Origin of the sequence: Alkalihalobacillus deserti (genome assembly GCF_020734105.1) — a bacterium.
GTDB classification, from domain to species: domain Bacteria; phylum Bacillota; class Bacilli; order Bacillales; family Bacillaceae_D; genus Halalkalibacter; species Halalkalibacter deserti.
Map to the genome: position 1 here is coordinate 1 of NZ_JAJAFR010000025.1, position 47,950 is coordinate 47,950.

A 47,950-nucleotide genomic window follows, 5' to 3' on the forward strand; every position below is an offset into this window, starting at 1 on the left:
ATCACCCTCTCAGGTCGGCTACGCATCGTCGCCTTGGTAAGCCATTACCTTACCAACTAGCTAATGCGCCGCGGGCCCATCCCGTAGTGATAGCCGGAGCCATCTTTCATTCTAAAACCATGAGATTCTAGAAATTATCCGGTATTAGCACCGATTTCTCGATGTTATCCCGATCTACAGGGCAGGTTGCCCACGTGTTACTCACCCGTCCGCCGCTAACGTCATAAGAGCAAGCTCTTAATCAGTCCGCTCGACTTGCATGTATTAGGCACGCCGCCAGCGTTCGTCCTGAGCCAGGATCAAACTCTCCATAAAAGTGCTTGATTTGTGCTCAAACTGTATCGCTAACGATACTTCAATGCAATTTTACTAAATTGCTAAAATTGACGAGAAAATCATGTTTTCTCTTTTCGCTTGGCTTTTGTTCAGTTTTCAAAGAACTACTTTATCACTCATTGGCGACTCCTAGCATGTTACTATCAATCATCCAAAAAGTCAACATTTTATTTTTGGTGGGCCTGAGTGGACTCGAACCACCGACCTCACGCTTATCAGGCGTGCGCTCTAACCAGCTGAGCTACAGGCCCAAAAAAAGGCATAAAAAAAGAGTTAATTCTTTTTTTGAAGTTGGAGCGGGTGATGAGAATCGAACTCACATCATCAGCTTGGAAGGCTGAGGTTTTACCACTAAACTACACCCGCATATAAGAAATGATGGTCGGGAAGACAGGATTTGAACCTGCGACCCCCTGGTCCCAAACCAGGTGCTCTACCAAGCTGAGCCACTTCCCGTTCATACTATTATAAAATAAAATTGAAATGGTGCGGTTGAGAGGACTCGAACCTCCACGGGGTTATCCCCCACTAGGCCCTCAACCTAGCGCGTCTGCCATTCCGCCACAACCGCGTTTCGCACTGAATAATCATAAGTAAATAAGTGCGGGTGAAGGGACTTGAACCCCCACGTCATAAGACACTAGATCCTAAGTCTAGCGCGTCTGCCAATTCCGCCACACCCGCAAAGGTAAATGGCGGTCCGGACGGGACTCGAACCCGCGACCTCCTGCGTGACAGGCAGGCATTCTAACCAACTGAACTACCGGACCAAATATGGTGGAGGATGACGGGATCGAACCGCCGACCCCCTGCTTGTAAGGCAGGTGCTCTCCCAGCTGAGCTAATCCTCCAATGCAATAAAACTTTCATAACTTCTTAGTTTAGCAATATAAAGATTTGGTGACCCGTACGGGAATCGAACCCGTGATACCGCCGTGAAAGGGCGGTGTCTTAACCGCTTGACCAACGGGCCATTTTTGAAATAGTGGCGGAGAAGGAGGGATTTGAACCCTCGCGCCGCGTAAACGACCTACACCCTTAGCAGGGGCGCCCCTTCAGCCACTTGGGTACTTCTCCGTGGCTCCACAGGTAGGACTCGAACCTACGACCGATCGGTTAACAGCCGATTGCTCTACCACTGAGCTACTGTGGAACGCGATGCCGACTTGAATATTCTAATACAGAATAACCAATAAGTCAACATTTATTATCACTGGCTTGTTCAGCGACTTCTATAATATAGCACAAGACATTCTAAAAACGCAAGAGTGATTTTATATTTTTTTTAGTTTTCCTTTGCACTTCCCACAAACAAAACGTCGTACATCAATTCTACGTTTACGCCTATATTCTAGAGCACACGCCACACACTTATACAGATGAAGTGTTTGAGTAGTATTTTGAGATCCAGGAATTATCTCACAAAATCTAGGAGCGCCTACCTTCTTCATAAGAGCTTTAAAATCATCATCTCGGTGCTGATATCCTTTACCTTGAAGATGAAGATGATAATGACAAAGTTCATGCTTAATAATTCCAATCAAAGCTTCTTCACCAAAAAACGTTAATTGCTTAGGATTAATTTCAATGTTATGACTCCTTAGCAAATAACGTCCTCCCGTTGTCCGAAGGCGTTTATTAAACAATGCTGTGTGTTTAAACGGCCAGTGAAAATAATCATTAGAAATTTGTTCTACCAGCAATTGCAGCTGATCATCAGTTATGACATTATAATTTTCATCCATAAATTACACCAATCCTTCAACTATGACAAACCCTCATACATATAATAATCTAAATCGAGTAAGTTGTTAAGGAGATGGTTGCCTATGCCTATGTGGCTAAGACAACAATTAAAGCAAGCTTATTTAGATAAAGACCACTACCAAATAAAAGTTCTTAACCAGTGTTGGTTCTATTACAAAGAAAGAGAGACAGAAGAAATCCAATCGAAGTACACATAACGGCTGAGCCTTTTCTATGATTTTAAGCTTTATGAATGCATCCCTCCTAAGGTCGCGCAACATATGGAGAGATTTTTTCCTTTTTCGGCGTAGGAATTAAAGAGCGTCTACGAACTTACTGCTACAATTTTAATTCAAGCAGAAAAGGTGACGTAATCGCTCGAAGTCACGTCACCTTTTTTCAATAGTTAAGAAGTAAGTTGCGCTTCTGGCTTTTTCATCGTTAAAGAAACTCGACCTTTTTGGGTATCTACTTGTTCTACCCATACCGTCACGATGTCACCGACCGTTACTACCTCTAAAGGATGTTTAATAAATCGATTCGTCAACTTAGAAATATGAACTAAACCGTCTTGTTTCACTCCAATATCAACAAAAGCACCGAAATCAACAACATTTCGAACCGTCCCTTGCAATTCCATTCCTACTTGCAAATCCTCCATCTTCAAAACATCCTGTTTTAACAAAGGCTTCGCTATTTCATCACGCGGGTCTCTCGAAGGGCGAATTAAATTGTCTACCATATCCTTCAATGTTGGAGTCCCAACTTCAAGCTCAGTCGCTAATTCTGAAATGTTGATAGCTTGTAATTCCTCTTTAACTTTCTCTGTCCCTATTTCTTTTACAGTTGCTCCAATATGCTTCAGCAACTTTTCCGTTTCTTTATAACTTTCAGGGTGAATCGCAGTTGCATCAAGTGGCTGTTCTCCTTCTTGAATACGAAGAAATCCAATTGCTTGTTCATACGTTTTCGCACCAAGGCGAGGAATTTTTTTTAATTGTTTTCGATTCGTAAAGCGCCCTTCTTCCTCACGGCGGTTAACAATATTTGTCGCAACCGCTTTTGAAAGACCTGCTACATATTGTAATAAAGAAACAGACGCTGTATTCACATTCACTCCAACTTGGTTAACAGCTGTCTCTACTACAAATGTTAAAGATTCATTTAAGCGTTTTTGCGATACGTCATGCTGATATTGACCGACCCCGACTGATTTGGGGTCAATTTTCACAAGTTCAGCTAGAGGGTCTTGAAGACGTCTAGCAATAGAAACTGCACTTCTTTCCTCAACCTTCAAATCAGGAAATTCCTCTCTAGCTAATTCCGAAGCTGAGTAAACACTCGCTCCCGCCTCATTAACAATTAAATAATAGACCGATTGATCGAGTTGCTTGATAACATCTGCGATAAATTGTTCCGTCTCTCTAGAAGCTGTGCCATTACCAACAGCAATCATCTCTACCGAATGCTTTTTGATAAACGATTTTACCGTTTCGGTCGCCTTATTAATTTCATTACGTGGTGGCGTAGGATAAATAACGGCTATATCAAGTACCTTGCCTGTCGCATCAATCACAGCAAGTTTACAACCCGTACGATAGGCTGGGTCGACTCCTAATACAACCTTGTCCTTCATCGGTGGTTGCAAAAGCAGTTGGCGTAAATTTTCTGAAAAAATATGGATAGCTTGTTCTTCCGCTTTTTCAGTTAACTCATTCCTGATATCACGTTCAACAGAAGGTTCAATTAAACGTTTATATCCATCTTCAATAGCCTCTGCCACAACAGCTGCAGTAGGAGAATGAGGATAAATGATTACTTTACGTTTAATATTCTCAATAATTCGCTCGCCCGGAAACACTAAGGAGACGCGAAGAATTCCTTCCTTTTCACCGCGATTCATTGCTAGAACTCGGTGAGGGACAATCGCCTTTATCGCTTCTTCATATTCATAGTACATTTCAAAGATCGCTTTCTCATCAGCTTCTTGATCTTTGACCGTTGTTTTCATCTTTCCATCTTTAAATCCTGATAAGCGAATAGCCTTACGAAGTTCCGCATCATCCGAAATCCACTCTGCAATTATATCTTGCGCTCCTTTAACCACTTCTTCATTCGTCGTCAAATCATGGTCCTCATTTATGTATTTAGCTGCTTCTACTTCGACAAAACCTGTTTTCGGAAAATTAAACAACCAGGTGGCAAAAGGTTCGAGACCCTTCTCTTTCGCAACCGTCGCTCTTGTTCTTCGTTTTTGTTTATAAGGACGGTATAAATCTTCAATTTCTTGAAGCTTTTTGGCTTTCTGTATTTTAACACTCAATTCATCTGTTAATTTACCTTGCTCATCGATTAAACGAATGACTTCCTCTTGGCGGTTGGTTAGTTGATTGGCGTACTCCCATTTCTCAACGATCATTCGAATTTGAACTTCATCAAGGCCACCTGTCATTTCTTTACGATACCTTGCAATAAAAGGAACCGTATTTCCCTCTTCGACCAGTTTAATTAATTGCTCTATGTAGGATTGCTTTACGTTCAAGTCTTTAGCGATCGATAGAATCGTTTCACTATGTTTTACCTCGTTCATCCCAACACCTCATTTAATATAGAATATAGTAATCATAGCATAAGTTATAATGAAAATTATTACATACTAAAAAAGGCAACTCCAAATAGATTGAATCCATAGTCTAGGATCTATTTTAGAGTTACCTTTAAAAGCACATATTTTAAAATAGGAAAAACAATAGGCACATTCAAGTTATCGCTTTTACTAAAAGCAGACCATGCGAGAGAATCCTCTACTACCTAAAATAATTTCCCTACAAGAATCGTCACATCATCTATTGCATAGTGCTCTTCTGAAAATAAGGACTTAATCTCATTTTTAGGAGACTTCATCTGAAGGAAAAGATTTTTATCGGGTCGCTTTTTCAAACCATCTGAGTACAAAACAAAAGCACTGTCGCTTAAATAAGGAAAAGAAGATGTTTTAATCGGTTGTTTTCTTCCAGATAAATACCCTCTAGCAGGCACCGGTTGAACGGTTGTCCCATCAGATAAATACAAAACAAACCCAATGTTCCCATGATTACAATAACTTATTTTACGGTTATGGTAATCAATTTTAATGACTGTTAAGACCGCTCCTCTTTTATTAACCAGCGCCTCATTACATGCTTCAACGATTTGATTCAAGCTCAGTTCCTGGTAAGCTTCAATTACATCTATAGCGGCTTTGGAAGATTGAAACGCACTTTCACCACTACCCAAACCATCAACAATGGCACAAATGGTATAGCCTTCCGTTTGAATAACCTTATGGGCATCACCAGAACAGCTTTTACCAGGCTTTGCTCGTTCAAATGCAGCCACTTCCAACTCTTTGTCACTATAATACGTAACCACTATAGAATCTCCGAAGGTTCTATTTGTATCGATTTCCTCAGTTTCTCAAGTGCTTTACGTTGCAACCGAGAAACATGCATTTGTGAGATACCCATTTTATCTCCTGCTTCTTTTTGACTACAGTTGTTAAAGTACGTATAGACTATAATTTCTTTTTCACGTTCACTCAATACATCGAACGCTTTTTCGAGCAATATCTTTTGATCCGTCTCTTCAAACCCTGTATCTACATTTCCAACTAGATCAAGTAAGTTTACCTCTCCACCTTCTTGATCCGCTTCAAGTGATCGATCAACAGAAAGAGCTTGATAGCTTTTACTCATTTCCATCGTTTCCAACACTTCTTCTTCCGAAACCTCTAAATACTCGGCTAATTCATGAACTAAAGGTGAACGTTGCAGTTCGACGGTCAGCGCTTCTACTGCATGTTTAATTTTCGGACCTAACTCTTTGATTCGTCTTGGTACATGAACACTCCATGTCTTATCTCGAATAAACCTTTTAATCTCTCCAACAATTGTCGGAACAGCAAAAGACTCAAAACTTCTACCAAAACTAACGTCAAATCTTTTTATCGCAGCAAGCAGTCCGACCATCCCTACTTGAAACATATCTTCTTCATAATCTCGACCTTTAGAAAACTTTCGTGACAACGAGCGAACTAAAGCCTCATAATGCTGAACAAGCTTTAATTGCGCGTCCGAGTCATCGAATTGTTGATAGTTTTGAATCCATTCATATACTTCCTCATTGTTCTGGTTGTGTCTGTGAGATTCGTTCGACATCTCGTTCCACCTCATCTCCATGAAGGAACTTTGTCATAATAAGTACGATACCGGATTCGTCGTTTATTTCCACTTTATCCATCAAGGTATTAATTAGGAATAAGCCTAAACCACCCTCTTTTAAATCGACTACTGGGCGGCTTGCATCGACTGGCCCAAGTCTTTCACGGACACTTCCAATGTCGAAGCTTTGTCCTTGATCGGCCACAACAATTTCCAACCGATTATCGTACAAGTAATAGGAGACATTCATCACTCCCCCTTCCTCATAAGCGTGGTTTACGACGTTGGTACATGCTTCTGCAACTGCAATCTTCATATCTTCAATATCATCGTATGAAAATCCAATCCGATTGGCAATTCCAGAAACAGTCAAACGGACAACCCCCACATATTCCGGCTTTGCCGGAACACTCATTTGTATGTGGTCTGCCTCATGTTGTTTCATTTCGATGCCTCCCCCTCTTCAATTGTAATAACTTCATTTAACCCCGTTATTGTAAAAAGACGTTGAATTCGTTCAGTCATCCCCGTAAGGATTAAATCACCCTTATGAATATGGGTTGCCTTAAGCGCTCCAATGAAAATACCTAAGCCTGTACTATCAATGTAATGAACATCCGTCAAATCGACTTTTATATTTCTCCCCAATTCGGTGAGAGGCGTTAATTCTTCACGTAGTTTCGGCGCTGTATAAGCATCAATTTCACCTGACAAGAATAAAACTGTCGTATCCAATCTATTTTCTTGACGTATAGTTAAATTCAAAGTACTTCCCCCTTCATATTATGTATTTACTTCTATACCCTATGACGAGATAGTTAAACCCTTCTTATAATAATTAAAGTAAAATCATCTCTCAATGAAAAATTTTGAAGGCTAGCAAGCTCTTGATAGACGTTATTTACTATTTCTTGAGTAGACAGATGCATATACTTTCTAATGAATGTCACGATTTCCTCACGTTCAATAAATCGATCCTCCACCCGACACTCTGTTACTCCGTCCGAAAGAAAGACAATAAAATCTCCTTCTTCAATTTTTTTATAATATTCTCTAAAATGAGGTTTCTTGGTAACTCCGAGGACAATTCCCTTTGCATAAAGCTCCTCAAATTGATCCTCTTTTGCCCGGTAGAAAAATCCTGGTTCATGACCAGCACCAGCATAATGAAACTCATGGCTTCTTGTATCATATGAACCATACATCATCGTTATAAACATACTATTATTAACATTTTGCTCGACGACTCTGTTAACATTTTCCAGTAAAGCTGCAGGCTGCAGACGCTGTTCAGGTAAGCTATCCATTGCGTATTTAATCATTGACATACATAAGGCTGCCGGAACTCCTTTTCCAATAATATCGGCTATCGCTATACCTATACAGCCATTGTCATCTTTAATATAATGGTAATAGTCGCCACTCATTTTATGAGCCGGCACACTAATCACTCCTATATCAAGACTTTCTGTATCGGGAACGACCTCAGGAAGAAAGGTCTGCTGCATGTTAGCAGCTACATCTATTTCGGATTCCAACTCGAGTTGCCGGTCTCTTAAACTTTGATGCTCCCGGTAAGCTAGTCCATATCCCATCATGACTTCTAGTAGCAAATCAAACGAATCTAAGATTTCCTCAGGTACAGTTGGGAATAATTCTACCAATACGGTCTGGTGTAAACTTACTAGTTCTTCAGGAGAAATCTGTTGTTCCAGCAAAACCTTACTAAATTGCTGAGCTTCATATAATCCTAATTCACTTTTTCGATGAATAAATGTTTGTAAAATCTCTTTATAGGTCCGTTCTAAATTTTCAACAGTCTGTTTCAATAGAAGCCCTCCTTTAACGTAAAGTAGCCAAGCCGGACTCACCGAAGCCATTTAGTCGACGTAACCGTTGTACCTTCACCCTTTTCTGAATTGATCGAAAAGTCATCCATTAAACGTTCAACCCCGGGTAAACCAGCTCCCATGCCACCAGATGTCGTAAATCCATCCATCATCACTTGCTTAATATCAGGAATTCCCGGACCACGATCTCTAGCTATGATCTTTATTCCTTTTCGTAAACCAAGTTTGCTTGGTTTTTCTACTAATTCTAGGCATATTTCTCCTCGTTTAGCGTAAAGGTATATATTACGGGCAAGCTCAGAAATAGCCGTCGTGATTCGCGCTTGATCAACACTACCAAATCCAATCTCTTTTGATAAAGAGCGGCCAGCTTGTCTAGCTGCAACAATCCCCCATTCATTTTTCACCTCAATACAGGATTGGGTTTCCATCAGCTACCCCTCCAATTCCTGTTGCAACTTTTCAAGACCTTGTTCTAGATCAAGCGCAGTTTGAACATCATTGAGTGTAATTCCCATATCAATAAGTGTAATGGCAACAGCCGGTTGAATACCCGTTAAGACCACTTTCGCACCCATTAGGTTAGACATATCGACAACATCTCCTAGTACTTTGGCGATGAACGAGTCAATCATATCAACTGACGTTAAATCAATGACGACCCCGAGTGATCCCTCTAGGTGAATCTTATTAAGAAGATCTTCTTGAAATTGCAAGGCCGTTCGGTCGTCTAAATCGACTTGAACACTTACTAATAAATACTGATGTAATTTCAAAATTGGAATTCTCATCGGTTTTCCCCCACCTACAAATCAATCATTTTCTTATTTGTTAACTCTAATGCTGTCTCAATTCCTTTTCTTAATGTGCTTTTTGTTGGAAATTTACTTAAATCTATACCAAGGTTAACAATGGTCTGAGCGATTTCTGGTCTAATTCCAACTAAGATACATTTGGCCCCAACTAAACGCACTGCTTCCGAAGCTTGAATAATGTGGTGCGCAACCATCGTATCTACAACTGGTACACCTGTAATATCGATTAGGACCACCTGCGATCGATGTTCAATGACTCCTTCTAATAAATTCTCCATCACCAACTTAGCTCTAGCCGTATCAATCGTCCCGATTAGAGGCATGACAGTCACACCTTCTAAAACTGGAATTAAAGGCGCAGATAATTCAAGTAATGAAAGTTTTTGCATTTCAATAATGTCTTCCCAAGTCCCCGTGTAATCATGAACAAGTTGATTAATAATTCCATCAATCCAACTTTCAAGTTCACTAAAAGTAGAAAGAACATCTGCTATGTTTGACTCACCCTCTGAAAGGAGCGCCAGGTTTACTCGACGAAAGGCTTGAAGACCTTGTGTAAAGTAAGCAAGTGGCCAGCCACTTTGAATATACTCTTCAGCAAAAGAGCTCAGCCGCATTTTCGCTTCCTTCTCATCCATATCTACCATTTCGATGATAAAATGCATAAATTCCTGATTCATATTTTCATAGACTGAATCCGAAATGGACTCTAAATAATTATCTTGTCTTACAATTTCTAGTTCTTTCTTCCAAAGATTCATCAACATTTCTCTTTGATGGCTAATAAACGAAACAATATAAGGTTGCATAACTTGTCCTCCTGTAAGTTCTTTATATCCATTATTTCATGATTGAAAAAGAGTTGCAAAGATAAACGCATAAAAAAATGATAGATAATGCTCTTAACTCCATGCAAAAAAACCTCATTTCAGCAATGAGGTTTTTATTTCACAAACTAAAAATCAATAAGTCCTAAACTTATGAAGAGAGCATCATTCACACGACTCATCATATCATCGTCTAAGTGTGTAATCTTATCAGTTAGCCTTTGCTTATCAATCGTTCTAACTTGTTCAAGTAAGATAACGGAGTCACGATCAAAACCATACCGCTTGGCATTGATTTCAACGTGTGTTGGTAACTTCGCCTTTTGGATTTGAGCTGTAATAGCAGCCACAATCACCGTCGGGCTAAAGCGGTTCCCAATGTCATTTTGTATAACGAGTACAGGACGAACTCCGCCTTGCTCTGAACCAACAACAGGTGAGAGATCCGCAAAGTATACGTCGCCTCTTTTTACAATCAAGGGCTACACCCCACTCACTAAGCGATCGAGGGTATTCTCTGCTTCCTCCTCGGCAAGAAAAGATTCTGATGCAATGTTTAGGTTAATTTTCGCCATTTCCATGTAGCCTTGCTGCATAGTCTCCCGAATTTGACGTTTCTTACGTTCGCGAAGATACATTTTTGTTGCTTGTGAAATAAACTCACTGCGATTGACGTTTTCCTTTTTGATCACACCGTCCACCTCGTTCAACAAATGTTGTGGCAAATTGATTACAATGCGCTTTGTGCTTTGCTCTGACACAAACATCCACCCCCAGCATCCACCATTAACTTTATGCTAATTTATTTTTTCACTTTTTAAACAGATGCTTCCTTTTTATATCCATATTTAATCATAGCACTAGCTTTATTGAAATGCAAAGGCCCAATGGTCTATCTTTTCATTTTCTTATTTAGACCAACAAGAAATATATATTCACGCTTTATCCTTTTTAGTCCAAATAAACTCTTGGCACTCTTTGACCAATTACACATGGGATTTCGTAGTTGATGGTTCCAAGTCTCTTTGCAACTTCATCCATTGTTATTTTATCACTTCCGTCTTCCCCAATCAATGTTACAAGCGTACCTGTTTCCACTCGTTCAGGTAAACGAACCATGCATTGATCCATACAGATTCGTCCTACAAAAGGAGCTCGTTTCCCATTTATCAGAACCTCTCCGCCATTTGTACTATGATACCTGAGCCAACCATCTGCGTAACCAATTGGGATCGTTCCAATCCATTCCGTCTCTTTTGTTCGGTACGTTGCACCGTAGCTTATCGTTTCATCAGCAGGTAGCTCCTTCACTTGAACAAGGCGACTTTTGAGCGAAAAAGCCTGTTTTAATTGAACAGGAAGTTCCTTTGTGATCTCAGGTGATGGTGTAAGTCCGTACATCGAAATTCCTAATCGAAACACGTTGAAGTTTTTTTCTGGGAAACGTAGACCAGCTGCGCTATTACCACTATGAATCAAAGGCACATCAATCTGCCATTCTTTTAACCAATCAAGCATCGTTAAAAATTGTTTATGTTGCTTATTCACGTATGAGATATCGAGTTCATCGGCTGTCGCATAGTGTGTAAACACGCCATTAACCTCGAATTGCTGTTTGTTCTTAACTAGAAACTCAAACAAAGCGTCAGCCTCTTCTCTAGTTCGAATCCCAATCCTACCCATACCTGTATCGAATTTCAAATGAATTTGGATTGTTTCATTAGGAGAAAGCTGTTTCTTTGCTTCTTCTAACCATTCCACTTGGAACACCGTAACGATGATTTGATTTTTTTGAGCCACTAACACATCATTTGGTCTAATTCGACCAAGAACAAGAATCGGAGCCTGAATATCCGCTTCACGCAAAAGAATGGCTTCATCTAATAGAGCAACCGCTAAGTAAGTCGCTCCAGAACTCAAAGCCTTTTTTGCAACCTCTACCGCACCATGGCCATAACCATTGGCTTTTACAACCGCCATCACATTCATATCTTTGTCATGATAAAGGGAGCTAATCGCTTTTACATTCTGGCTGACTGCCGTTAAATCAATTTCTGCCCATGTATCGCGATAAAATTCTTGACTCATGTTTTTTCCTCTCCTACCCAGCAAAGGTTTTCTATCTGTTTCATTCCTTAATAGTTATCTTCATATTCTACCATAATGTCACTTTAAAATGAAAAAGGAGGATGAATTAAAAGGGCTAATATTCCCCTGTAATTCATCCTCGGTAACGATTATTTTTCCTCTGTCCCATAGACAGAACTTGCAATAGACATCATCTCTTCTGTACTTAAGTTTTCTGATGCAAGGAAGAAGTCAACGCCGTTGTAAGACCACATAAGTGATTCGTCTGTCATAACACCGATTGTAAATCCAAGGTCAACCGGCTCACCTGAACTCATATTCATCGGTGTTGAAGCTGGAACCACTTGACTTTGTTCCTGAATCAACGTAAATGGTTGTTCACCCATATATTGAAGAACAACACGCTCTCCATTTTCTGATTCAATGTTTCTCGAGGAATCAAACTTAGTACCATCTGGTGTGTACATTGGATAATAAACCGTCATCGCTTCTAATGGTTCTGCCATTGCTGGTTCTTCGGTCATTTGAGCACCCGTCATGTTACGCTCCATATCGAAGTCCCCTTCATTGAAGCTTGCATTCCATTCAAAGCTTGTAAAGTCAAGCTGAACAAGTACTTCAAGATCAGCATTCATGATTTTTACTTGCGCAGGTGACAAGTCCTTTTTATTTAATTTGATTTCCTGTGTACTTAAATTTTTATTTTGATAGTTTGTGTTCGTTTGAAAGATATAATAGTCTTCATCAGCTTGGAAAGAACGCTCTGGATCCATTAAAATATCTTGGATAAGCGATTCATACAAATACACCTGACTGCTGTTTGTTGGCCAGTCACTTTGGAAACGGAAACTCTTGTTTAAAGCAGGTGTCAACACGAAAACTCCATCATCATTACGTAGGATGATTTGACTTTGGTCTTTGTTTTCATTTTGTAAGGCTACACGATAATAGCTTTTTACTTGATGCCAAACATCGACCTCATAAGTCTGTAGATCCTTTCCTGTTTCTAACGTCATCGTTGACTTCGCTTTGTACCCAGTCATTTCCGAAAGCTTGTTGTCTAAATCAGTCATAATATCTTCCTGTGTTTTTTCGCCGCAACCTACGAGGATCATAGATAGTAGTAACCCTAGAGTAGCGAACCAGATTGCTTTTTTCATGCTTTCACCCCTTTGTCTCATTTGAATGAAGAGAGCGAACACATTCAAGAGACGGCTTCTCATAGTTGTGTGTTCCGCTTTAGCTATCAGTAAGAAAGACTGGTATCCTTACTAATATAAAACCGAAACTTCTTTGTAGAAAATAGACCTGACTCTGCCTGAATGACTTGATCTCTTCTATTCGCTCTACAACTATATGAGACAACCTTGAGCAATATGCAGACTAGCTTTACAAGCTTTCAATTAAAACTTGTGCAACTGCATATGTTTTACTATGGGAAATAGATAGATGAACTTTTTCGCTAAATCCTGCCACAACTAGGATTGGCCTCCCAGTCGGTTCCTTTCTGACCTCGATATCTTGCCAGCTATAACTGGCCGAAATTCCTGTACCAATTGCTTTCACAAAAGCTTCTTTTGCTGCAAATCTTCCTGCCAAATACTCAATTTGCCTAGTTCCGCCGAGTCCCATAAAGATATTTGCTTCAAAAGGCGTTAAGATTCGATCAATAAATCGCGGTTGTCGCTTCATCACTTTTGATATGCGATCAAGTTCAACAATGTCAATTCCAATTCCACTAATCATCTATGTAATCCCTACTTTCATATAGTACGTTTGAATTCGTATCCATCAACTAAGATAGTCTTACTCATCACTATCGTCCTTATTTCATACTCTCTTAACAAAGGTATTTTGAACATTTTCTGTTATAATAGCAGATAGAAAAGGAGGCCGTATCATGTTTATCCGAAACGAAAGCTTCTATTCGTTTAGACGATCTTATCCAATTATTACAGTTCTAGTAGCCATTCATCTACTTTTATTTATTTGGATGAACTTTTTACCTGGAGGACGCTTGATACTCACAATGGGAATTGGGAATAATTTAGCCGTTGCCTATGGAGAATATTGGCGTATAGTTACACCCATATTCATGCATATCGGTATTGGGCACGTTATTTTTAATTCTTTTTCACTTGTCATTTTCGGTCCCGCTCTCGAGAGAATGCTTGGCAAGGTTAAGTTTCTTTTGGTTTACTTATTGACGGGCATTATAGCAAATATCGCCACTTTTTATCTAGGTAGTCCTTCTATGCAACACCTTGGTGCCTCTGGTGCTATCTTTGGCTTACTCGGACTTTATGTGTATCTCGTTATCTATCGTAAAGATCTTATTGATTCTGCCAATTCTCAGCTCGTTATGACGATTATCTTAATTGGTTTAGTGATGACGTTCGTTAACTCCAACATTAATGTCCTTGCTCATTTATTCGGATTGATTGCAGGTGCTGCTCTAGGCCCACTGATTCTTATTGGAGTGAAGCCTTATTACGCAAGTCGTGTGATCATTGATGACGGACCGCCAACCTTCAACCCTAACCGTTGGCAAAAAAAGAGAGTATCCAATAAGCGCCTTAAAGCAGCATTATGGATTGGTTTTGCTGTACTTGTTGCTGCTGGAATTCTAGCGCAACTCTTCTAATCATTTTTTTAAAAAAATGATTAATTACACGTAAAACGCAATAGATAAACATCCATTGCGTTTTCTTGATTTTATGCCTTTAAAAACTAGTTACTCATTTGTTATGTATGCACATACCTTTACCCTACTGCTCTTCCTGCAATGTCAACACCCATCTAAAAAAATAAATACAATTTATTGCGCTTCAAACGGCTATCTAGTTCCGACCTCTGCCTTTTTGTTAAAATAAACATATCTTTTGGCATTGAGAAGATCGACAACCTCCATTTGCTGAGGACCCTCACAGTTCGAACAATAGAGTTTAAAGATGTCCCCATATAAAGTGCTAAGCTTCTCATCCATTTCAAGCAATATTTTCTCGAAGAACAATTCTTCTTCATTGAAATCGAACCTAGTTGGTATGCTCATTAATTGAAGATATGTCTATTTTACAAATCATTTCTTTTTCACTTTTTACTGACATTAGTAAACAAAGTAACTGATCAGTCACTTTGGCAGATGTAACAATGAAATGCTGATCTGAATCAAACAAATCTTGGTCTAATTTACTCCAATACTCACTAATTAATTTCAGTGTTTCAAAATTCGTTCTTAATGAACAAGGTGTTTTTAAAAAGGCTTTAACAATATCATTAATCGTATTCTGCACAGCTTCCTTCCAACAACTGTACGACCCATCAAAATACCGATATGGGCATTCTAAAAAAGATGCATAAGAAATCATCGTCATGTTCTTTTTAGCGTTCCTTCGTTAATTGACAACTTTTTAGATTGGAGCAACAATAATCACACTTTCCAATGGCTTGATAGATAGAACACCATGAACGCTTTGCATAACAGACTGGTATCGCTTGTTCCATCGCTCTCCTTTTTAGGACTGCTGTTAAATTATGATTAATAAAATCTGTTAACACAAGAATAAGATCAATATGAGAAGGGATTTCTTTCTTTACCATTTGAACCTTGCGACCATCCATATGAATAATCTCATTAAAACCAAGTCCTTCCAATTTTTTTGGAATTGACCCTAGTCGATCTGCGCCTACTATTAATAAAGAAGACAACTCTCCACCTCCAACGTTGATAATAATTATCAATATCATAAATGAAATTGATTCTCATTGTCAACACTTTAAAAAATTTGAATAACTCATGTAACCTGTTTATTTACCTTGAATTTCTTTCATTAATATGAAAGAACCGTTTTACTTAATAGCCTTTTTTTTGTAAAGTAAGAAATGAAGATTGGAGGGACAAAATGATCGCTAACATGACAGAAGATCAATTATTAGTGTTAATAATAAAATATATGAGAGAGGCCAAACGTGGAGCATTACAGGAAATACTTGATGAGCTACAACCTTATGATTTTGCACAACTTTATAAAGGGTTACCTGAAAAGCATCATCATAAATTCCTGACATTTTTGACGCCTTCGCAAATAGCTGATTTAATCCAAGAATTAGATCATGATGTCCAAATTGAAATTTTACATAAACTTGGAATTGAGCGTTCATCTAAAGTTATGAATTTGATGGACAATGATGATCTTGCCGATCTTTTGAACGAGCTTTCAGTCGACAAAATCCAAGAATTTCTCGATGTAATGAAAAAAGAAGATTCTCAAAACATCCAATCATTAATGAGTTACCCTGCTGATACAGCAGGGGGGATTATGACAAATCAATTTATTTGGATTCATGCTAATCAAACAGTTAGGCAAGCTGTTGACAAACTCAAAGAGTATGCAAGTTTTTCTGAGAACATTTATTATCTTTACGTAATTAATGCTGAAAAAAAACTAGTTGGGGTTGTTTCCTATCGTGATTTATTAATCGCTGATATAGATGAAGTCATTGAGGATCTGATGTTCACAAGAGTAGTCGCTGTCCATGTCGAAGACGATCAAGAAGAAGTTGCTCAAACCATTGAACGCTATGACTTCATAGCCGTGCCTGTTGTAGATGATCAAAATGTATTAAAAGGCATCATCACCGTAGATGATGCGATTGATGTTATGATTCAAGAAGCAAATGAAGACATTGAAAAACTATCAGCAACTGGTAAAGCGATTGATTTTAATACTAAAGCCGTTACAGCCTCAATGCGTCGTCTTCCATGGCTCGTTCTATTATTATTTATTGGCCTTGTTTCTGGAAGTATCATTAGCGGTTTTGAACAGACATTAGAACAAGCCGTTTCCCTTATTTTCTTTATGCCGATGATAGCCGGTATGACAGGTAATACAGGGACTCAATCACTAGCAGTAGTCGTAAGAGGAATTATTACTCATGACACAGACCGTAAAACGGTCATTAAACTTATTTTACGCGAATTAAGAGTCGGAATTATTATTGGAATTATTTGTAGCATTCTTATTTTCTTAATTGCGTATATTTGGTTAGGCAGTTTGATTTTGGGGTTTGTTGTAGGTAGTTCATTATTAATCACGCTCATCGTCGGCACACTGGCGGGAACGATTATTCCGCTAACATTAAATCGATTGGGCGTGGATCCAGCTGTTGCTTCTGGCCCACTTATTACTACATTAAATGATATCTTTTCCCTTATTATTTATTTTGGGCTTGCTTCGGCATTTTTAACTCAATTACAGGGATTATAGATTACGTTCTATTTAATTGAGACAGGAGCGAACTTTTGCTGTTCATATAGTGAAGGACTAAACAAAGTCAATTGAACATAACCTAGCCCACGAAACAAAATTCAACAAATTTCCTCGGAAATAGACAAATACTACAAAACCTCTATTTGGAAAGCTGGCCACAGCACAAAAGCAACTCTTCTGAAGAGTTGCTTTCTTTTTTCATCTTGTTAAAATATCTCCTATTACCCAATAAGAAACACCATACAAGGCTACGATAATAGAGATAATAATAAACAATTTCTTGTTAGACATTCTCATTCGCTACCACCTTCAACTCAATTTCATAAGGTTAGTATACTACATTTCACTCGAGAACAAGAAAAAAGAGACTCATTTTAAGGATCGAATGAGTCTCTTTTTATTTCGTCAACATGCACTCATTTGTTAATTTTTCTCGTGTAAGCTATAGGCACGTGTATATAAGTGTTCAACGTCTTCGTCTGTCATCATCATTAATTTCCCTTCTGCTAAATCTTTTACCTTTGTTAGAAATTGAATCATATTCTCGCGTTCTTGTCTGCTCATATTTCATCGCCCCTTCATCTGTTTTAATACAATATATATTATTTACAGTTATTATATAACAGATAAAAAAGTTTCGTCAACGGAATTTTCAAAAAAAAGTTTAAAAAGAACCCAATTTTTATTGAGTCATTTAAACTTTGTTATTTTATAATTAAAACAGGGCATGTTGCCCTCTTCATTACTTTGTGGCTGACACTTCCTAATACTAACTGCTGAAATTGATTCAATCCCCTACTGCCAATTATTATTAAGTCTGCTCCAACCTCCTTTGCAAAGTTCACAATTGCGATACCAGGCTCTCCTCTTAGCAATTTCACCTCATAGCTGATCTTTTCTTTTTCAGCAGCTCTTTCTACCCATTTGAACTTTTTTTGTTTCTTCTCGGTTATTCCCAAAGAATCCCATGTTTGCATGACTTCAGCTTTGGATATGCTACGATCTACAACATACACAACATACACATAGGCATTGCTCTTTTTCGCTAAGATAATGCCCTTTTCGGCCGCTTTTAATGATTGCTCAGAGCCATCAACGGCAACAATCAATTTGTTGAACATAAGACCCCTCCTTTGCACATATCACTTAGTCTACCTTACACAAAATAAGGTTGATACATTACAATTAAAAATTATTTTCACTCAATTTGTTCTTTAAAGTTATTGCTCGAACACTTATTTATCGTAGATGCATGTGGTAAACTAAATATAGTCGAGGTGATAATATGGATTATAGCCAGATGTGTCCTAAGTATGAATTAGCAATGGATTTATTAGGGAAAAAGTGGACTGGTCTTATCATACGTGTCCTTTTAGATGGGCCTAAGCGCTTTAAAGACATTAAAGCACAAATACCTGATATGAGTGATCGCATCTTAACCGAACGTATGAAGGAATTAGAGCAAGCAGATATTATCGTTCGAAACGTCTTTCCAGAAAAACCAGTGCGAATTGAATATGTTTTATCCGAAAAAGGTCTTGCCCTACGACCAGTTATTGAATCTATTCAGTCATGGGGAGAACATTGGTCTTAAAAAAAGACACGTGGTTATGATACCAACGTGTCTTTTTTCGGTTTAGGTGAACAAAATGTCACACAAATTCTATTACTGGAGGAACCATCATGAGTTTCCTTTTTCATGTCGTTCCCCACATATAAAAAGAGGAAAACGGCGATACCACTGCACCTCCGTTCATTACTCCTTTTATTTATCTTGACCTTTATCTTTACTCTTATCAATTATTTCTTCAAGTAAGAAGATCAAATCATCTTTTGTTAAATCCTTCGATTTTTGAACAGAAGGTAAAGACTCGTCATCTTGATACCCTTCATCTAACTCAATCGTTCTATCTTCTTCGCTTTCATCAGCATCATTAATAATTCTATCTTCTATTAAATACGCCGGAATTAATTGACCATCAGGTGTGACATATTTTTTATTTAAATGCCTTGTTTGTTTATCAAAGAAGCTATATACAACAGGGATGAAGAATAGAGTTAAAAACGTACTACTAATCAGTCCACCAATAACCGTAATTCCTAGTGGTTGTTGGATTTCTGCTCCTTCTCCAAGTCCAAGCGCTAATGGTACAAGCCCTAGGATTGTCGTTAATGCTGTCATTAAGATTGGACGAGCACGATCTTTAACGGACTCAATAATCGCGTCAAAACTTTTTACTCCACTTTCTTTCTTCTGATTAATATAATCAACAAGAACAATCGCATTATTTACGACAATCCCCGCTAACACAATTAATCCAATAAACGCCATGATACTAAGTGGTGTTTGAGTAACCGTTAGTCCAACCATTACCCCAATAATAACAAGTGGAATTGAGAACATGATTACAAATGGATATTTAAATGACTCAAACTGCGCAGCCATGACAAGATACACGAACACGATTGCTAGGATTAAAGCTAGCGCTAAGTCTCCCATTGTATCTTCAATGAGCTCTTGATCACCAGTAAAGGCGATTTCCGTGCCATCATCAAGGTTCAAATCATCAATTTTATCACTGACAATTTGAGACACATCTCCAAGGTTTGTAGATGATTGATAGCGTAATGAGAATTCCACTGCCTCTAGTTGGTTTAGGCGGTTTATCGCAACCGGACCATCACCTTCTTCAATGTCTGTTAAATCACCTAGTCTCACAAATTCACCCGTACGATTTCGTAAGAGAAGCTCGTTTAAGCTATCTATGTCCTCCAACACCTCATCTGTATAACTAACATGAACTTCGTAAATATGATTATCTTCTTCTGTAACAATTTGGGTGGCAAAAGCACCCTGAGTGACACTATTTACAATACTAGCTACTTGCGCAGGAACAAAACCATTTTTCCTAGCAGCCTCTGTATCTACAATAATTTGAATTTCACGAACGGTTTCCTGACGATTATTCGTTACTTCTTCAATTTCATTTAACTCAGCTAACTCTGTTTGCAACTCCTCAACCGCTGCATCTAAACGACTTTTATTAGAATCACTTACTGTAAATGTTAATGAGTTAGGCGCTCCACCAAATGAAGATTGTAAATTAACCGTTAACTCGGCATCATCTCCTGCTGCCCGTTCTAATTCGCGGCGAATCAATTCAGCAAATTCCATTGTCGTTTGTGATCTTTCTGCTGCAGGTACCATCGCTATAACGAGTTGGGCTTGGTGACCACCTGATTTACCAGTAAAAGCATCACTACCTCCAATGATACTGAGGTAATCTTCAATGTCCGTTTTTCCTTCAAGTACCTCTTCAACATCAGCAACTACTTGCTCAGTTCTCTCTATGGCTGATCCATGTTCAAGTTCAATGTCGACCGTGAAATAGCCTTCATCAGATGCAGGTATGAATTCTACTCCAACCTGAGACACTCCTACTCCGCCACCAATTAATAGTAAAAGGGTAACGACAATTACAACAGCACGACGTCTTAATGACCAACGAACAGTTCCTTCAATCATTTTTAAGAATCGTGAATTTTGTCTTTTTTCTTCTAAATCTTCTTTAGGAGCTTTTAAAATTCTACTCGCAATCATCGGCACGACTGTTAGAGCCACTGCTAAAGAAGCAAGTAAACTAAACGATACCGTTAAAGCAAATTCTCTAAACAGATTACCAATAATCCCACTTATAAATACGACCGGTAAAAAGACTGAAACTGTTGTTAACGTCGACGCTACAATCGCAGATGCTACTTCCTTAGCACCGTCTGAAGCAGCTTTTCGTGGATGTTTCCCCATTGCAAGGTGACGGTTAATATTTTCAATCACAACAATTGAGTTATCAACGAGCATCCCAATTCCAAGAGCAAGTCCACCGAGCGTCATTAGATTCAACGAAAAATTAGTGAAATACATTAAGACGAATGTCACTATAATTGAAAACGGGATCGCGATTCCAATGATTAAAGGACTCTTTATATTTCTTAAAAAGAAGAAAAGGATCAGCATTGCAAACACCCCACCAAGTATCAGGGCATTGGACACACTGTCAATCGATTGCTTAACAAAATCTCCTTGATCAAACAAAACAGCTGTTTCAATATCCTCGTACTTACTCTCATCTAACAACTCAGTTAATCGATTGTTAAAATCAGTTGAAACAGTTGCGGTATTTGCATCTGCCTGCTGTTGAACACTCAGCATAACAGCTGTTTCTTGATTCGTACGTGTAATCGCTTCGACATCCCCTGTCGTCAATTCAACTGAGCCAATATCACTTAATAAGACATCGTCACCTGTTTGCGGATCTACAGTGATAACAATATTGCTTACATCGTCAAGGCTACTTAACAATGAAACAACACGAGTGGTAAGGTTTATTTCTCCACTTTCTACAGTTCCACCAGGCAAAGTGATATTATGACCTTGTATCACATTAATCACTTCATCTTGAGACAAGCCATTTGTTTGAAGTGCTTCTTGATCTAACTTTATTTGGATTTCTTCTGTCATGTTTCCTGAAACATCAATACTAGCAATGCCTTCAACTCTCGTTAACTCAACTTCAAGCTCTTGAATCAGATCATGAAATTCATCGACATCACCGACAGTACTTAATGACATTTGAATAATTGGCAGTTGCGATGGATCAAATTTCAAAAATCGCGGGTTACCGGCATCGTTTGGCAATTGAGCCTGATTCATACGATTATTTATATCATTTTCAATGTCATTAATAGAAGTCGTCCAGGCGAACTCTAATAACGTTAATGATGACCCTTCCATTGAAGTCGAAGTTATATTTTTTAGCCCAGGTACAGTTGATAAACTATCTTCTAGTGGTCTAGTCACTTTATCAACCACTTCTGCAGGACTTGCTCCTTGATAACTTGTGACAACAGCCGCGATAGGCGGGTCAATATCAGGAATTAATTTTAATGGAATGTTTAATAATGAAATAACGCCTAGAAGCAAAAATAAAATCATAGTTACAATGGTAAATACGGGACGTTTAATCGAAAAATCGGTTAACTTCATTTATTTTTCTTCTCCTGTTCTTCTACAATAATATTTTTAAACTTATTAATCGCTTCAAGGAATCCTATTAGGTCCTCTTCAGACATTTTTGAAATATATTTGGAATACATTTGATTTCTTTTTCCCATCATCATTCCAATCATTTTTTCTCCTTCTATATCTAACGCAATGTTAATATTACGTCGATTCTCTTCATTAATACTTCGCTTAATCATTCTTAACTCTTCAAGTTTAGACAGCATTTGACTAACTGCACTCGATGAGATATTCAGTTCATCAGCGAAATCTTTTACACTGACAATTTCTTTTTTAGCAATTAAAAATAGAAGATGTTGCTGATTAGCTGTTAACACATGATCAAAATTTGTTTGAAATTCGCGTATTAACATTCGTGACACTCCAAACATCGCTCCTTCAATCTCCAGAAAAATCCTCTCAAGATTAGATGTACCCAAAACCTCAGCCTCCCCATAGAAATTAATTAATAAAATTAACAATTAAGTAACTTAACTATTTACCAACTAATCATATATCACTCTATTTAAACGATGCAAGGTAATAAACTTAGTTCAACGTATTGTCACCTTTCATCATTTCAATTTAGAAACTTTTTTTGAAGAGTTTAAGAAAGTTAGGACTTTACCTTTATTGAAAACTCAAGCCAAAAGCAAAACCTGACACTTTTCTTTTAATCATAAAAAGTAACAGCTAACAATAGTACGGTAAGCTATTTCATGATAACGGGTTCGGTTTAGGAGTAGAAAACATTAAATAGCATGCCAAAGAACAGCACTATGGAAGGTTGATTAACAACCAAATTAGCTCCCAAAAACTGATTTAGCCAATGCGTCTTTATAAACTCAAGGAGCAGTAGAAAAGAGCTTATAAAACTTACTTTTCCAATTTACGGAACCACGATCCTCATAGTTGACCTGCCCGGATCCTCATTCCGCTATTCCCTACAAATTCCATGTTTGGGGCATGCTTCTGGATCCTCGTTCCGTTAATCTTCTTTTTAGACCTCATTTTCCATTGATTTTGTGCTTTTAGCGGAACCACGATCCTCATTGCTCCCTATCACCATTCACTTGAAGTTCAATTTAATTCACTCTAAAGACTAAATCATACCGCTCAATCTCCTCCTCACTTTTACTTAATTGCCTATTTATATTCACCCTTAATTTCTTGATAATCTCTATGGTGTGAGCGTTTCTTGCATGGAAAATTTTAAAAGCGCAAAGTGACCTTTTCTTAGAAGCAATTTTTCTAAATTAACCAGTCGGTTCCTTTTCGTTCGGCATGAATTGTGAAGCCATTGCTCTTCTTCCTTAAGCAGACATTCACCGATCATTGAAACCCATCCTATTCTTATCTTTAAAAAAAGAAAAAAGAATGAATCCAACAAGCATCATTTAGCTTGCAGGTTCACCCTTCTTTTTTAGAGATCTACTATTGGTTTAATATTGATCTGTTCGGTCTTTAACGCTTGACGAAGTTCACAAACAAATTGAAGTGCCTTTTCCCCGTCGCCATGTACACAGATTGTATCGGCTTGAATGGGAATAATCGTGCCATCCACCGCTGTTACTTTTTTATTCTTGACCATGTCAATCACTTGGGAGACGGCAACGTTCACATCGTGGATAAGTGCATGTTCATGGGAGCGCGGTGTCAACATTCCATTAGCTTGATAGGTGCGGTCTGCAAAAACTTCATTGGCTATTTGAAGACCAAGCCTCATACCTGCTTTTGTTAGTTCACTTCCATACAATCCGTAAAGGACAAGTTTAGGATCACAATCATAGACAGCGCTAGCGATTGCTGCAGCAATTTCTGAATCCACTGCAGCAGCGTTAAACAATGCCCCATGTGGTTTGACATGTTGCATGCGAATGTTATGCAAATCACAAAACCCTTTCAGTGCACTGATTTGATAAATCATAAAATGATAAATATCACTAGGATCAGTTTGTATCATTCTTCTTCCAAACCCCATTAAATCTCGATACCCTGGGTGGGCCCCAACCTTCACATCATTTTCAACAGCCATCTTAACGGTTTGAGCCATAACATTATGATCACCTGCATGGTAACCACATGCAATATTGGCAGATGTAATATGAGGTAAAATCAATTCATCTTGACCTATCTTGTAAGCACCAAAACTCTCACCTAAATCACAATTCAGATCAACAAATTTCATGTTAACCTCCTTAGAAAGAATGTGGAATTATATTTGTTAAAACTTAATAAGTAGATAAAGTCTATGTACCTATGTCAGGGGTTAAATCAACAAAAACCAAACTTGCAAATAACTGTTTCTTTCACACTGCTTAAAGTTCATATCCCTTTAAATAAAGACCGGTCTTAAGATGAGTGATATCTTTTTCTCTTTGCAAATAAAGTTGCTCTGCTTCTTCAAGTAATATCTCTTTAAAGAAAAGTTGATCTCCTGGTTTTGCTTGGGCAATGATGGGAAGATCGACTGCTGCGACTTGAGCTACTTTTGGATAGCCACCAATTGTTTGTCGATCTGCAAGCAAAATAATTGGATTGCCATCAGGTGGTACTTGAATCGTTCCTAGGGTTACCGGTTCCGAAAGTACCTCCATTGATTTCTCTAACCTTAAAGGTTCTCCTTCTAATCGACAGCCCATCCTGTCAGATTGCGGGCTAATTTTGAACGCTTTGCTCCATAAAACCTCTTGACTCACTTTTGTAAAATCACTAAATTGCGGGCCCTTTATAAGACGGACACCCCGTTCCTGTGTTGAACTTGGAAGCAATGCTTGGCTCATTGTCCATCGAGATGCTTGAAATGCTCTTCCTTCTGTTAACGGGATGCTTTGAATCAAATTTTTTGATAGCTGAGATGGCATTCTCAGTTCAATTACATCACCCTGCTTGAGAGCTCTTCCGTGAAAACCACCTAGACTTGCCCGGAGATAGGTACTCATACTTCCGAATACTTTTGTAATCTGAAATCCCCCTGCACAGGCTAGGTAACTTCTACATCCATATTTAGAAGGACCAAATGTCAGAACGCTGCCCTTTTTTACATGAACAGCTTTTGACAAAGGGATTTCCTTTTGATTGATCGTAGGCGAAAGATCTCCTCCGGTAATCGCAATCAGTGTATCCTTCTCAAACCTCAAAGTTGGTCCCGATAACGTTAATTCTAAAACGCCTTCATCTTCTTCATTTCCAACAAGTAGATTGGCCAAGCGCAGAGAAACGGAATCCATCGCTCCGCTTATGATAATGCCATGCTTTTGATACCCGATTCTCCCTAAGTCTTGAATCGTAGTTAAAAGACCTGGTTTTAAAATCGTTAATGCCATGCTTTACCCTCCTTATAAGCATCATACTCTTTCCTAGAAATAGGCTGAAAGCGAACCTTATCTCCAGACTGCAGAAGACTTGGAGGATCCTCATTGGGTAAAAATAACGTTAACGGCGTTTGACCAATCAATTGCCAACCTCCAGGGGTAGATATCGAGTAAATACCTGTCTGAGCTCCACCGATTCCCACTGCTCCAGGTGGGACCTCTAAGCGTGGCTTTTCCTTACGTGGTGTTGCAATCCTTTCAGATAGACCTCCTAAATAAGGGAAACCAGGAGCAAAGCCTACCATGTAAACAAGGTACTCACCCTCAGAGTGAATGCGTATGACCTCTTCCACTGAAAGATTATGGTATGCAGCTACAAATTCTAAGTCATGACCAAACTCTCCTCCATAGCAAACAGGAATGACAACCTCTCTCGCTGTATATGCTTTCATAGCTTTCAAGCCTAAAATAGCTTGTCTCAAAAGTGTGCAAACATATGTTGAAGGTGTCTCATTATCATTGGAAACATTCATAGGATCATAAAAAACAGTTACGTTGGCAAAAGCAGGAACCACTTCCAATAAACCTTGAAATGGATGTTCCTCTAGATATACAGTTAGCGCTTTAACTTTTTGGTGCAATTCTGAATCTATTTTCTGACCAAAATGAACAGCTACAGCTGATTCACTCAATGCAATAATTTGCACAGACCCATCAACCTGTCGATTGTGATCATTCAATTCTAGTTCACCTCGCTTCCACTGGAATGTACATTCCGAAAGTAGTCTTCTTTTAAATTATTATAATAGTCGGACTTTACTAAAACAACTTCTCTAACTTGAGCATTACTTCTACGAAATGAAATCTAACATGTGTAGCTTTCCGTTATTCTTTTTGTAGCATCTAAAAAAAGCAAAAGAGGGATAAATCCTCTTTTGCTTTACTTTTCTTCTTGCTCCTCGTAATAACGGCTTAGTTCAATAATCATTGCGCCCATTCTTTCTAATTCAGGTGAAATGACACGCTCAATTGTTTCTTCATGTAGTGCTTCTGCGGTTACTTTTCCAACAGCAACTGCAAGAGTATCTGTTTTAAATGCCTCTCTTACCTCATCTAAGATGCCTTGCTCTTTTACATATTTGAATAGCGAACGCACTTGAATGGCAGCTGTAAAGCAGACAGCATCCACCTCAGCTTTCAACAACTCCTGACAAAATAATTGAACTGTTTCAGGATCAGGATCTACATGCTTATAAGGGAGCACCTGCATCACTACAGCCCCGGACTCCTCTAAAAATTGGATGAGAGCAGGCGCGTTTTCACCATGAAGTTGAACCATCACTCGTGCTTCTTTAAAGTCGAACGGTCTCAACGATTCAACCAACCCATTAATAGTCCCATCGTCATCTTTGGCTAGTGGATTTACCTCTATTTTTTTCAAGGCTGCAAATGTCTTATAACCCCTAGCACCAACACTTGATTCATGAATTTTTGTTAGAAATTCTTCCTTAATCTTCATTTCTTCTGCTAAATCTAAAAGAGTATTTGTCCCAATCCCTGTTGTAAAAATCATCCAATCAAATTTTTCTTCAATGATTTTTTTAAGGTCTTCCCTCACTTGTTCATCATTTAAAAAGACGGTTCCTTGAAGAGAGCGAACAAGAGGAGTTCCTTTTTGTTTTTCAATTAATGTACTCATTTCGTCTGTTTTTCTTGATGCCGCGAGAACAACACGTTTATTATGTAAACTCATACAATCATTTCCTTTCTTCCTAATCTACGTTTCATTATATCGTATTTCAAAAGATTTAGTGATTTCGTTATTTAATCTTGATCTCTTTAGGTTAGACGATTGGTAGCAAAAAAGGCTGCTTCCATCCAGTAATTGACTAGTTAGTGAATTTATTGAAAATTGATTTTTTTTATGTATTATCAAATGCCTATTTATAATTTATTGAATCTACATGGGATTATTTTTAAAAATTAAGACTTAATAAACAACGGTTTTAGCAACAATTACAGTTATCAGGTATTAAATATCTGATGTGTTTTATGCCGAAGTGTAAAAGGACGGTAGATAATAAAAATGATGTCTTCCATTAAACTTTCACATTAGTAATCTGAAATTCTTGCTTAATAAGGCGTATCGTTCCTTCCTTATCAATAAAAATACCATTTCCATCTGAAATATTAGATAAAATCTCCATATTTTTTATCCTGAATAGACAATCTAAAAGTCTCCAATATTTCCCATAAAAATATTCCCTTCATAGCAGACAATGTATTCCTTTCTTTTTTTCTGTCTACTATGAGGGGATAACTTCAAAGTTGTTGGCTCTTCTTACATATTATTAAAAAGTATGAGCTAAATCCTTTGCACGGGCAATTGCATTATCTTTAATTTCTTGAGCTTTATCAGGCATAGCAGCATGCCCTTCTACAAATAAACCTTCAAAAGAAGGAACACCATAAAATTGCATCATAACATTTAGGTAACGATGCCCCATTTCCATAGCGGCTGCAGGTCCCTCTGAATAAATTCCTCCACGTGCTTGGATATGTAGGGCTTTCTTATCAGTTAATAGTCCTACAGGTCCTTGTTCCGTATATTTGAATGTTTTTCCAGCAACAGAAACAGAGTCAATATATGCCTTTAAAACTGGCGGGAATGAGAAGTTCCATAATGGTGTAACAAACACATATTTATCTGCAGCAATAAACTGCTCACATAACTCTGAGAGACGCCCAACTTTTGCTTTTTCTTCTTCAGAAAGTTCATCAAACCCCTTACCCGATTGCAGTTTCCCCCAACCGCTAAAAACATCAACATCAATCTGAGGGATATTTTCTTTATATAAATCAACATTAGTTACCTCATCATTAGGATTGGCTTCTTGATAGTTTTCAATAAATGCCTTTCCTACCTCCATACTGTAGGACTTTGTTTCATCGTGTGGATGTGCAGTGATGTACAATACTTTTGCCATGTTTTAATCTTCCCTTTCTACTCTTGAATTATATTCTTATAATTTACAAGGAACTAAATTATTTAGAGTTACTTTTATTAGTTTAGTTCCTTGTAAATTATCTTACCGCAACTTCACACTTTATATCAATTATTTTGCTTGTGTGAACATATAAAAAAGAAATTTGCCTATATTATTAGGCAAATTCCTTTTTTCATTCACTAATTTCCATTACGTAGGGATTACTTGCAATGTTTTTTCTCATTTCATCAGTCAATTCAAACGGATTACTTACAATCGTTTCACTATCAGCAACAGAAGCATTATGAATACTACCGTCAAAATGAAGTGGTTTACCATCCATATGTATCACCTCAGATTATTACTATTTCTTATTCTATACATTATTTTACTATTTATTTAAATTAGATGGTATTGTTTTTTGAAAAATCAAATAAATTATGAAAAATAAATGTTCTTTATCTGTTCTAAAGTTTTTCAAATAAATTAAAATCGTTGTAGGCATCTATAATAATGAGATGTTTGTATATTATGTACTCTCTTAACATTTTATCCTAATAACCTTATTTTCAGGAAACTAGCTTCCGAAGAGCTCCTGGCACAGCCCTATCCGTAGAGAACAGCAGAAACAACCGTTTTCAAATCATGCATCCTTCATTTTCACTCTAACAAAAAGCCTAAGATAAACTTGAGCGGTCTGGTCTCTTCTTCAAGTAGACTTTCATACTTCATTTGAAACCCATCCTGTATTCACTCGAAATTCAACTTTTTTATTTTCAAAAAAAGGACCCACTCATTTAAAAGTGGATCCCTTCATTTAATCTATTAAAATATAGATCGTATCCTCTACGACTTCTACTTCATATTTCTTTACACAACCGACATCTGGAGCTTGCACTTGACCATCCGTCATACAAATCTTCCAATCATGAAGAGGACAGAATACGTGATCTCCACTTACAATCCCCTCTGATAGCGGGCCTGCTTTATGGGGACAGCTATTTTCGATCGCACTTATTTTACCACTTTTCAGTTTAAATAAAGCAATTTCCTCTCCAGCTACTTTTACTCTTTTTCCAACCCCTACTGTTAGATCTGATAAAGTGGCTACTTTTACTTTTTTTGCCTGTTCTACTTTACTCATAATCTCTCTCCTCCCATTAAGACAATACTTCTACTTGTTTCTTTTTGAATTCTTGTTGCTTCTCTTCGTTTTCAACGATTTCTTTCCAAGGGTCTTTACCAGTTGAAAGGGCTATGTCCATTCTTTCGATCAACTCTTTGCGACCAGCTTCGTCTTCGAGAACGACTTTCTTCATATGATCTAACCCTACACGCTCCAAGAAATGAGAGGTACGCTCTAAGTATCTAGCATTTTCTCTGTAATATTGCATGAATGCACTGATTGTATCGATGATTTCCTCTTTTGTTTTCACCTTACAGAACAAGTCTCCGCCCCGTAAGTCGACCCCTCCATTACCACCGACATAAAGCTCCCAGCCTCCATCAACACCGACAACTCCAAAGTCTTTAATTCCAGACTCTGCACAATTGCGCGGACACGCTGATACAGCCATTTTCACTTTATGTGGTGTATTGATGTATTCGAACTTTTTCTCGAGTTCAACACCAAGACCAATCGAGTCTTGGGTACCGAAACGGCAGAACTGCTCTCCAACACAAGTTTTAACGGTACGTAGCGCTTTGGCATAAGCAGAACCTGATCTCATACCGAGGTCACTCCACACTTTCGGTAAATCATCTTTTTCGACTCCAAACAAGTCAATTCGTTGTCCTCCGGTAACTTTTAACAGAGGAACATTGTATTTATCCGCTACATCAGCAATTTTACGTAATTGGTCTGCATTCGTTACACCACCATACATTCTTGGGACAACCGTGAATGTTCCGTTGTGGTTAATGTTTGCATGGACACGTTCATTAATGAAGCGTGAAGTAGGGTCATCTGCATTTTTAATAGGGTCTACCATTTTCAAGTAATAGTTAATCGCTGGGCGACATTTTGAACAGCCTTCATCTGATTCCCAACCAAGAACATTCATCACTTCACGTGGGTGTGTAAGGCCCAACTCACGAATTTCCGCAACGACTTCTTCGTGCGTATGTTCGGTACAGCCACACATTGGTTCTGGTACATTTCCAACTTCTTCTCCTGTTGTCAATGTTAACAGATCTGCAATAAGTGGTTTACAGCCTCCACAAGATCGTCCTGCTGTCGTGCATTGCTTCACTTGTTCGACGGTTGTCAGTCCATTTTCGGTTATCGCCGAACAGATGGCTCCTTTAGAAACACCATTACAGTCACAGATATTATCACTATCTGACATCGCGACTACTGGGCTAACTTGTGCTTCTCCACTTTCCGATGGTAGAAGAGCGACTTTACTCATCCCTGAAATATCGTCACCATTTCTCATCATGCTAAGGAGGCGAGTCGAATCTGATGTATCTCCAAACAGTACCGCCCCGATTACTTTGTTATCTTGAACAACCACTTTTTTATAAATACCTTCGAACTCATCATGAACACGAATTGCTTTTGTTTGCTCGCCATCTGTGAACTGTCCTGCTGAAAATACGTTAACACCAGATACTTTTAATTGAGTATAGACAAGTGATCCTTCATAGCCGTGCTCGAGTGACTGATTTTCTGAACATATATGGGCAGCTAATACTTTGCCTTGCTCATAAAGGGGAGCAACCAACCCATAAGCAATCCCTCTATGTTGAGCGCATTCTCCAACCGCATACACATTTGGAGCACTTGTTTGCATGAAATCATCCACGACAATCGCTCGTTCTGTTGTTAAGCCCGTTTCTTGAGCAAGCGCGATATTAGGTTTAATCCCTACGGCCATTACGACAAGATCTGTTTCAAAGCTCGTGCCATCTGTAAAATGGATGCCCTCAACCCGATCTTTTCCTACAATTTCCTTCGTGTTTTTTTGCAAATGGAAAGTCATTCCTTGGGCTTCAAGTTCTTCTTTCAGCATCTTTCCAGCTTGCTCATCTAATTGTCTTTCCATGAGAAAGTCAGCAATATGAATGACATCAACATGCATATTTAAATTAAGTAACCCTCTCGCTGCCTCTAAACCAAGTAATCCCCCGCCAATGACGACAGCTTTTTTATACTTCTTAGACGTATCAATCATCGTTTCACAGTCTTTTATATTACGGAACGCGATTACACCTTCTTTATCAGCACCTGGAAGTGGCAGCATGAAAGGATTCGATCCCGTCGCAAAAATTAATTGATCATAAGAGCGTTCGATCCCTTTTTGGCTATAAACGACTTGATTTTCGGTATCCACTTTAATGACGGGGTCTCCTGTTAGCAATTCAATTTGATTTTCTTCGTACCAGTCATAGTTATTTAACACAATATCATCAACGGTAGCGTCCCCTTGCAAAACAGACGATAGCATGATTCGATTGTAGTTTGGATGAGGCTCTTCACCAAATACGGTTATATCAAAGCGCGTCGGATCTTTCTTTAAAATCTCTTCTATTGCACGAACACCGGCCATCCCATTTCCAATTAATACGAGTTTTTCTTTCACAACAATCTCTCCTTTTATTCAATCATTTATTTTTGGTCTATATATCGCTTAAGATTAACTTTCCTTTGCCAAAATTAAATTTTTCTCAAAGGCTTTTATGATCTTCGTAACATCAGCTTTTTCTACATATCTATCAACAGGTATCTTATTTTCCTTTAGCAAAAGACTTGTATCTCTTCCGATGCAAAGAACAGTTACCTGCTCAAGTACTCGCTCTTTTGATACATCCGTTATTTCAAGAAACTTCAAGAAATGACTAACTTCCGTGCAACTTGTTAAAAGCAGCGTATTGACATGTTGTTCATCGATCAACCGGGTAAAAGCTTCCATATCTTTCTTCGCTACTTTCTTCGTGCTCAAAATGAGCTCCTTAGTTGCTCCAGCGAAGTTCGCTTTCATATCTTCTACTTCTATATCTCCTCCTACTAGAATCGGCCGAGTTAAATGGACTTCTTCAACTAGACGAGATTGAATTCCCACCATCTGTAATGTTGACTGAACGGCTTCGTCTATTGAAAAGATAGGACAGTAAATCTCTCGAAGATCCAAACCCTGTTCTCCAATTGCCTTTAAAAATGCTGACACGCTTTTTGAAGAAAGAAAGACAAGCTCATGCTCGCTTGAGATTAGTTTTAGCTGCTGCAAAATCTCTTGTTTGAGATGGTCACTTTCTTCTGTTAATAAATCGTGTTCAAATACATCTGCACCTTGTTTCGTAAGGCTCGCAACCAGTTTTTTATTCGCCTCTTCCTTTGATGGAATAAGAAAACTTTTTCCTGTTAACGCTCTGTTATCAAACCAAGCTAGTTTCGCTCTCAGTTTGACGACATCACCTACTACGATGATGGCTGGATTTGTTATGTTTGCTTGTTCTACTTGATTAGCTATCGTTGCAAGAGATCCCTCAATCGTTCGTTGTTTGCTGTACGTACCCCACTGCACAACTAAAGCAGCTGTTTCTTTTGCTTTGCCATTTTTAATTAACTCTGTCGTAATCGTCTTTAAATGTTTCACTCCCATATAAAATACGATCGTTTCTACTCCCTTTGCTAAGTGGTTCCAATTTATGTTCGGTGTGCCATCATCTCGGCTACCGTGTCCGGTTACAATCGCAAATGAATTAGAATGTTTACGGTGGGTAAGCGGTACACCCGAGTACATTGTCGCGGCAATTCCTGCGGTTATTCCAGGGATGATTTCATAATCGATTTGGTGTTCTGCTAATAGCTCAGCTTCTTCACCAACTCTTCCAAATACAGCCGGATCTCCACCCTTTAACCGCACGACCGTTTTTCCTTTTCTAGCATGAATCAAAATTTCTCTTTGTATATCTTCTTGCCTAAGAGTGTGCTTGCAAGGTTGCTTCCCACAATAAATTAATTTTGCGTCATCTTTTACATCAGTTAACAAAAAAGGATTAATTAATCGATCAAAAATGACTACATCGGCCTGCTGCAAAGCCCGTTTTCCTTTTACCGTAATTAAATCGACATCACCCGGACCAGCCCCTACAAAGTAGACCATTCCACTACTCATTAATCACTCCCCCTTTGTTACTCGATTCGTAAAACAATTATTTGATTTATATGTATCATCCTAAACCAACATATGAGATACATGTTACAAACTGTTAAGTTATCTAACAGAGTTTTTGATTTAACCTTTTGTAAATCCTTTAGCAGCAACATTATTAGTAACAGCTTAGCTTTTTACTTGAAAATTAAAGTTGGTAGAGGCATTCGTGCAGTTATAGAAGGTCCGTGCCATTACTCTGATTTCCGCCCAATTATAGTGGAATCTCGTGCAATTACTCTGATCTTGGCGCAATTGTAGTGAATCTTGAGCAATTAACCTGGTCTTGGCGCAATTCATAAATGCTTTGTAATGGAATAGTTGATAATCGCAGTTAAAGTTCCTCTCCCTATTTACTTCTTTATGAGAAGATGCTCTCTCATTTCAAATACCAATAAAAATACTGTTAAATTTCCTCCCTAATTTCCTGACAATGTGAAAAACTAATGCAAACATATAAGGTGTATTACAAATACTTTTTCGAAGATCGAAACAAGTTCTCATACTCTCGTGTTATTAAATTGCTAGCGTTTTACGATCGTATAAACCATGTCACATTTTTTATCGAGAAATAAGACAACGAACAATTCATCATGTAAAAATGAAAACTGTGTTTTATATACTTGTTCATGGGGAGAAAAGCACCTTAAGAGATTATTTTTCTATCACTTACGCTTCTAACTACCAGAAAAGTCAAACTATTTTTTCTGTTTTACCTTTAAATAACAATGATTCATAAAAAAAGGAGTGGTATTCATGACCGTGTCAGACATTTTCAAATTTAAGAATGAACGTATTAAGGTTTTGCATTTTACTTGGTTCGCATTTTTTGTTTCTTTCTTTGCCTGGTATAGTATGGCTCCTCTGGCTACAACAATGATGGAAGACATGGGGTGGTTAACTCCTCAACACATTGCCGCTCTAGGGATTTGTAACGTAGTACTTACCATCCCAGCTCGAATTATCATCGGTTCGTTATTGGATAAATACGGTCCAAGAATTGTCTATTCTGGATTGTTAATCACGATGTCAATTCCAGCGGTTACCTTTGCCTTCGGTGATACCTGGGCGCAATTAATGGTGTCACGCCTGATCCTTGGTAGCATTGGGGCAAGCTTTGTCATCGGAATTCGTATGGTTGCAGAATGGTTCCCGCCAAAGAACGTTGGTTTTGCAGAAGGAATTTATGGCGGATGGGGTAATTTTGGTTCTGCTGCTGCTGCAATGTTGTTGCCTTGGTTTGCTTTAACTCTTCTTGGTGGAGATAATGGGTGGAGATATGCTCTTGCCTTTACAGGTGTGATTTGTTTCGTATACGGGATCATTTATTACATTTTTGTAAGAGATACTCCTGAAGGAAAGGCATTAGTGAAACCTAAAAAGGCATCAGCTCTTGAGGTGAGTACTTGGGGCGACTTAGTACAACTTATTGCTTGGACCATCCCTCTTGGCGGTGCACTAGCAGTAAGTGCTTGGAGATTAGAGGGTCTTGGTTTTATTACGGATGAAATCTTATACATTGTCTACGCGACTATCATACTGGTTGTTATTTATCAAATTTACAACATCTTAAAAGTCAATGTACCAAGGCTTAAAAAAGGTGTACCTGAGGAAGACAAATATAAGTTTAAAAATGTTGGGGCTTTAAATAGTACGTATTTTGCAAACTTCGGAGCAGAATTGGCTATCATCTCCATGTTACCGATGTTCTTTCAATTAACTTTTTCACTTTCAGCTGCTCAAGCTGGACTGATTGCCTCCACCTTTGCCTTTGTTAACTTAGTCGCTCGTCCACTAGGTGGAGTTCTTTCGGATCGTATGGGTAGTCGCCGCAAAGTGATGCTTGTGTATATGATTGGTATTTCAATTGGTCTTGTATTAATGGGCTTCATGAACTCTAGTTGGCCTTTAGTATTAGCTATCGCCATTACCGTACTAACATCTATGTTTATTCAAGGGGCAGAAGGAGCAACGTTCGCTGTCATTCCAATGATTAAAAAGCGTGTAACAGGACAAATTGCCGGCATGTCTGGCGCTTATGGAAATGTTGGTGCAACGATTTACCTAACACTTTATACATTTGTAACACCCCAGCAATTCTTCTTTATCCTAGCCACTGGCGCATTTGCTAGTTTCGTTATTTGTTACTTCACTCTTGAAGAACCGAAAAACTCATTTGAAGATGAGTATTATTTAACCGAGGCTGAGTTACAGCAACAGGCTGACGCTGATGCTAATCTTGCTAAGCAGGGTCTTGAAAGGAAAGCCCAATAATAGAATCAAAAAACTAGCTTGCGTTCGTCCAAGCTAGTTTTCTATTTTGCCAAATAAGTAGTTTCGATACTAGGTTTAGCCTATAGAACAATAACCTATTAGCAAAAATTGCTTGAATTAAACCATACTCACTAATTTTTATTTAATTAAACCACCCACTAGTTGAAGAATGAATGCTCTATCTGAGCCATTTTACTGTATAAATCTTAGTTCCTTTTCCTATTTCAGATTGTATTTCAAACTCATCCATTAACCTTTTTACAGAAGGAAGACCATATCCCAAACCATTTGAAGTAGAAAAACCATCAATTAAGGCCTTTTCAATATTTTCTATTCCATTTCCTTCATCAAGCGCTATTATTTTTAGCCCTTTTTTATTTAGCATAGTGACTTCCTGAAGAAAGATTTCTCCATATTCAGCATAATTAATTATATTTCTTGCAAGCTCTGAAACTGCTATTTCTATTTTTGCTTTATCTACTATGTTAAAACCAACATTATCTGCGAGCTTTCTAGCCGTAATTCTAACTGGATAAAGGTCCCACTCATTTGATATTTTAACTTTAGTTAAAGTCGCCATTGCTTTTGTTTACCTTTTTTCTTAAGTCCTCAAGTTCATCTAAAAGTGAAATAATCATATCATCACTTTTTGCTAGCTCTCTATGCAATGCTTTAATCGTCTCTTCTTCCCATTCAAAAGGATTCCCATTCTCGGGTGTTATCGGCAAATCCTTATATACACGCCCTTCTTCACTTTCATTTGGTTCAAAATATACCGCAACTTCACAACCGGGATGGCCCAATGCTATCCTTTTTCGCAAACTAACTTTTCCATAACCAAATCTTCTAGCAGCAATACCGCCAAATACACTAGATGTCATGTTGCAAAGATGTGGAGCATCTTGAACAAATTCCCCAAACGGACATCCAGTTGCTTTTACAACAACATGATCAGGATGTACTTCAGAAATAGTAAAGTGGCCACCGATAGAATTCTTAATATCTACTATTACATCGGCATACTTATCTACTGTCCATCTTTCTTTGCTATGATCATAAAAATCTTCTAACCACTCTCCAGTTCTAATTCCTATTTGCCGAATGTATTCTTGTGCACTTTCCCCTACTGTTTTGGAGTGTAATTGCGCATACTGAGTTACCAACTTTGATAAGAAAATTGTACCTGTTAATTGGTTGTCCATAGCCATTCTCAACCCTCCTTTTTTATAAGAAAATTGAATAAATCTTATGCTCCATCCTCAGCATAATTAATTATGTCTGCTCTGAAGCTAGTATTTTTAATTTTTGTTTAGATAATCAACCCTTTATAACCTATATTACTATAAAATCTTTTTCCTTGTTAAATTATCTTGCCATCATTATATCCGAGTAGCATTTATAACCCAGACAAGCTAGTTTCTATGTATAATTAATAAAAACAGGCAATGAAACTGATCAAGGAGTGTTATATATTGACTTTACAACAATTAAAGTATGATATCGAAGTAGCAAACCGGGGATCAATCAATGAAGCTGCTAAGCGGTTATTTATCTCTCAGCCTAGCCTTTCCAATGCCATTAAAGAACTAGAAGAAGACATGCAGATTACAATTTTTGAAAGGTCTAATAAATGGAAATGAAATTATTCCCGTACCATTGGATTGCAAAGAAACCATCAATATCGGTTGGATTCCCCTAAAAAATGTATCATTATCTATGCTTGGATCTGCTTATATACAAGCGCTCAAGAAATCCATCTCACATTAACGTACTTATTATAGCTTATAACTATATCTAGATATAGATTAATGAAGTTACACTATATCGAACTTTCCGTGCTATTCTTCTAATAACAACCGGTTGTTCAGTTTTAAGATAGAGAGGAGCATGAGACGATCGTTAAAAGTAGTGTGCTAGGTGATCCGCGTATCGGTTAAAATCGAGAATGGAAAAAAGCGCTTGAAGCGTTTTGGTCAGGGAGGCTCAATGAACTCGAGTTTCAAAAAGAAATGCATGACATTCGATTAAATCACCTGCAAAAACAGCAGGAAGTCGGCATCGATTTTATCGTAGTGAATGATTGTAGTTATTATTATCATGTTCTAGATACCGCAACAATGTTTGGTATTGTTCCGAAACGCTTTCAATACAAAGGAGGAATTGTCCCCCTATCTGTTTATTATAGTATGGCCCGAGGAACAGTGGATGCCCCGGCTAGTGAGATGACAAAATGGTTTAACACGAATTATCACTATATTGTACCTGAACTGAATGAGGCGACGCCTACTCTAACGGAAAATAAACCGCTACTCGCCTATCGCGAAGCAAAGGAGAAGCTTGGGATTGACGGCAAACCTGTTATTCTCGGTCCTTTGACTTTCCTGAAGTTATCTAAAGGGTATGATAAAACAGAATTTGATGATATTCTTCGTCAGTTATTACCACTCTATGTAAAAATCCTTCACGAGCTTAAGAACGAGGGCGTTTCATGGGTACAAATCGACGAACCGATTCTCGTAACGAAGATAAGTGCAGCAGACGTGCATCGATTACAGGCCATTTATAAATTGTTTGCATCATCTGTGCCAAATTTGAACATCATGCTACAGACGTACTTTGAATCAGTGGAACATTGCAGAGAGATCATCACGTTGCCTGTTAAAGGAATCGGCCTTGATTTCGTACATGGATACGTTGGCAACTTAACATCCATTCAAACAGTAGGATTTCCAGAGGATAAAATTTTAGGCGCTGGTGTCATCGATGGTCGTGGCATTTGGAAAGCTCCTCTTCAAGAAAAACTAGACATACTGGACGTACTTACTAAACATGTCACTCCAGATCGACTTATCGTTCAATCTTCATGTAGTTTGCTTCATGTGCCTGTAACAACGAAGCAAGAAGCCGAAGCCGAACTCGAACTTGAATTGAAACATGCTCTTACATTTGCAGATGAGAAATTGGAGGAGTTAGCTTTTCTAACGAATGCCTTTTCTGAAAACAGGGGCGCACTAACTAAAACTCTTAATGAACACGAACGTATATCAGAAACATTTAGACTTTTTCGAAATGGCAATCATAGTAATACCTCGTAAGACGATGCTAATAGTATTCCACTTTTAGAACGTCGTCGAGCCTTTGCTGAGCGTCACCCCTTACAATAAAAGAAATGGAATCTACCACTCTTCCCAACTACGACAATCGGTAGCTTTCCCCAGTCCGCAGAAGTGCGAAAAGCTCGGAAATTGTGGCGCAAAGGCGAATGGAGTAAAGAGAAGTATTCAACTTTCATCCGTAATCAAATTGATCATTGGATTAAGCTACAGGAGGATATCGGACTCGATGTTCTTGTCCATGGCGAATTCGAACGAACTGATATGGTCGAGTTCTTTGGTGAAAAGCTTGAGGGCTTTGCGTTTACGCAAAATGGATGGGTCCAATCATATGGCTCTCGTTGTGTGAAACTACCCGTTATATTTGCAGATATTGCTTTCCAAGGTGCGATGACAGTAGAAGAAACGAAATATGCTCAATCATTGACTGAACGACCTGTGAAAGGAATGCTGACAGGTCCGATTACGATCATGAATTGGTCCTTTGTTCGCGAAGACATCACACGTGAACAAATTGCTTATCAGCTTGCCAACGCACTTAGACAGGAAGTCAAGGCACTTGAACAAGCGGGGATTGGTATGATACAGGTCGATGAACCAGCTGTTCGTGAAGGCCTCCCACTAAAAGAGCATGAACAAGCACAATACCTAGAATCGGCAGTCCGCGCATTCCGACAAACAACTTGTTCAGTGGAAGATACTACGCAAATACATACTCATATGTGTTATTGTGAATTTCACGACATGATCCAATCGATCGTAGCAATGGACGCTGATGTCATTTCAATCGAGACGTCTCGAAGTCACGGGGAACTCATACAGAGCTTCGAACTGAACACCTATAAACAAGGAATCGGCTTAGGTGTATATGATATACACAGTCCCCGCATTCCCCTCGTAGAAGAAATGACTAGTATGATTGAACGCGCTTTACGTGTGCTTGATCCGAATCTTTTTTGGATTAATCCAGACTGTGGGTTAAAAACACGAGGAACGAAAGAAACCATTGATTCATTGAAGAACATGGTTGAAGCAACACAGATCGCTCGTGCGAACCATTCATCGTGTGTTTAGATAACGTTGTGAAAATCATTGTATTTTTTCGATTAGATGTCCTAGTTTCGTCATTCCTACCCTCCGTTGTAAGGTTGAAGTTTATCTAAATAAACTTCCTGTATTTCACGCTAGAAAGCGCTTATAACAGCACTTGTCGCGCCTGCCCAATAGTTGAGGAAGAACAGGAGCAACCTCATATGGTTGCTCCTACTGTTCAAGTTATGCATCCGCTAGTTCAACAAGCACCTTCTCTTTCCATGTACATTAGCATCGAACTATTCATTAACTTTGATTTCATTTAATACAAAAGAAAAAAGAAGAATAAGTTTCAGTGTCCTTGTGGTATAACGACATACAAATAACTGAAAATTTGTTCTAAACAAACAATTACAATTGTTTAGATCTACTGTAAAATGAGTCTTATGTCTGTATTAACTTTATATTTTTCAGGAGGAAAGTCATGAAAATCCAAAAGATAACAATTTATTTGTTGGAATTTAAAATTAAATTATTACGTATCCGTATGGTTTATAATGGTCGATTAAAGGGACTTACCCACCCTGATACTATTAAACATAGTCAAAACCTAGATGTTCACTTGAATAGATACCATCGAATACAATCCATATAGAAAAATACTTGATATTAATGAGCAATAGCGGTCAATTCCACCATAAGAGTGAGTTGGTTTTCCATCTTTCTTGTTCCACTAAGGAGCGTTTGTTCAATAAGAAAAACAGCGTTACTTGAAGATGTAAAAGGTACTACTGTATTTTCAATAATGCCCCAATCGTAATCTCCTCTTATTTTTCATGAACCAAAAAATAAATCCAGTATATTTGATGGCGTAGAAGAGTGCTTATTATAGAACTCGGAATAACCACAGTTCTTACAATAAACAACAATAAACTCATTACGTTGAACATCAAACATTTTAGATAATCCTGTTCCCGTCATTGCAACTTCCTTTTTCCCTGCATCTTTGCTTTCACATTTTATACAACCTTTTCCGGACATACTTGTTCCCCTCTCCTAGACCTGATTTATGATTTTCATCATAAGTTAAAAGATTAGATTTTTAGAAAGAGAAAACCATATATTAAAGCAACACATATTACAATAAACAATCCAAACATTATAAACCCATAAACAAAGCCTTACCCATTGAAAATAAATCTAAGAACATACTTTTTAAAGTATCAACTACCTTATACATAAAAAACCCCCTAACAACAAACGCCCGCCTATTTTTTACCATAAAGATCCATTATCTCATTGAAGAAAACTGTTCTTTAGTTTAAAAGCGTCCTGCTGCTAATGCAGGAACGCTTCCTTTAGTTTAATAACGCTAAGGATTAAATTAAAAATTTTAACGGTTTTCCATCAGACCAAGACTCCAATTGTTCTATCGAGTCCGTCTGAAACACCATCCCTTCTCTGTCAAAAACCATAATCATTGGGAGTTTTCCAAGATTAAGTTCTTCCTTATAATCGATTGCTAAACCTTCAACATAAGGGTACCCAGGATATTCCGCCCGAAAATGACTCAGGAACATGTTTTTCAAAGTCCATTTCATCGTATGGAGGTGTTGTACCTTCCTGATATAATACTACGGTGTGTAAATTATCTCCTTTCGCTAAAAAACGTTCTAATTTCTCCTCCCTGGACATCTCTAATTGAATAATATCAGTTGCCATAGAAACTGTTTTATGACTAGAACTTGACGTATCCGATTCTACAAATACTGCTAATTTCTCCCCTTTCTTAAAATCCTCTGGTTGTACGTCAAATCCTTGCTCATCTTGAAAAGTAGTGTTTTCATTATATGTAATTGTTTTGGAATACATCATATCATTCACTTCAGTTTTGCCTCGGTTTATCCATTTGGAAATATCCAAGTGAAGTTCTTGTTTTTGTGTGTCTATGTGAGCAAATAGCTTGTCATTGTGTCATCGGTAATTTTCTCCATCGTGCCTTCACCATCATCACTTTCTCCATAGGAACATCCTACTGATACACAAGATTCAATAGTACAAAAATAAGAATTTTAAACCAGGTTCTCATAAATACACCTCCCTTAATTGTTAGACGATTTTAAAAAAATAGTTTCAGCTTATTCCATTATCCTGTCCGTTAGTGAAAAAAGACCGTCGCAGTGACGATCTCGTTGTTGTATAAAAGCACTCGTTTAGTTTAAGTGTAACATTTCACAAATTAATTTTTAGAGTTAAATCCTCTCATACCTTTTCCTATTCCAATGCCTAAAAGTTATGAGTAATTCTTCCCCGTCTTACATTAGTTCTCTTTATATTTTCAACTTAGACAGGGAAATATAAAAAGATTGTAAATTCTAAAGGAGATTATTAAATGCTGCTTATATTTGAAATCATGAAAATGACGGTCAGAATAAAAAAGTTAACCCTTCTGTTTATAACAGTCCTCTTCTTAATAAGTAGCGCCTTCATCATGCATTGGTTAGAACCAGAAATGTTTGTTACCCCTTTTATTGGGTTTTGGTATGTTATGACAACCGTCACGACAACAGGGTATGGAGACTTTGTGCCAGAAACAACAATCGGGCGTATTTTTGGACTTATTTTATATTTAGTCGGGATTGGTTTAATTGGGATTGTCATCGGAAAAATCGTTGAGGGTTTCGGTATATATCGCAAGTTAAAGGAGGAAGGAAAATTGAGATATAAAGGTAAGAATCATTATGTCATCATCGGGTGGACGAATAAGGCAAAGCATACAATGAATGAGATAATGGAAATAGATGATTATGCAAAAATTCTAGTTATTGATTCATTAGAAAAGTCCCCCATAGAGCATGAACGATTTTCTTACATTCAAGGAGATCCCACAGATATAGAAACATTAGAAAAGGCTAATATCCTCGCAGCGAAGGCTGTTTTAATTTTCACAAGAGATAGGGAGTTTAATCCTGTCACTGCAGATGGACAATCATTGTTAATCGTCTCATCTATTGAGAGTTATGCTGTAGAAATGAATAAAGAGATTTACACTATTGTTGAGATTCTCAAAGAAAAGCACATTTCAAATTTCGAACATGCCAATGTTGACGAGTTTATTATTGCAGATGAGGCACTGTCTGACCTCATGGCTAAAGCTGCAGTTGATAAAGGATCAAGTAAACTAATAATGGAACTCCTAAGTAGAAGAAGCGGTGTAGATATTCGTAAAATAAAGAAAAAACAAATTTGGGGTACATATAATGATGCATTTGAAGATTTAAAAAATCTAGGAGCAAATTTAATTTCTGATGGAAATGACTTTAACATTCTTTCTAAATTAGGAGAGCATATTCCTACGGAAGCAGAGCTTTATGTCATTTGTAGTAAGGAAGCCTATGAAAAAATCATGAAAGTTCGTTAAAAAAATATGTATTGACATGTTCCATAAAGAGGAGTAAATTCACTAATAGTTAAAATATCATATTAAACCTTTATTCGCTTAATCATTTTTTGAGCGGGGGAACCATTTTTGATGGGCAATTTACCATCTTGGGGTGAATCTTACTTAGTAAGAGGGGATACTCTTAGTCCCTAATCCGACAGCTAACCTCGTAAGCGTTATGAAAGAGAAGGTTCTTTTGGGACCATTCTTTGTGATGGTCTTTTTTATTTGGAGAAAAAAGGAGAAGTTTGGAGTGGCAGATAAAAAGAAACAATTCGCTGTTATTGGGTTAGGACGTTTTGGTGGTAGCATTTGTAAAGAATTATTTAGGATGGGCCATCAAGTTTTAGCCATTGACATTAATGAAGCAAAGGTTACTGAGTTTTCACAACATGCAACACATGCTGTTATAGCAAATTCTGCAGATGAAAAAGCTTTACTTTCCTTAGGGATAAGAAACTTTGAACATGTTGTGGTGGCGATCGGTGATGATATACAAACCAGTATACTAACAACACTTGTGTTAAAAGAATTGAATCTACCTAACGTATGGGTAAAAGCGCAAAATGCTTATCACCATAAAGTTCTAGAAAAGATAGGTGCTGACCGAATTATCCATCCAGAACACGATATGGGCATTCGGATTGCCCAACATCTAACCTCAGAGAAAATTGTAGACTATATTGAATTATCAAATGAGTACAGCATCGTTGAATTATTAGCAACGAGTAAAGTTCATAATAAATCGCTTATTGATTTGAATATACGAGCTAAGTTTGGTTGTACTATTCTCGCCATTAAACGTGGTGAGGATGTGAATGTTTCCCCAATGCCTGAAGAAGTCATTATTGAAAAGGACCTTCTCATTGTCATTGGACATAAGAATGACTTAAAACGTTTTGAAGATGAAGGATTGTAGATAAGAAGAACTATGAAGTAAATAAAATATCAAAGAAGGTTTTATATATGGCTAAAATAAAAGAGCATTTAAGGCATCTTTCAGCTGTTCAGATTATTGTTTTGTACTACGTTGTTGCTGTAATTGTTGCAATGGCTTTATTTAGTTTACCTATTGCACGAAATCCTGGAACGCAATGGGGTTTTATAGAAGCTCTCTTCACTGCTGTAAGTGCAGTAAGTGTAACAGGACTAACGGTTGTTTCCACCGCAGAAACCTTTAGTGTGCCAGGTACCTTTATTCTAGCTTTTGTATTACAATTTGGTGGAATTGGAATTATGACATTAGGAACTTTTGTCTGGATGCTCTTTCGTCGAAAGATTGGCTTACGAGAAAGACAATTGATCATGACGGATCAAAACCGCGGAGAAATGGCAGGATTAGTTCTGATCATGAAACAGATTTTAATCATGATTCTAGCGATTGAGGCTGTTGGGGCACTCATTCTTAGTATACACTTTCTACAATATTTTCCGACTTGGCAAGAAGCATTTATCCAAGGTTTCTTTGCATCCGTAAGCGCAACAACCAATGCTGGTTTTGACATTACAGGAAGCTCTTTAGAGCCCTTTGCCCATGATTATTTTGTACAATTTGTGAATATGATTTTATTAGTGTTAGGCGCCATTGGCTTCCCTGTTCTCATTGAGTTAAAAGAGTTTTTGACGGCAAAAGAAAAGCCATTTAATAAGCGTTTTTCCCTTTATACAAAATTAACAACAACAACATTTGGGTTGCTTGTTCTTGTTGGGTTTCTTGGGATCCTTTTATTAGAAAGAAATCACTTCTTTCTTGATAAATCTTGGCATGAAACGTTTTTTTATGCCTTATTCCAATCTGTAACTACTAGAAATGGTGGACTAGCAACAATGAATATTGCAGAATTTTATATTCCTACACAGTTATTCTTGAGCGCCCTTATGTTTATTGGAGCATCTCCAAGTAGTGTAGGTGGAGGAATTCGAACGACTACTTTTGCCATCATTATTTTGACAATTTATACTTTTGCTCGTGGAAGAAGTTCTATTAAAATATTTGGAAGAGAAATTGATCAGGAAGATATGTTAAAGTCTTTTATAGTCATTAGTGTCGCAATTATGATTACGGCATCAGCGGTTATATTTCTTGCCTATATTGAGCCATTTCCTTTAACCGCAATTATCTTCGAGGTTTGCTCGGCATTTGGAACAACAGGATTATCGATGGGGATTACTCCTGATCTAAGTACAGCTGGTAAATTAACGATTATCTTTCTGATGTTTGTCGGTCGAATTGGAGTGTTTGCATTCTTATTTATCATTAGAGGAAAGCTTACAGACGAGCATTATCATTATCCAAAAGAGAGAGTGATCATTGGGTAACCAGTAACCATTGTATCTAATAGCCTTTAACTAAACTTAAAACAAATAAACGTTAATAAGGTCAATAAAAGACCGTAATTTAAAGCCTATAACCTAGATTACTAAGTAATCAGTATCATAGATACAGGCTTTTTTTTAATTGCTTGGGAGCTCGGATAAACAGAAGTCAAATAACGTGTAAATTAACAGGCCATTTAACAAAGCTGTTAACAATTTACTAATAGGTTTGTTATTTCCAATGCGAATTCGGGTGCTCCTTGGTATGCTAAAACGCTGATTTAGCAATGAAAGTAATAAGATCACCTTTTTAACCTTTTAAAAAATAAGTAATTTTTCATTTTCTCTACCTAAACTGAAACAGGTAACTATAAATAACTGTATTTTAAGAGTACATTTACGCACATGCTGCTTACTTAACTTCAAGTATATTAACTTAGACATTGTGGGACAATAGTGAGAGCTTAAAATACTTGGAAAGGAGTAAAAGATGCAAAAACAAAACATTTTATTTAACCTTGACGATACATTATCATACTGTAATAGATACTTTAACCAAGTAATAGGTGAATTCGCTGACCAAATGATCACATGGTTTGACACCATAACCAAGGAAGAAATAAAACAGAAACAACTTCAAATTGATGTTAAAGCGATTAGTCAGCACGGTTTAAAGTCGGAACGGTTTCCCGAATCATTTGTTGGTACTTATAATTACTTTTGTGACTTAACAGGGAAGGAAAAGAAAAAAGACGAAATTCAATATTTAAGAGAATTGGGGTTTCAGGTATTTGAAGTTCCCGTTGAACCAATTCCATATATGAGTGAAACACTACAACGTTTAAAAGAAGAGGGACATGAATTATATTTACACACAGGGGGCGATGAGGCTAATCAAAGCAGGAAAATCACCCAGTTAGAACTCACTACTTATTTTGAACATCGTATTTTTATTTCGGAACATAAAGATACAACAGCTCTATCGGATATTTTAAAAACAATTAATGCCGATCCTAAAGTAACTTGGATGGTTGGAAATTCATTACGAACTGATATTGTCCCAGCACTTGAAAAGAATATCCACGCAATATATATTCCAGCTGAAACAGAATGGCAATATAACGTTGTTGAAGTTAACGTTGAGCATAGTAGTGCTTTTTTGACGCTAAATTCACTTCAAGAAGTACCTAATGTAATTCATAAGCGTATCCAAGAGCATGCAATGTCAACTTATAGATAATACTTCAAGTGTGTAAAAAATGAAAAGTGATTTTTACCTGGATGGTAGTGCTATTCTATTGCCGAGACCCCGTACGATTACAAAAAAGATAATCGCACTTTTTATATTTGAAATATGTTTTTTACGGGTATTCATCTTGAATTAAACGCACCCGTTAATTGTAAAGGTGCCATCTCCTTCAACATCTAAAATATAGACATTTGTTCGTGGGTGTTCGTGTCTATATAATTTTGTGAATTTGCTTGTTTTATAATAAATGGCACTTCACTTTGTCTTTTGTACCTCTTGAAGCATTCTGCTTCGTCAATTCAAATAAAAATATTCACAAATATCCACTACCATAAAAGATGTTCCTAAACAATCTCGCCCTTTTATGGATTAACTTAATTCGTGTTTTTATTTGCCTGGCAATGTCCTAGCTAACCATTTTTCTTCTACGGGGAGGTCCCCTTCGATCAAAGCTATTCAACGCCTTAAGCGTTATGTTTAACTCATAAAAAAGCACAATCCATTGGATTGTGCTTTATCAGCCTGGCAACGTCCTACTCTCACAGGGGGAAGCCCCCAACTACCATCGGCGCTGAAGAGCTTAACGACCGTGTTCGGCATGGGAACGGGTGTGGCCTCTTCGCTATCGCCACCAGACTATAAGGTATTTTTAATAAAATACCATTGAAAGAATCAAGGTTCTCTCAAAACTAGATAATGCAAATTAGAAACATTGTCATATTTATTCAAAATATGACGTCAAGAATTATATATTGGATAAGTCCTCGACCGATTAGTATCTGTCAGCTCCACGTGTCGCCACGCTTCCACACCAGACCTATCAACCTCATCATCTCTAAGGGGTCTTACTGGATTAATCCATGGGAAATCTCATCTT

General features: G+C 37.8%; 44 protein-coding genes, 10 tRNA genes, 3 rRNA genes, 2 pseudogenes and 1 riboswitch. Of the genes and pseudogenes, 12 read left to right on the plus strand and 47 right to left on the minus strand.

Annotated features, from left to right (window positions below):
• The 12 genes from LDX58_RS22845 to LDX58_RS22900 all read right to left on the minus strand — a co-directional run.
• Nucleotides 1-315, minus strand: a 16S ribosomal RNA gene (locus LDX58_RS22845); the annotation flags it as partial.
• Nucleotides 316-510: 195 nt separating this feature from the next.
• Nucleotides 511-587 (minus strand) — tRNA-Ile (locus tag LDX58_RS22850).
• Nucleotides 588-628: 41 nt separating this feature from the next.
• A tRNA-Gly gene (locus tag LDX58_RS22855) sits at nt 629-702 on the minus strand.
• Between the two features lie 13 nt (nt 703-715).
• A tRNA-Pro gene (locus LDX58_RS22860) sits at nt 716-792 on the minus strand.
• A 28-nt stretch (nt 793-820) separates the two neighbouring features.
• A tRNA-Leu gene (locus LDX58_RS22865) sits at nt 821-907 on the minus strand.
• A 31-nt stretch (nt 908-938) separates the two neighbouring features.
• Nucleotides 939-1,020, minus strand: a tRNA-Leu gene (locus LDX58_RS22870).
• 9 nt (nt 1,021-1,029) lie between these two features.
• Nucleotides 1,030-1,106 (minus strand) — tRNA-Asp (locus tag LDX58_RS22875).
• A 5-nt stretch (nt 1,107-1,111) separates the two neighbouring features.
• A tRNA-Val gene (locus tag LDX58_RS22880) sits at nt 1,112-1,187 on the minus strand.
• A 47-nt stretch (nt 1,188-1,234) separates the two neighbouring features.
• A tRNA-Glu gene (locus LDX58_RS22885) sits at nt 1,235-1,309 on the minus strand.
• Between the two features lie 13 nt (nt 1,310-1,322).
• Nucleotides 1,323-1,413 (minus strand) — tRNA-Ser (locus LDX58_RS22890).
• 1 nt (nt 1,414) lies between these two features.
• A tRNA-Asn gene (locus LDX58_RS22895) sits at nt 1,415-1,489 on the minus strand.
• 121 nt (nt 1,490-1,610) lie between these two features.
• A complete protein-coding gene (locus LDX58_RS22900) occupies nt 1,611-2,081 on the minus strand; it encodes a SprT family protein (RefSeq protein ID WP_265416816.1) in 471 nt (156 codons plus the stop codon).
• 84 nt (nt 2,082-2,165) lie between these two features.
• Here LDX58_RS22900 and cmpA point away from each other — a divergent pair, with 84 nt between their 5' ends.
• Entirely contained in the window at nt 2,166-2,300 is a 135-nt protein-coding gene (cmpA, locus tag LDX58_RS22905) for a cortex morphogenetic protein CmpA (protein WP_227939723.1), read from the plus strand.
• A gap of 188 nt (nt 2,301-2,488) precedes the next feature.
• On the opposite strand, the gene LDX58_RS22910 is transcribed toward cmpA, so the two are convergent.
• The 14 genes from LDX58_RS22910 to acpS all read right to left on the minus strand — a co-directional run bounded on the left by LDX58_RS22910 (nt 2,489) and on the right by acpS (nt 13,607).
• Nucleotides 2,489-4,672 carry a Tex family protein gene (locus tag LDX58_RS22910; protein WP_227939725.1) on the minus strand — a complete coding sequence of 728 codons (2,184 nt, stop codon included), beginning with the start codon at nt 4,670-4,672 and terminating at the stop codon, nt 2,489-2,491.
• Between the two features lie 221 nt (nt 4,673-4,893).
• Entirely contained in the window at nt 4,894-5,493 is a 600-nt protein-coding gene (locus LDX58_RS22915) for a PP2C family serine/threonine-protein phosphatase (protein WP_227939727.1), read from the minus strand.
• Nucleotides 5,493-6,278: an RNA polymerase sigma factor SigB gene (gene sigB / locus LDX58_RS22920; protein ID WP_227939735.1), complete on the minus strand. Its 786-nt coding sequence runs from the start codon at nt 6,276-6,278 to the stop codon at nt 5,493-5,495. Before sigB ends, LDX58_RS22915 begins: the two co-directional genes overlap by 1 nt.
• Nucleotides 6,241-6,726 carry an anti-sigma B factor RsbW gene (rsbW, locus tag LDX58_RS22925; RefSeq protein ID WP_227939737.1) on the minus strand — a complete coding sequence of 162 codons (486 nt, stop codon included), beginning with the start codon at nt 6,724-6,726 and terminating at the stop codon, nt 6,241-6,243. Before rsbW ends, sigB begins: the two co-directional genes overlap by 38 nt.
• Complete coding sequence (locus LDX58_RS22930; protein ID WP_227939739.1) at nt 6,723-7,046, minus strand: STAS domain-containing protein; 324 nt, start codon at nt 7,044-7,046, stop codon at nt 6,723-6,725. The genes rsbW and LDX58_RS22930 overlap by 4 nt, the downstream gene beginning before the upstream one ends.
• A gap of 53 nt (nt 7,047-7,099) precedes the next feature.
• A complete protein-coding gene (locus LDX58_RS22935) occupies nt 7,100-8,110 on the minus strand; it encodes a PP2C family protein-serine/threonine phosphatase (RefSeq protein WP_227939741.1) in 1,011 nt (336 codons plus the stop codon).
• A gap of 38 nt (nt 8,111-8,148) precedes the next feature.
• On the minus strand, nt 8,149-8,562 hold the full coding sequence (locus LDX58_RS22940) for an anti-sigma regulatory factor (RefSeq protein ID WP_227939745.1): 414 nt from the start codon (nt 8,560-8,562) through the stop codon (nt 8,149-8,151).
• A 3-nt stretch (nt 8,563-8,565) separates the two neighbouring features.
• Nucleotides 8,566-8,922, minus strand: coding sequence for an STAS domain-containing protein (locus LDX58_RS22945; protein ID WP_227939746.1), 357 nt, complete (start codon nt 8,920-8,922; stop codon nt 8,566-8,568).
• A gap of 14 nt (nt 8,923-8,936) precedes the next feature.
• Complete coding sequence (gene rsbRA, locus LDX58_RS22950) at nt 8,937-9,755, minus strand: RsbT co-antagonist protein RsbRA (RefSeq protein WP_227939753.1); 819 nt, start codon at nt 9,753-9,755, stop codon at nt 8,937-8,939.
• A 146-nt stretch (nt 9,756-9,901) separates the two neighbouring features.
• On the minus strand, nt 9,902-10,252 hold the full coding sequence (locus LDX58_RS22955; protein WP_227939760.1) for a type II toxin-antitoxin system PemK/MazF family toxin: 351 nt from the start codon (nt 10,250-10,252) through the stop codon (nt 9,902-9,904).
• A 3-nt stretch (nt 10,253-10,255) separates the two neighbouring features.
• Nucleotides 10,256-10,540 carry a CopG family ribbon-helix-helix protein gene (locus tag LDX58_RS22960; protein WP_066159448.1) on the minus strand — a complete coding sequence of 95 codons (285 nt, stop codon included), beginning with the start codon at nt 10,538-10,540 and terminating at the stop codon, nt 10,256-10,258.
• A 184-nt stretch (nt 10,541-10,724) separates the two neighbouring features.
• The gene (gene alr / locus LDX58_RS22965; RefSeq protein ID WP_227939762.1) at nt 10,725-11,861 is read right to left on the minus strand and encodes an alanine racemase; all 1,137 of its coding nucleotides are present in this window, start codon (nt 11,859-11,861) and stop codon (nt 10,725-10,727) included.
• Nucleotides 11,862-12,010: 149 nt separating this feature from the next.
• Nucleotides 12,011-13,021, minus strand: coding sequence for a LolA family protein (locus LDX58_RS22970; protein ID WP_227939769.1), 1,011 nt, complete (start codon nt 13,019-13,021; stop codon nt 12,011-12,013).
• A 229-nt stretch (nt 13,022-13,250) separates the two neighbouring features.
• Entirely contained in the window at nt 13,251-13,607 is a 357-nt protein-coding gene (acpS, locus tag LDX58_RS22975; protein ID WP_227939771.1) for a holo-ACP synthase, read from the minus strand.
• Nucleotides 13,608-13,761: 154 nt separating this feature from the next.
• Here acpS and LDX58_RS22980 point away from each other — a divergent pair, with 154 nt between their 5' ends.
• Nucleotides 13,762-14,505, plus strand: coding sequence for a rhomboid family intramembrane serine protease (locus LDX58_RS22980; protein ID WP_227939773.1), 744 nt, complete (start codon nt 13,762-13,764; stop codon nt 14,503-14,505).
• Nucleotides 14,506-14,896: 391 nt separating this feature from the next.
• Here the strand turns inward: LDX58_RS22980 and LDX58_RS22985 are convergent, their stop codons facing one another.
• Nucleotides 14,897-15,154: a hypothetical protein gene (locus LDX58_RS22985; protein WP_227939775.1), complete on the minus strand. Its 258-nt coding sequence runs from the start codon at nt 15,152-15,154 to the stop codon at nt 14,897-14,899.
• Nucleotides 15,155-15,242: 88 nt separating this feature from the next.
• Entirely contained in the window at nt 15,243-15,569 is a 327-nt protein-coding gene (locus LDX58_RS22990) for a DUF2325 domain-containing protein (protein WP_227939777.1), read from the minus strand.
• 194 nt (nt 15,570-15,763) lie between these two features.
• Here LDX58_RS22990 and mgtE point away from each other — a divergent pair, with 194 nt between their 5' ends.
• Nucleotides 15,764-17,128, plus strand: a complete 1,365-nt coding sequence (mgtE, locus tag LDX58_RS22995; protein ID WP_227939779.1) for a magnesium transporter — start codon at nt 15,764-15,766, stop codon at nt 17,126-17,128.
• Nucleotides 17,129-17,554: 426 nt separating this feature from the next.
• Here the strand turns inward: mgtE and LDX58_RS23000 are convergent, their stop codons facing one another.
• Nucleotides 17,555-17,695 carry a BH0509 family protein gene (locus tag LDX58_RS23000; protein WP_227939781.1) on the minus strand — a complete coding sequence of 47 codons (141 nt, stop codon included), beginning with the start codon at nt 17,693-17,695 and terminating at the stop codon, nt 17,555-17,557.
• 140 nt (nt 17,696-17,835) lie between these two features.
• Nucleotides 17,836-18,252, minus strand: coding sequence for a universal stress protein (locus LDX58_RS23005; protein ID WP_227939784.1), 417 nt, complete (start codon nt 18,250-18,252; stop codon nt 17,836-17,838).
• A 164-nt stretch (nt 18,253-18,416) separates the two neighbouring features.
• Between LDX58_RS23005 and LDX58_RS23010 the strand changes: the two genes are divergently transcribed.
• Nucleotides 18,417-18,725, plus strand: coding sequence for a winged helix-turn-helix transcriptional regulator (locus LDX58_RS23010; RefSeq protein WP_227939786.1), 309 nt, complete (start codon nt 18,417-18,419; stop codon nt 18,723-18,725).
• A 171-nt stretch (nt 18,726-18,896) separates the two neighbouring features.
• On the opposite strand, the gene LDX58_RS23015 is transcribed toward LDX58_RS23010, so the two are convergent.
• From LDX58_RS23015 to cobA, 11 genes are all read right to left on the minus strand, one after another.
• On the minus strand, nt 18,897-22,175 hold the full coding sequence (locus tag LDX58_RS23015; RefSeq protein ID WP_227939788.1) for an efflux RND transporter permease subunit: 3,279 nt from the start codon (nt 22,173-22,175) through the stop codon (nt 18,897-18,899).
• Nucleotides 22,172-22,630 (minus strand): MarR family winged helix-turn-helix transcriptional regulator, encoded by a 459-nt coding sequence (locus tag LDX58_RS23020; RefSeq protein ID WP_227939790.1) that lies wholly within the window; start codon nt 22,628-22,630, stop codon nt 22,172-22,174. The genes LDX58_RS23015 and LDX58_RS23020 overlap by 4 nt, the downstream gene beginning before the upstream one ends.
• A 983-nt stretch (nt 22,631-23,613) precedes the next feature.
• A complete protein-coding gene (locus tag LDX58_RS23025; RefSeq protein WP_227939792.1) occupies nt 23,614-24,378 on the minus strand; it encodes a LamB/YcsF family protein in 765 nt (254 codons plus the stop codon).
• A gap of 130 nt (nt 24,379-24,508) precedes the next feature.
• Complete coding sequence (locus tag LDX58_RS23030; RefSeq protein WP_227939794.1) at nt 24,509-25,516, minus strand: 5-oxoprolinase subunit C family protein; 1,008 nt, start codon at nt 25,514-25,516, stop codon at nt 24,509-24,511.
• Nucleotides 25,507-26,244, minus strand: a complete 738-nt coding sequence (gene pxpB, locus LDX58_RS23035; RefSeq protein WP_227939796.1) for a 5-oxoprolinase subunit PxpB — start codon at nt 26,242-26,244, stop codon at nt 25,507-25,509. The genes LDX58_RS23030 and pxpB overlap by 10 nt, the downstream gene beginning before the upstream one ends.
• Nucleotides 26,245-26,444: 200 nt before the next feature.
• The gene (locus LDX58_RS23040; RefSeq protein ID WP_227939798.1) at nt 26,445-27,257 is read right to left on the minus strand and encodes a uroporphyrinogen-III synthase; all 813 of its coding nucleotides are present in this window, start codon (nt 27,255-27,257) and stop codon (nt 26,445-26,447) included.
• A 598-nt stretch (nt 27,258-27,855) separates the two neighbouring features.
• Complete coding sequence (locus LDX58_RS23045) at nt 27,856-28,491, minus strand: FMN-dependent NADH-azoreductase (RefSeq protein ID WP_227939800.1); 636 nt, start codon at nt 28,489-28,491, stop codon at nt 27,856-27,858.
• Between the two features lie 193 nt (nt 28,492-28,684).
• A complete protein-coding gene (locus LDX58_RS23050) occupies nt 28,685-28,834 on the minus strand; it encodes a hypothetical protein (RefSeq protein ID WP_227939809.1) in 150 nt (49 codons plus the stop codon).
• Nucleotides 28,835-29,308: 474 nt separating this feature from the next.
• Nucleotides 29,309-29,635, minus strand: a complete 327-nt coding sequence (gene nirD, locus LDX58_RS23055) for a nitrite reductase small subunit NirD (RefSeq protein ID WP_227939811.1) — start codon at nt 29,633-29,635, stop codon at nt 29,309-29,311.
• A 16-nt stretch (nt 29,636-29,651) separates the two neighbouring features.
• A complete protein-coding gene (gene nirB / locus LDX58_RS23060; protein WP_227939813.1) occupies nt 29,652-32,075 on the minus strand; it encodes a nitrite reductase large subunit NirB in 2,424 nt (807 codons plus the stop codon).
• 54 nt (nt 32,076-32,129) lie between these two features.
• Nucleotides 32,130-33,611 (minus strand): uroporphyrinogen-III C-methyltransferase, encoded by a 1,482-nt coding sequence (gene cobA, locus LDX58_RS23065; protein ID WP_227939815.1) that lies wholly within the window; start codon nt 33,609-33,611, stop codon nt 32,130-32,132.
• A 792-nt stretch (nt 33,612-34,403) separates the two neighbouring features.
• On the opposite strand from cobA, the gene LDX58_RS23070 reads away from it, so the two are divergent.
• Nucleotides 34,404-35,921, plus strand: coding sequence for a NarK family nitrate/nitrite MFS transporter (locus LDX58_RS23070; protein WP_227939816.1), 1,518 nt, complete (start codon nt 34,404-34,406; stop codon nt 35,919-35,921).
• 178 nt (nt 35,922-36,099) lie between these two features.
• Here the strand turns inward: LDX58_RS23070 and LDX58_RS23075 are convergent, their stop codons facing one another.
• Together LDX58_RS23075 and LDX58_RS23080 are read right to left on the minus strand one after the other, a co-directional pair.
• Entirely contained in the window at nt 36,100-36,501 is a 402-nt protein-coding gene (locus LDX58_RS23075; protein WP_227939819.1) for an anti-sigma regulatory factor, read from the minus strand.
• Nucleotides 36,485-37,129, minus strand: coding sequence for a methanogen output domain 1-containing protein (locus LDX58_RS23080; protein WP_227939820.1), 645 nt, complete (start codon nt 37,127-37,129; stop codon nt 36,485-36,487). The genes LDX58_RS23075 and LDX58_RS23080 overlap by 17 nt, the downstream gene beginning before the upstream one ends.
• A gap of 264 nt (nt 37,130-37,393) precedes the next feature.
• Here LDX58_RS23080 and LDX58_RS23085 point away from each other — a divergent pair.
• The 3 genes and pseudogenes from LDX58_RS23085 to LDX58_RS23095 all read left to right on the plus strand — a co-directional run.
• Nucleotides 37,394-37,552 (plus strand): annotated as a pseudogene (locus LDX58_RS23085) (LysR family transcriptional regulator); the annotation flags it as partial.
• A gap of 264 nt (nt 37,553-37,816) precedes the next feature.
• Nucleotides 37,817-40,108: pseudogene (gene metE, locus LDX58_RS23090) on the plus strand (5-methyltetrahydropteroyltriglutamate--homocysteine S-methyltransferase).
• A gap of 442 nt (nt 40,109-40,550) precedes the next feature.
• On the plus strand, nt 40,551-40,721 hold the full coding sequence (locus tag LDX58_RS23095) for an aspartyl-phosphate phosphatase Spo0E family protein (protein ID WP_227939821.1): 171 nt from the start codon (nt 40,551-40,553) through the stop codon (nt 40,719-40,721).
• Between the two features lie 179 nt (nt 40,722-40,900).
• On the opposite strand, the gene LDX58_RS23100 is transcribed toward LDX58_RS23095, so the two are convergent.
• Nucleotides 40,901-41,107 carry a zinc ribbon domain-containing protein gene (locus LDX58_RS23100; protein ID WP_227939822.1) on the minus strand — a complete coding sequence of 69 codons (207 nt, stop codon included), beginning with the start codon at nt 41,105-41,107 and terminating at the stop codon, nt 40,901-40,903.
• A gap of 489 nt (nt 41,108-41,596) precedes the next feature.
• Complete coding sequence (locus tag LDX58_RS23105; protein ID WP_227939824.1) at nt 41,597-41,950, minus strand: hypothetical protein; 354 nt, start codon at nt 41,948-41,950, stop codon at nt 41,597-41,599.
• Nucleotides 41,951-42,458: 508 nt separating this feature from the next.
• Here LDX58_RS23105 and LDX58_RS23110 point away from each other — a divergent pair.
• From LDX58_RS23110 to LDX58_RS23125, 4 genes are all read left to right on the plus strand, one after another.
• On the plus strand, nt 42,459-43,487 hold the full coding sequence (locus tag LDX58_RS23110) for an ion channel (RefSeq protein WP_227939826.1): 1,029 nt from the start codon (nt 42,459-42,461) through the stop codon (nt 43,485-43,487).
• Between the two features lie 65 nt (nt 43,488-43,552).
• Nucleotides 43,553-43,700: riboswitch (cyclic di-AMP (ydaO/yuaA leader) on the plus strand.
• A 22-nt stretch (nt 43,701-43,722) separates the two neighbouring features.
• Entirely contained in the window at nt 43,723-44,427 is a 705-nt protein-coding gene (locus LDX58_RS23115) for a potassium channel family protein (RefSeq protein ID WP_227939834.1), read from the plus strand.
• A 47-nt stretch (nt 44,428-44,474) separates the two neighbouring features.
• Nucleotides 44,475-45,827, plus strand: coding sequence for a TrkH family potassium uptake protein (locus LDX58_RS23120; RefSeq protein ID WP_227939828.1), 1,353 nt, complete (start codon nt 44,475-44,477; stop codon nt 45,825-45,827).
• A gap of 487 nt (nt 45,828-46,314) precedes the next feature.
• The gene (locus LDX58_RS23125) at nt 46,315-47,064 is read left to right on the plus strand and encodes an HAD family hydrolase (RefSeq protein WP_227939830.1); all 750 of its coding nucleotides are present in this window, start codon (nt 46,315-46,317) and stop codon (nt 47,062-47,064) included.
• 529 nt (nt 47,065-47,593) lie between these two features.
• Here the strand turns inward: LDX58_RS23125 and rrf are convergent.
• Nucleotides 47,594-47,709 (minus strand): 5S ribosomal RNA (rrf, locus tag LDX58_RS23130).
• A 116-nt stretch (nt 47,710-47,825) separates the two neighbouring features.
• Nucleotides 47,826-47,950, minus strand: a 23S ribosomal RNA gene (locus tag LDX58_RS23135); the annotation flags it as partial.

Bases quoted from the DNA above. Each gene is read 5' to 3' on its own strand.
- acpS (WP_227939771.1), bottom strand. From the start codon at position 13,607: ATGATTAGTGGAATTGGAATTGACATTGTTGAACTTGATCGCATATCA.
- rsbRA (WP_227939753.1), bottom strand. From the start codon at position 9,755: ATGCAACCTTATATTGTTTCGTTTATTAGCCATCAAAGAGAAATGTTG.
- mgtE (WP_227939779.1), top strand. From the start codon at position 15,764: ATGATCGCTAACATGACAGAAGATCAATTATTAGTGTTAATAATAAAA.
- LDX58_RS23030 (WP_227939794.1), bottom strand. From the start codon at position 25,516: ATGGCATTAACGATTTTAAAACCAGGTCTTTTAACTACGATTCAAGAC.
- cmpA (WP_227939723.1), top strand. From the start codon at position 2,166: ATGCCTATGTGGCTAAGACAACAATTAAAGCAAGCTTATTTAGATAAA.
- LDX58_RS22970 (WP_227939769.1), bottom strand. From the start codon at position 13,021: ATGAAAAAAGCAATCTGGTTCGCTACTCTAGGGTTACTACTATCTATG.
- LDX58_RS23010 (WP_227939786.1), top strand. From the start codon at position 18,417: ATGGATTATAGCCAGATGTGTCCTAAGTATGAATTAGCAATGGATTTA.
- alr (WP_227939762.1), bottom strand. From the start codon at position 11,861: ATGAGTCAAGAATTTTATCGCGATACATGGGCAGAAATTGATTTAACG.
- LDX58_RS23000 (WP_227939781.1), bottom strand. From the start codon at position 17,695: ATGAGCAGACAAGAACGCGAGAATATGATTCAATTTCTAACAAAGGTA.
- cobA (WP_227939815.1), bottom strand. From the start codon at position 33,611: ATGAGTAGTGGAATGGTCTACTTTGTAGGGGCTGGTCCGGGTGATGTC.
- nirD (WP_227939811.1), bottom strand. From the start codon at position 29,635: ATGAGTAAAGTAGAACAGGCAAAAAAAGTAAAAGTAGCCACTTTATCA.
- LDX58_RS23125 (WP_227939830.1), top strand. From the start codon at position 46,315: ATGCAAAAACAAAACATTTTATTTAACCTTGACGATACATTATCATAC.
- LDX58_RS23095 (WP_227939821.1), top strand. From the start codon at position 40,551: ATGAAAATCCAAAAGATAACAATTTATTTGTTGGAATTTAAAATTAAA.
- LDX58_RS23070 (WP_227939816.1), top strand. From the start codon at position 34,404: ATGACCGTGTCAGACATTTTCAAATTTAAGAATGAACGTATTAAGGTT.
- sigB (WP_227939735.1), bottom strand. From the start codon at position 6,278: ATGTCGAACGAATCTCACAGACACAACCAGAACAATGAGGAAGTATAT.
- LDX58_RS23115 (WP_227939834.1), top strand. From the start codon at position 43,723: ATGGTCTTTTTTATTTGGAGAAAAAAGGAGAAGTTTGGAGTGGCAGAT.
- LDX58_RS22945 (WP_227939746.1), bottom strand. From the start codon at position 8,922: ATGAGAATTCCAATTTTGAAATTACATCAGTATTTATTAGTAAGTGTT.
- LDX58_RS23005 (WP_227939784.1), bottom strand. From the start codon at position 18,252: ATGTTCAACAAATTGATTGTTGCCGTTGATGGCTCTGAGCAATCATTA.
- LDX58_RS23080 (WP_227939820.1), bottom strand. From the start codon at position 37,129: ATGGCTATGGACAACCAATTAACAGGTACAATTTTCTTATCAAAGTTG.
- LDX58_RS22940 (WP_227939745.1), bottom strand. From the start codon at position 8,562: ATGGAAACCCAATCCTGTATTGAGGTGAAAAATGAATGGGGGATTGTT.
- LDX58_RS23050 (WP_227939809.1), bottom strand. From the start codon at position 28,834: ATGGATGGTAAACCACTTCATTTTGACGGTAGTATTCATAATGCTTCT.
- LDX58_RS23110 (WP_227939826.1), top strand. From the start codon at position 42,459: ATGCTGCTTATATTTGAAATCATGAAAATGACGGTCAGAATAAAAAAG.
- LDX58_RS23045 (WP_227939800.1), bottom strand. From the start codon at position 28,491: ATGGCAAAAGTATTGTACATCACTGCACATCCACACGATGAAACAAAG.
- LDX58_RS22900 (WP_265416816.1), bottom strand. From the start codon at position 2,081: ATGGATGAAAATTATAATGTCATAACTGATGATCAGCTGCAATTGCTG.
- LDX58_RS22980 (WP_227939773.1), top strand. From the start codon at position 13,762: ATGTTTATCCGAAACGAAAGCTTCTATTCGTTTAGACGATCTTATCCA.
- LDX58_RS23025 (WP_227939792.1), bottom strand. From the start codon at position 24,378: ATGAAATTTGTTGATCTGAATTGTGATTTAGGTGAGAGTTTTGGTGCT.
- LDX58_RS23100 (WP_227939822.1), bottom strand. From the start codon at position 41,107: ATGTCCGGAAAAGGTTGTATAAAATGTGAAAGCAAAGATGCAGGGAAA.
- LDX58_RS23075 (WP_227939819.1), bottom strand. From the start codon at position 36,501: ATGGCGACTTTAACTAAAGTTAAAATATCAAATGAGTGGGACCTTTAT.
- LDX58_RS23015 (WP_227939788.1), bottom strand. From the start codon at position 22,175: ATGAAGTTAACCGATTTTTCGATTAAACGTCCCGTATTTACCATTGTA.
- LDX58_RS23120 (WP_227939828.1), top strand. From the start codon at position 44,475: ATGGCTAAAATAAAAGAGCATTTAAGGCATCTTTCAGCTGTTCAGATT.
- LDX58_RS22910 (WP_227939725.1), bottom strand. From the start codon at position 4,672: ATGAACGAGGTAAAACATAGTGAAACGATTCTATCGATCGCTAAAGAC.
- LDX58_RS22960 (WP_066159448.1), bottom strand. From the start codon at position 10,540: ATGTTTGTGTCAGAGCAAAGCACAAAGCGCATTGTAATCAATTTGCCA.
- LDX58_RS23040 (WP_227939798.1), bottom strand. From the start codon at position 27,257: ATGAGTTTACATAATAAACGTGTTGTTCTCGCGGCATCAAGAAAAACA.
- rsbW (WP_227939737.1), bottom strand. From the start codon at position 6,726: ATGAAACAACATGAGGCAGACCACATACAAATGAGTGTTCCGGCAAAG.